We start from the raw sequence: 57,671 nt of genomic DNA on the forward strand, positions 1-57,671 counted from the left end.
ACAATGAACGACGAATGCATTCATCGTTAGACTATTTGCCGCCCAATCAGTACGAGCGGCAAACAGCCTGAAAACACCGATTGAGGTGTCCGGAAAAAGTTGACCACCTCAAGTCGAATCGTCGCACCGCCCCTCCCACATTGAGTAATGTGTATAGACGGACTGATCTGCATCACCTGCACTTTCCGCAATCCGACCTAGACTTGTCAGAACTTCCACTCCGACAAGGCCGTCACCCCCATGATCTCCATGTCCTCCTTCCACGCCATGCTTATCCCCATCCTGATCGGCATGATCATGCTCGCCGTGGGCTTCAATTTTCGTGACAACCCCCTTGGCGTGTTCGGCATGTGGGTCGGCATGCTGCTGATCCTGGGCACCGTGGTGTACAAGATCCTCGCCAAATTGGCGCAATGACACTCGCATCTGGCATAGCGGCCTCGTACACTCGGTCCATTCATCGCTTTCAAGGTTGACCGCCTCGTGCTTTCCCGTCTGTTTGCCCTGCCCCGCTACCTGCTGATCACCCTGCTCATAATGCTGCCGCTGACGTCCGCCCAAGCGGTGGGCTTGCCCGGGATGCTGGGCGGGTCCAACAAGGCCCAACCCCAGGCCGATGTGCCCCTGGGGCAGTCGCTGGACGAGGTGATCAAGACCCTGGAGAACGACCAGCAGCGCACCCAGTTGCTGAGCGACTTGAAAAAGCTGCGCGCCGCCACGCAGAAAGCCCAGCCGGCGGCCGAGCTGGGTGTGCTCGGCCTGATCGGCAGCACGCTGTCGGGCTTTGAACAGCAGTTCTCCGGCGCCGACAGCCCGCTGGGGCGCTGGGCCAATGAAGTCGATCTGGCCCGGGATGAACTCAGCGCGCTGATGCTGCCCGCCAACGAATGGCTGCCGATCATCTTTGGCTTTGCGCTGATCCTGGCAGTGTGGAGCCTGTTGGCCGCCGCGCTGATCTGGCTCAGCCACCGCGTGCGCGAGCGCTTCGGCTTGCCCGAAGAACTGCCGCAACACCCGCGTACCTGGGACATGCTGCGCTTTGCCTTGCGCAAGCTGGGCCCGTGGTTGATCGCCTTGGTGATTACGGTTTACCTGAGCTACGCCCTGCCCTCGTCCCTGGGCAAGTCGCTGGCGATGGTGCTGGCTTACGCGCTGGTGGTCGGCACCTGTTTCTCGGCGATCTGCGTGATTGCCTTCTCGGTGCTCGACGGCCCGCACCGCCACCGCGCCCTGTATATCCTGCGCCACCAGGCCTTCCGCCCGCTGTGGTGGATCGGCAGTTTTGCCGCCTTTGGCGAAGCCTTGAGCGACCCGCGACTGGTCGCGGCGCTCGGCCAGCACCTGGCGCATACGGCCGCGACGGTTGCCAATGTGATGGCAGCGCTGTCCACCGGCGTCTTCATCCTGCGGTTCCGTCGGCCGATCGCCCACCTGATCCGCAACCAGCCGCTGTCGCGCCGTCTGACGCGTCGCGCCCTCACCGACACCCTCTCGATCATCGGCACCTTCTGGTACCTGCCGGCACTGTTGCTGGTGGGCATTTCGCTGTTCGCCACCTTCCTTTCCGCCGGCGACAGCAGCACCGCCCTGCGCCAGTCGCTGCTGTGCACGGTGCTGCTGGTGTTGTGCATGGTGATCAACGGGCTGGTGCGACGCCACGCCCTCAAACCGCAACGCGGGCACAAGCGCCATGCGCTGTACTCCGACCGCCTGAAAAACTTCGTCTACACCCTGGTGCACCTGGCGGTGTGGCTGGTGTTTATCGAGTTGGGGCTGCGGGTGTGGGGCCTGTCGATGATTCGCTTTACCGAAGGCGACGGCCATGAAGTCAGCGTCAAGCTGTTCGGTCTGGGCGGGACCTTGCTGTTCGCCTGGCTGATCTGGATCCTCAGCGACACCGCGATCCACCACGCCCTGACCCGCTCACGCAAAGGCCTGGCCAACGCGCGGGCGCAGACCATGATGCCGCTGATCCGCAACGTGCTGTTCGTGACCATTTTTATCATTGCCGCCATCGTCGCCCTGGCGAACATGGGCATGAACGTCACGCCGCTGCTGGCCGGTGCGGGTGTCATCGGTATCGCCATCGGTTTTGGTGCACAGTCGCTGGTGGCGGACCTGATCACCGGCCTGTTCATCATTATCGAAGACTCCCTGGCCATTGATGACTACGTGGACGTCGGCGGCCACCTGGGCACTGTCGAAGGCCTGACCATTCGTACCGTGCGCCTGCGCGATATCGACGGCATCGTGCACACGATTCCGTTCAGCGAAATCAAGAGCATCAAGAACTATTCCCGCGAGTTCGGCTACGCGATCTTCCGCGTGGCGATTCCCTACAACATGGAGATCGACGACGCGATCAAGCTGATGCGCGATGTCGGCCAGGCCATGCGTAACGACCCGCTGCAGCGCCGCAATATCTGGTCGCCGCTGGAGATCCAGGGTGTGGAGAGTTTTGAATCAGGCAGCGCGATCCTGCGCGCGCGGTTCAAGACCGCGCCGATCAAGCAATGGGAAGTGTCGCGGGCGTTCAACCTGTCGCTCAAGCGGCACCTGGATGAAGCCGGGCTTGACCTGGCGACACCGCGTTTGAGCGTGCAGGTGGTGACGGGGGGACAGGAAAAAGAAAGGCCTGAAGTCAACGCGAATTAATTGTTGGAGGGGGCTTGCCCCCGATTGCGGTGTGTCAGTTGATGCATCTGTAACTGATCCACTGCCATCGGGGGCAAGCCCCCTCCCACATTTTTGATCGGCGATGTTCAGGCGAGTGCAGCGCCATCCATCTTCTGACGCAGGCTCAGCGGACGCATATCGGTCCAGTTCTCTTCGATATAGGCCAGGCATTCTTTCTTCATGCCGCTCTTGCCCACGATGCGCCAGCCCTCCGGCACGGCCTTGTAGTCGGGCCAGATCGAATATTGCTCTTCGTGGTTGACCACTACCTGAAACAGGATGTCGTCGCGGTCAAATACTGAGGTCATTGCGGTTCTCCGTCGCTCAAAGGCCGGCTGCACACCATGCGCAGCACTGATATCTGTAGAAACGTATCAAGGCCCGGGAAAATTAGACGCTGGCGACCGCCGCCGCCAGGGCGCGCCCGAAGATCTCGGCGACGCGGTCGATCTCGGCGGCGGTGATCACCAGCGGCGGCAGAAAGCGCACCACACTGCCATGCCGCCCGCCCAGCTCGAGGATCAGCCCGCGCTTGAGGCATTCGCGTTGCAGCACAGGCGCAAGCTGGCGGTGCACCGGTGGATGGCCCTGGATGTCGCATGTGCCATTGGGGTCCACCAGTTCCACGCCAAGCATCAGCCCACGCCCGCGAATATCGCCCAGGTGCGCAAAGTCACGTTGCAGGATGCGCAGGTGTTCGCCGAGGCGCTCGCCCATCGCCGCCGCATGCGCGGCCAGGTCGTGCTCCTTGAGATAGCGCATCACCGCAGACCCCGCCGCCATTGCCATCTGGTTGCCACGGAAGGTTCCGGCATGCGCACCCGGCAGCCAGGTGTCGAGCCAGTCGCGATAGACCACCACCGCCAGCGGCAAGCTGCCGCCAATGGCTTTGGACATCACCACCACGTCCGGGATGATCCCCGCGTGCTCGAAGGCAAACATTTTGCCGGTGCGGCCAAAGCCACTCTGGATCTCATCGACAATCAGCGCCACCCCTGCCTGCTCGGTAATGCGCCGCAAGCCGCGCAGCCAGTCGAGATCCGCCGGCACCACGCCGCCCTCGCCCTGCACCACTTCGACAATCACCGCCGCCGGCGGCAACACGCCGGCTTCGGGATCGTTGAGCAGGTTTTCCAGATAATGCAGGTTGACCCGCACCCCTTCCGCGCCCCCCAGGCCGAACGGGCAGCGGTAGTCGTAGGGGTATGGCAGAAATTGCACACCATTACCGAGCAACGCGCCCAAGGGTTTCTTCGGCCCGAGGCTACCCATCAGGCTCAACGCGCCCTGGCTCATGCCGTGATAACCGCCCTGGAACGACAACACCGTACTGCGCCCGGTGGCGGTGCGTACCAGTTTCAAGGCCGCTTCCACCGCATCGGTGCCGGTCGGGCCGCAGAACTGAATCTTCGCCTGCCGCGCCAGCTCCGGCGGCAACAGGCCGAACAGGTCCTGCACGAACTGGTCCTTGACCGGTGTGGTCAGGTCCAGGGTGTGCAATGGCAACTCGTCGCTCAATACCTGTTGAATGGCCTGGATCACCACCGGGTGGTTATGCCCAAGCGCCAACGTGCCGGCGCCGGCCAGGCAATCAATGAAACTGCGGCCCTCCACGTCTTCCACGTAGATACCCTTGGCCCGCTTGAGCGCCAATGGGATGCGCCGCGGGTAGCTGCGGGCGTTGGACTCCTGCTGGCGCTGACGGGCCAGCAGCGGGGTTTCGTCGAACTGATAGAGCGTCTCGCTGGCGTGCGCAGGCGCGGCTTCAATGGGGCTGGTGGCGACTGACATCTCTCGATCCCTCAGGTGGTGATCCGTGGGAGTGGGGAATACGCACGGACTTCATGTTCTGAAGACGCATCAGCTGCGCAAGGATTTAGAGACCTGGCCGGATTTACAGATGTATGCAGATCAAATGTGGGAGGGGGCTTGCCCCCGATGGCCATAGGTATGTACACAACTCAGCAGCGTCCAACCGTAACCACGATGCGAAGCGAGCCGCTCTTGATCTGCTTTTGATCCTAGGCGCCCCGTTAAACCACGCTGGCCGAACGCAGGCTTGAATCCGTGGGTAACCCGGCAGGACGCCGGGTTAGCCGCCCCGCGCCATGGATGGCGCGTGGCGGCGGCCCACGGATTCAAGCCTGCGTTCGGGCACACCGAGCCTAGGCGAGGTGCCGAGTGGTGGGGCAAGAGCCCTTTGGTTACTTTGGGGCTTTTCCAAAGTGAGCCGCCGTCAGGGCGGAACCCTAAGTGGCCGTTACCGCAGAAACGGATATGTACTCAATCTGATCCAACATCCTGGCCAGCCCAGAGGCCGCCATCGGGGGCAAGCCCCCTCCCACAGGGGCCCGCGTGGTACCTAAAAGTTGTGTAGATACTCACGCCCCTCCCACATTTGAATGGTGTTTGGCTTCAAAGTCCCCGGTACTTTTCGTTGAGCGCATACAGGATCGCGCAGGTCTCGGCATCCAGGCGACCGGCATAATCGCGCGCCCGAAAGTGCATCTGAAACGCCCGGGTGCGCTGTTCAAAGGCCTGGCGATTCCAGGCCGGTTTGTAGCCATAGCGCTGAAACGCCCGCTCGACTTCCACTTCCGGCGGCAACCCCATGTAAAACCGCCGTTGGTACATCGCCCGGGTGGCTTCGTCAAACCAGGCGCCTACCCCAGCCTCATGCAGGCAGCGCCAGGGTAGCCGGGGGCCCGGGTCGCTCTTGCGCCAGTACGCCACATCCGAATGCCCGAGAATATCGACCGGGCCGATGTGCGGGTAGCGCTCGAGGATGTCGCGCATCAACGCAATCAACACCTGCACCTGTTCCTCGCGATACGCGGGAAACGTGAACACGCCTTTGTCGTCACGCGCCAGGTTGACGATTTCGATGCCGATCGCGCGACTGTTGAGGTTATCCCGCCCGCCCCAATGGCTCGCCCCGGCATGCCAGGCACGCTTGTCCTCGCCCACCAGGCGAAACACGCGCAGTTCGTCATAGCCGGCGGCGCGATAGGCCGGTTCATCGGGATCGGGCAGCAGGTAGTGAGCGCTGACCCCATTCTGCGTCAGGGTGCGCAAGGATGATTCAAAGGGCGCAGCCGTATAGTGCAGGATCACCTGCGCCACGGGCTCGCCGTTACGTTCGTTGAAATCCCGGGCAGGGAAACTGGTATCGATGACCAACATAAGATCCGTCCTTTTCAATACGGGCCGAATCATTCGGCCCTTTCAAGCGCAAAAAAATTACCGCCATCCTGACGATTTGCAGGTCAGGCGAGCGGTAATTATTTGGCACTTGCAGAAAAGCGATCAGCGTCGCAACGGCATGCCCAGGTCAACGCGCAGGCCATCGGCCTGGCTGTCGAATGTCAGCGAGCACGCGCAGCGCTGGACGATCGCCTGGACGATCGCCAGGCCCAGGCCACAGCCGTCGCTGCTGCCAGTGCGCCAGAAGCGCTGGGTGAGGTATTGCAGGTCGTCGCTGGAAATCTGCGGGCCATGGTCGCGCACGCGGAACACCACCTTGTCAGCGCTGCAAGACACGTTCAATTGCACCCGGGTGTCGGCCGGGGTGTGGCGCAAGGCGTTGTCCAGCAGGTTGCGCAAGGCTGCCACGGCCAACCCCACGGGCATCTCCACCGGCGTGTCGGCGAGGCTGTCCGCCAGGATCAGGTCGATGCGCGAATTGTCCCCGGCGTGGGCATCCTGGATCGCCAGGCGGGCGACTTCCTCGGCGCTGGACTGCAACCCATCGTCAAACGACAGGCTGCCCTCGACCCGTGCCAGCAACAACAGTTGCTCCAGGGTGCGGTGCAGGCGGTCGGCGCCTTCCTCGGCGTGGGCCAGGGACTGGTCACGCGCCGCGCCCTCGGTCATGCGCGCCACTTGCAGGTGCGTCTTGATCGCCGTCAAGGGGCTGCGCAGCTCATGGGCGGCGTCACCGGTGAGCCGGCGCTCGCGCTCGATGGTCTTGGCGATGCGTTGCAACAGCTGGTTCTGGGTGTCGAGCAATGGCTTGAGTTCGCTGGGCAGCGGGTGGATCTGCAACGGTTCAAGGGAGTCGGCGCTGCGGCGCATCAAGGCGTCACGCATGCGGTTGAGCGGCACCAGACTCTGGCCGATGCCCAGCCACAGCAGGCACAGACAGCCCAGCAAGGCCACGCCGACCGGCACCGAGGCCGCCAGCAGGATCGACAGGTTCAGCGCCTCACGCTCCACCTGACGGTCGGCCGTGGTGATCAGCAGGTCACCCTGGGACAGGGTGAAACTGCGCCAGCCCACGCCATCGATCATCTGGTCGCGAAAACCGCTCTTGCGCGACTCCAGCCCCTCATCCGGCGTGGTATGGCTGCGCGCCAGGACTTCGCCGTGCAGGGAACTGACCTGGCAGGCCATGCCCCCCGGTACGCTCAGTTGTTCGCTACGCAAATGAGTGCCGGAACCGACGCTGGCCAGGCCCGGCATCTGTTCGGTCAGCCCGGCCACCATGCGCGCCGAGGCGACCAGTCGCTGGTCGAGGGAAAACATCATCTGATTGCGCAGGTCGTTGAGCATCCAGGCCGCCGCCAGGGCCCAGATCACGACAAAAGCGGCGCCGAGCTTGAACGTCAGGCGCAGGCGCAGGCTCTTCACGAAGCATCCTCTCCCGCATCGGCCGGACCCAGGCGATAGCCAAGGCCGCGTACGGTCTCGACGATGCCATTGCCCAATTTGCGCCGCAGGTGGTGGATGTGCACGTTCAGTGCGTTGCTTTCCAATTCGTCGTTGAACCCGTAGACGCTGTCCTTGAGCTGCTCGCTGGACAACACGCGGCCCTTGTTGTGCAGCAAGGCCTGCAACAGCGCTTGTTCACGGCGCGACAGGTCCACCGGCTGGCCACCCAGGAAGGTCTCGCGGCTGCTGGGGTCATACGCCAGGCGGCCATGTTCGATCAGGTTGACCCGGCGCCCCGCCACGCGGCGCAACAGGGTTTGCAGGCGGGCGGCGAGTTCGCGCAGGTCGAAGGGCTTGAGCAGGTAGTCATCGGCACCCGCCTGCAAGCCGTCGACGCGGTTGGTCACCGAGTCACGGGCGGTGAGGATCAACACCGGGATCTCCAGGCCCTGGCTGCGCTGTTGCTGCAGCAGTTTCAGGCCGTCTTCGTCGGGCAGGCCGAGGTCGAGCACCATGATGTCGAAGGTTGCCGCCCTGAGCATCGCCCTGGCCGCCGCCGCCGTGGCCACGCGTTCAACCGTGAAGCCCTGGGCGGTGAGGCCGGCCACAATGCCGCTGGCGATCAGTTCGTCGTCTTCGCAGACCAGTACGTGCATGCTGAACCCTTCATGAAAGATGCGGGTGATTAGAAAACGCACGGATTAAGCGTGCATTATGCCGCTAACTTCATAACACCCGATAACTCCTACACTCTAGAATAGCGCCGGTTAATCATCGGTTAATCAACGCCACACATTGTGTGCCTCACTTGCATCGAATTAAGGCTGGACCATGCGGTATCTATTTACTTTTCTGCTGGTGTTGCTGGCGGGGTTCGCCCAGGCCGCACCGGGTAACCCGTTCGAGTCCAAACCCGATTTCCTCCCGGTGGGCAAGGCCTTCACCTTTACCTCCGAGCGTCTTGAAAGCGGCGAGACCCAGCTGTATTGGCAGATTGCCGACGGTTACTACCTGTACCAGCAGCGCATGAAATTCGACGGCCTGGCGCAAAAGCCCGTGCTGCCCCAGGGCGAAGCCCACAGCGATGAGTTCTTCGGCGAACAGCAAGTGTATCGCCAGGGCCTGGAAGTGAAGCTCCCGGCCGGCGCCACCGGCCAGGTCAAGCTGGGCTGGCAAGGCTGCGCCGACGCCGGCCTGTGCTATCCGCCGCAATCGATCACCGTGGACCTGGGCGGCAACCCGGCCGTCGCCGCCACCGCGCAGGCCCAGGACGAAAGCCTGGCCAGCGGCCTGCAACAGCGCAGCCTGGGCTGGAGCCTGCTGATCTTTTTCGGCCTGGGCCTGTTGCTGGCATTTGCCCCGTGTTCGTTGCCGATGCTGCCGATCCTTGCCGGCCTGGTGGTGGGCAGCGGTGCCAGCCCGCGTCGCGGCTTTGCCCTGGCCAGCAGCTACGTGGTGTGCATGGCCCTGGTGTATGCCGCGCTGGGTGTGATGGCCGCGTTGCTGGGCGGCAATCTGGCCGCGCTGCTGCAAACCCCGTGGATCCTCGGCAGTTTCGCCGCGCTGTTCGTGATCCTTGCCCTGCCGATGTTCGGCTTCTTTGAATTGCAACTGCCTGCGTTTCTGCGCGACCGCCTCGACACGGTCAGCCGCCAGCAGAGCGGCGGCAGCCTGGTCGGTGCGGGCATTCTCGGTGCATTGTCCGGCCTGCTGGTGGGCCCGTGCATGACCGCGCCCCTGGCCGGCGCCCTGCTGTATATCGCCCAGAGCGGCAATGCACTGCACGGCGGGCTGATCCTGTTCGCCATGGGCATCGGCATTGGTATCCCGTTGTTGTTGCTGGTCACCGTGGGCAACCGCTTCCTGCCCAAGCCGGGCACCTGGATGAACGTGCTCAAGGGCGTTTTCGGTTTCCTGTTCCTCGGCACCGCCGTGCTGATGATTCGCCCGGTGGTCGGCGAAAGCCTGTGGATCGGCCTGTGGGGCGCACTGGCGCTGGTCATGGCCTATTGCGGTTGGACGCTGGCCCGTGAATACGGGCTGGCCGCCAAGGTGTTCGGCGCAGCCTCCCTGGTGCTGGGCCTGTGGGGCGCGGTACTGGTGGTGGGCGCGGCGGGTGGCAGCGATGAGCTGTGGCAACCGCTGAAGGTCTACAGCGGCTCGCGGGTGGCTGCCACCGCTGACGCTCACGACGCGTTCACCACCATCCACGACCCGGCCGCCCTGCAAAGCCAGCTCGACAGCGCCAAGGCCGAGGGCCAATGGGTGCTGGTGGACTACTACGCCGATTGGTGTGTGTCGTGCAAGATCATGGAAAAACAGGTGTTCGGCAAGCCGGACGTGATGGCCGCCCTGAAGGATGTACGCCTGCTGCGCCTGGACGTCACCGCCGACAATGCCGCCAGCCGCGCACTGCTGGGTCGCTACAAAGTGCCGGGGCCACCGAGTTTCGTGTGGATCGGTCCGGACGGTGAAGAACGCCGCGCCCAACGCATCACCGGCGAAGTGGATGCCGCCGCCTTCCTGCAACGCTGGACGCAAACCCGAGACGCGCGCTGATGCTGACCCTCACCATCGGCACCTTCGCCATCGCCCTGAATCACATTCTGCTGATCAGCGCGCTGATTCTCGCCACCCTGGTGGGCTGGCGCGTGGCCAAGCGTGGCGGGGAAAACCCTGAATCGGTGTTGTTCAGCCTGTTCCTGCTGGGCATGCTGGCCGCCCGTGTCAGCTTTGTACTGATGTACTGGAGCGATTACCGTAACGACTGGCTGCAGATGGTCGACCTGCGCGACGGCGGTTTCCTCGCCTGGGCCGGCGTGATCGCGCTGGTGCTCGGTGCGCTGGCCTACGGCTGGCGGCGCCCTGCCCTGCGCAGACCACTCGGTGCCGGGGTGATCAGCGGCCTGGTGTTCTGGGGCATGGCCAGCCTGTCCCTGAGCCTCTACGACAAGGGCTCGCAACTGCCGGACATCACCTTGCGCGATGCCAACGGCAATGTGGTGCAACTGGCCGACTACAAAGGCGGCCCGTTGGTGATCAACCTCTGGGCCACCTGGTGTCCACCGTGCCGTCGGGAAATGCCGGTGCTGGAGCGCGCGCAACATCAACGCCCGGATGTCACCTTCCTGTTCGTCAACCAGGCCGAGAGCATGCAGAGTGTCAGCACCTACCTGGCCACCCAGGGCCTGAACCTGGACAACATGCTGTTCGACGCCGGCGGCCGCCTCGGCCAGGCCGTCGGCTCCATGGCGCTGCCTACCACCTTGTTCTACTCGGCCGACGGACGCCTGATCAACAGCCACCTCGGCGAGCTGTCCCAGGCCAGCCTGGCCCGCGCCATGGAACCCTTCGACACCGTCCCACAAAGGAAACCCACATGCCTCGCCTCCGCCACCTGCTGACCCTGCTGCCGCTGACGCTTGCCGCCACCCTGGCCCAGGCCGAAGACTGGCCGGCCCCGATCAAGCAAATCGAAGCCAAGGGCGCCAAAATCCTTGGCCAATTCGACGCCCCCAGCGGCCTGACCGGCTATGCCGCGCAATACCAGAACCGCGGTATGGCGCTGTACCTGACCGCCGACGGCAAAAGCGTGATCGCCGGCAACCTGTACGATGCTCAGGGCAACGACCTGAGCAGCGCGCCCCTGGAAAAACTGGTGTACGCGCCGATGTCCAAGGAAGCCTGGGCCAAGCTGGAAAACAGCAGCTGGATCCAGGACGGCGACAAGAATGCGCCACGCATCGTCTACCTGTTCAGCGACCCCAACTGCCCGTACTGCAACATGTTCTGGGAACAGGCACGGCCATGGGTGAAGGCCGGCAAGGTGCAACTGCGCCACATCATGGTGGGGATCATCCGCGAAGACAGCCCAGGCAAATCAGCCGCACTGTTCGCCGCCAAAGACCCGCAGAAAGCCCTGGAAGAACACGAAGGCGCCGGCAAGGCCAGCAAGCTGCAAGCGCTGAGCAAGATCCCGGCGGATATCGAAGCCAGGCTCGATGGGAATATGAAGTTGATGGAGGAATTGGAGTTGTCGGCGACGCCGGCGATTTTCTATCTGGATGACAAGGGTGGGTTGCAGCAACAGCAGGGGGCGCCGTCGCCGGAGAAGTTGGTGAAGATTCTGGGGCCGAAGTAATTAGTCCCAGGTTCGTTAACAAGAATGCCTGTGTTAACACAGGCACTCTTGTCATGGCCTCGATTAAACTTCCTCTACCACCAGCAACGTCACATCAAAATCATTGCCTCCCAACCCCAATTGCACGTTATCGACACTGAGCCTTACTGTAGAAGATGACGCAGTGAACACACTTTTGAGCGTTCTCCAGACCCGCGTATCCAATAGCGTCGGAGCGACAATTTCTTGTCCCGAAGCTACCAAGGCAATCCTCGGCAATGGACGCGCACCACTGTTATCCCGAACATCGGCACTGAATTCGTAGGTGCGGCCAATCTCCAGGTCACTGAACACCTTGAACAACTTCTCCCTTTGAGTAGCCAGGTCTTGAGTGTTGGTATAACCCCAATCAAACAAATAATATTGACCGCCTGCCTCTTTTAACACCAGGTCCCTTGGGTCGGTGGCACCCGCGCCTTTTTGCCAACCGTTCCAGTCTTTTTTATTAGGGTCAAAGTCAGTCACGTCTCTGAACCGCTTGCGCAGTGTCAATTCCAATAGCGGAAACTCGATCGCCTCACTCACATCCGGGCTGCCATCGGTGGTCACCTTGAAGACGATGGCCAATGGTGTCTTGTTGCGAAACGCCTCCAGATCGGAGCGCGCAAGTACACGCTTGAGGCCGTTGTTCATATCGGAGAGTGTAATCAGCTGACCCGTCATCACGCGCACGGTGTGTGAAGATCCGTCCTCTTTAGTGCCGGTACATTCCAACCAGCCTTTCTGTCCTTCCAGGGAGAACCACCAGACCTTATCGAAGTTTTCGTCATTGACGATGATTTGCGCATCGCCGGAGAACGTCCGTAGATCCAGGATTGCGCCCTGGGTAGCCGGTGGCGTCGCCTCAGGCACCATTGGGGTGGGCAATCTCGTCGGCACACTGACCTTCAATGCCAGCGTCTTCGACGGCGCCATCTTGCAAGCGCTGGTCACTGTGTAATTGATCAGGATTGTTTTACCCGCACCGTGAATCACCGCTTCGCGCGGAATCGCAAAATCGACATAACCAGGATCGCTGTTGCCCGGTTTTGAGGTCAACGGCAGGCTCGTGCCATCCGTCTTGAGCCACTGCACGTCGATCATCTGATTGGGACTGATCCGTTCATATTCCACGCGAACCGTCACACCGTCGCGGCCATTCCAGAGGGTCAGTTGATCACCGACTGCTTCACACACCCTCGGAGGGGGCAGTATTAACGCCTCCTGCTCAATGCTGAAAGTCACAACAGGAAACTCGACGGCCGTGTCCAGGTCGCACCGCCCATTAAAATTCGCCGCAAAATGCAGGTTGAACTCACTGCAATCGGCCAATTTTTGCAGCTTGGTCCTGGCTATCGGTGTATCAACTCCGTCGCGTAGCCAGGCGGCGGTAAGCGGCTTGCCTTCCAATACATAAAACAGATAGGAACTACCGTCCTCACGCGTGCCGGTTACCCAGACCCAGCAGCAGTCCTGCTCCATGGCGTAATGCCAGATAGGCGCCACCGCCGTTGCGTCATCACCGAACGTATTGAGGTCCACCCGGTCGCCTGTGGCCTGCTCAATGCCCGGTTTTGGCAAGCCCGTGATGCCCAGCACCTTCACGTGGCGCTCGGGTGAGGACCAATGGCTGCCATCGCAGCGCGTGACGTTGTAGGTCAACGTAATGGCTTGCTCAAAATTGGCGCGGATCACTGAAGGCGGTACCGCAAACACCAGGCTGGTTTCACCTTCAACCGGTTGGCGGCATTCCAGTTCGACTGTGCCCGGTCCAGGGGTGCCGGTAAGTGTCGGGCACACCGTATCGCCGCTGCACATGCCCTCATAAGCCACCACGATATGCGCACCGTTCACTGTGTTTATCGGGTTGACCAGCCAGCCGTCGAACTCGGTGTGTACGGCTTCCTTCAGCTCAGGGGGTGACAGTTTCAAGTTAGGGTCAGTGAGCAGCGTCAATGAAAGCGAGCCGAACGATCTATAGGGAACAGCCTCGCTGTAGCGCACGGACGCCAAAAGATACAGTCCGCTGTTATGTTTAAGTTGCTGGAGCAACGCCCGAGGTATTGCTCGACGCCACCCCAGGCGCAAGTCTTCGTCGGTAACCTCTGCATCCTTGAATGGATAAAGTTTGGCCTGGGTGTCATCGGGATAGAAGCCGCTTATATAGCAGTTGATCGTTTGGATTTTGCCGGCAAATGCCCAGGGTGGAATGTAAAGAATCGGATCGTTACAGCACAACAAGGAAAGATCCAGTTTGCCATCGAACGCTTCGAGAATTTGCGCCTGAGGCAAGTTCGAGGGCAGGCTGATCCGTACCCCACCCTGCAAAGATGTTTGACTCTCACCGTTTCTAGTGACGGTGTACGTAAACAATGCGTAAGTGTCCAACCACAATGCTATGTATTCGGGAGGGATATAAAAGTTGATACAACCTGCCTCGTCGCCATTTTGGGGTTCTATCGGCGGATAGGGGCTGCCTGCCAACGGCCAGTTCAGAGTGATGAGGTCAGTGGTTTGCATGTCGTCGTAGCGGACGCTGACGTTGCCTCCGTTCAGCAGTTTGAGTGAATCGACACTGCCATTTTCGTCAGCCTCACGCAGCTCTGGCTTGGGCAGGTCAAGGGCATTCGGCAATGACTTGGGCATAGTGAAAGTTCCTTTTCAATAGACTGGAAATGCCGAAGCCCAGAGGTTGGCCTGATCAGCATCGCCCTATCACACCGTAAAAAAGCCGGCGTTCCTACTGTCAGAATTCACAGTTCCAATCTCCATAAAGACATTATTCGACCAGTGGATTGCGGCAACAGCCGTCGCCGGGTAAGTGGGTGAACATTTTGCGGCCGAAATAAAACAGCTGATGCCTGACGAAAGAGGCCCCCATTACTGGAGGCCTCGTTTTTGATACTCGTCAAACGCGCCCGATCAAGTGTTTTCCTTCACCGTAAGTTAGGGGCAGTACCGCGACAACGGGTCAGTCCATCGTCGTTTAAAATCATTTATCGCCGATACCAAACTTTCAGCGAATCAATGCTGCTATGCGCCGTACACAATATCGTGACATACGAAATCGTTGTGCCTGGATCCGCCTGAAAATCTATCCATGTTCCCGGAAATTCAACGGCCTCCCCTAGCAATTGCCCTTCTTTGTTGAAGTACGTGAATGTGACGCTACTGACGCTCGTACTTGAAAATCCAAACCTGACACGTGCACATTCTCTTTTTAAGCGCAAAACCGCCAGCTGTGGCGGCGTCCCGCCGTAGCAGAAAAGAGCATAGGACTTACCTTCAACCATACCTGGCACTTCTTCTCCGACCCCCCTCACCTGATGAAGCCCGATGTTGGATTGCATCGGCTGCCCCATTTCAAGTGTCGCTAACTTGGTAACGATAGGGTTGCGTGTGTGCTCAATGATGGGATAAGTTTCAAAGTCGTCAAAATCGGTTTCTAACTCATGCCGAAGTTTTAATGTCAGTCTATTAAACTCAAGCTTGACGGGTTCAAGCAGATTTTGACCTACCGTGCACCAAACCCTGAATGTAATGTCGGTACCATCTTTAAACTTCAACAATTCTGCACGAGACATCCGCCGCAACAGCATGTTCAGGTCATCGGTTTCAACGGGTTTTTCATCCATGATGACACTCGTGTAGGGAGAACCCTGTTCTGCAGTCCCCTCGCACGTAATCGTCACGATTTGCCCCTTGATGATCCACCACCATGCCAGTTCGCTATCGGAATCGGGATCCTTGACGACCACGTCTACATAATCTCTGGAAACAGTCGCCAAATCCAAAATATCGCCAGTAGCCTGCTTCACCACCGGGCGAGGACGCCGCTCCATGATGGGCTCACCAACCTGCAACTGCAGTGTCTCGGACACCATCTGCTTGCAGGCATTGATCACGGTATAAGAAATCAACGCCGTCTTGCGGAAGCTGTTGATCACCTGCTCGCGTGACGCCAGGAAAGTGACCGGGCGGGACGGACTTTCCTGCAAGGGCAGTGGCCAGCAGCTGTCTTCGCCGTCCAGGCACCATTGGGCAGTGTGCTGGTGGCTGGGTTGATAGCCGTCGTAAACCGCCTCGACATGCACCCCTTCGCGACCGTTCCACGCCACCAGAACACCACCCTGTGCCTCCCTGACGGTGGGTGCCCGTGGCGTCAGGGGCTGCTGGTAAATGGTGAATGTCGCGGGTGGGAACTCGAGGGCGTCCTCCAGTTCGCTCGCCTCGCAAAAGCTGGCCTTGACGTGCAGTTCAAACTTGGAGCAATCGCCGATCCTCTCCAACGCAACCCTTGGGATATCAGCCCTTACGCCGTCGCTTTTCCAGGCGTCCGTGACAACCTCACCGTCCAGAATATCCAGGCGGTAAGCGCTGCCGTCTGCATGTTCAGCATCGATCCACATCCAGCAATGGCTCGCGCACTGACCGTATGCGCCCAAAGGCGCTATCACGTGTGCATCCCCTGAAAAGTTATCAAGGCACAACAACCGATCCGGGTTCGCCTCTTCAATCAGCGGGCGCTCAAATTCGGGGGTTAAAACATTGATCAGCCTTACTGGGGAAGGCTGTACCGTGCCACTGACGGCCAGGTCATAGCTCAAGGTCATCTGCTTGTTGAAGAAACACGCCACCACACAGGCCGGCAGTTTGACGAGAGGCATCTCACCGTCCTGTTCAACCGTGAAATCACCCAACGGTTTTTTCGCATAACCGGGCCCGCTTACATAAAACCTGACCTCGTCACTTTTGTAAGTGTCCAGCCCCTGGATGACGACCTCCCCTCCCTGCTGGGTGTTTTCAGGGTTGAGGCACCACTCACCGTTGTATTGCGCAGACTCGCGCAAGTGCGGCGGTTTCAGATCCAGCGCAGGGTCGACCTGCAGCAATGAGGTCGTGCGCAGGTGGAAATCCTCGGCGTTCACCGGGAGCGGATTCTCCAGAAGCGGATCGCCAGGTTCAGGGTATACCGGGGCGGTGGTGTCCCAAATCACGCCCAGGTGAGCGGTGATCGCCGAATAGTCGTCCAGCCTGGACAGCCAGCCTCGCGAAAGCGTAAAGCGAAAAACGTGGTCCGGATGGGCTTCGTGCTCCTGCACCACATGATCCTTGGCCACCCAGGCGAAGCGATAGGGCGCCACGTGCTGGTTACCCGCAACCACGACAAACAACCGCTGCCCGGGTTGAATCATCGGCCAGGCCTTGATCGCGACAATTTCATCGCCCGTAAACTCTTGCATGCGCAGGTACCAGGTACTCCACTCCTCCTTGGCATGGGTAAACACCGGCCTTGAGACGACAAGATGCTCCTCCCTGATCTGTTGGATTTCCAACTCCAGCGTCAGGGATTCCAGTGCACGCCCCGCTGCATTGGCCGTGTACTTGATCAATACCGTGTGCCCGATGCAGTAGCTGATCCAGCGTGCCGGAATGTCGACGATATTGACGCCGTTTTCCACAGAGATCGGCTCGAAGCTTGGCTGGTCCTGATCCTTGACCGCCATGTGGAACATGACGTTAGTGGCATTCGCCGGCAGCGTCAGCGTGGCCGTCGTGCCATCGATTGCATCGATGGGATACAGCAGGCTGTTGTTCGCAGTGTGTTCGATAATCGCATAGGGCAGTTCCGCTTCAACGGCTGGCGGCGACTTCGCCGCTCGAACGGACCTGGTTTTTCCAGTAGGTATTTTGCTCGCCACGATAAGACTCCTGTCCAACGTTAGATCACCGTCGGGCCCGGCCGGATGGGCCGGAAACTGCGGTTATCTAACACGTGGATCAGGAATCCTGTCTACTGTCAGAATTGACAGTTCTGCTGAAAAAACTCGATATTCCAGACCAGTGGCCGTCTCACAACCCCTCCAGCTCCGCCATCAAATCACTCAACCGATCCACCTTCTCGGCACTGATCTCATTGCCCGCCAAGCCCTCGATATATTCGGCCAGCTCCGCCACCGTGCTGCACTCGAACATCGCCCGCAGCGGCACATCGCGCTGCAGCGTCTTCTGCACCCGTGAAGCGATCTGTGTCGCCAGCAACGAATGCCCGCCCAGTTCGAAGAAGTTGTCCTGCACCCCTACCCGTTCGACCTTGAGCACTTCGGCCCAGATCGCGGCCAGGGTGGTTTCCAGTTCATTGCGCGGCGCCAGGTAGTCCTGACTGTGCAACTGGCCGATGTCCAGGGCCGGCAGGGCCTTGCGGTCAAGTTTGCCGTTGGCGTTGAGCGGCAGGCGCTCCAGCCACAGCCAGTGCAGCGGCACCATGTATTCCGGCAATTCGGCGCGCAGGCGTTGCTTGATACGGTCCAGGCGTTCGCCTGGGCTGAGGGTTTCATCAACCGGCACCAGGTAGCCCACCAGGTGCTTGCCGTTGACGCCCTCCTGGACACCGACCGCCGCATCACGCACCTCGGGTTGTTCGTGCAGGCGTGCTTCGATTTCACCCAGTTCGATGCGGTAGCCGCGAATCTTCACCTGGTGGTCGACGCGCCCGACATACTCCAACACGCCGTCACTGCGCCGGCGCGCCAGGTCGCCGGTGCGGTACAGGCGTTCGCCCGGTGCGCCGAACGGGTTCGGTACAAACACCGGTGCGGTGCGCAGCGGGTCGCTGACGTAACCGCGACCGACGCCGATGCCGGCCACGCACACTTCACCGACGGCGCCTTGGGGCACCAGCTCCAGCGTGCCGTCCAACAGGTACAGACGGTTGTTGTCGGTGGGCGTGCCAATCGGCAGATAAGTGCCACGGGTCGAGGCCAGGTCGACGCGGTAGAACGCCACGTCGTCCGAGCATTCCGCCGGGCCGTAGGCGTTGACCAGGCCGATCTGCGGGTAGCGCAGCAGCCATTGGTGCGCCAGCTCCGGCGGCATCGCTTCACCGGTCGGCAGCATCCAGCGCAGGCCGTCGAGACGAATGTGGTCCTGGGCGAGCATGCCCTGGATCAGCGACGGCACGCTTTCCAGCACGGTGATGCCGTGTGCCTGAACATGCTCCAACAACCCCTGCGGATCATGGGCCAGGGCGTTCGGCACAATATCCACCCGCGCGCCAAACAGCGGCGCAGCGAGGAACTGCCACACGGAAATATCGAAGCTTTGCGAAGCGGTCTGCGCGATCACATCAGCGTCGCTCAGTTGCAGGTAGGGCACCTTGCTCAACTGGTTGTTGAGCATGCCGCGCTGTTCGACCATCACGCCCTTGGGCAGGCCGGTGGAACCGGAGGTGTAGATCACGTAGGCGAGGTTGTCCGGGGCGCTATAGACGCCCGGGTTCTCGCCACGGGCGGGGATTTCCTCCCACACCAGCAACTGGCAGTCGACGCCGTCGAGCAGTTCGATGGCCTGTTCCCGACACGCTTCGGTGCACACCAGCAAGGGCGTACGGCTCAGGTCGATGATGCGGCTCAGGCGCGGGCCCGGCAGGCCAGGGTCCAGCGGCAGGTAGCCGGCACCGGCCTTGAAGCTGCCGATGATCATGCCGAGCAACTCCAGGTTACGCTCGGCCAGCAACGCCACCGGTTGGTCCGGGCCGACACCGGCGGCAATCAGCGCATGCCCCAGACCGTTACTGCGCCGGTTCAACTCCTCATAGCTCCATTGCCGGTCAAGGCAACTGGCGGCGATACGCTGCGGATATCGCGCCACCTGTTCCTCGAACAACTCGACATAGCTGCGCGCCAGCGGGTAGTCGTGCTCGCTCTGGTTGCAGCCGTCCACCAGGAACGCGCGCTCCTGCTCGCCGATCAGCGGCAGGTCGGCCATGTCGCCATGGAAGCCCTGCACCAGCGCCAGCAACAGGCGCTTGAACTCGGCGAGCATGCCTTGCACGGTGGTTTCATCGAAGTAGCGCTGGTCGTAGGACAGGTGCAAACCCAGGTCATCGCCCGGGTAGCACACGGCGGTCAGTGGGAAGTTGGTGTGGGTACGCCCGGAATCGGAGGTGGCATTCAGGCTTTGCGCATGGCTGAGCACCGAGGTTTCCACCGGGGCGTTTTCGAACACGAACAGGCTGTCGAACAGCGGCTGGCCCTTGGGCAGTTCGCTGTGTTCCTGGATAGTCACCAGCGGCAGGTATTCGTACTCGCGCAGTTGCATATTGCTGTCGAGCAACCCGCTCAACCACTGGCGCACGCTGCACCGCTGGTCATCGGCAGGCAGCTTCACCCGCAGCGCGATGCTGTTGATAAACAGGCCCACGGTGCGTTGCATCTCGGGCATGTCCACCGGACGCCCGGCCACGGTGACGCCGAACAGCACGTCGCGATCACCGCTCACGCGCCGCAGCACCAAGGCCCAGGCGGCCTGGGCGAAGGTGTTGACGGTGAGCTGATGCGCCTGGGCCAGCTCGCGCAGTTGCGCGCCGTCACGGGCATCCAGCCGGGTGTAGCAGTCGCCCACCACCATGCCGCCGCTGTGGCCGGCATGTTCGCGCAGGAATGGTCGGTCGCTCGGGATCGGCGTGGTGCGCTCGAAACCTTGCAGGTTGCGCTGCCACCACTGGCGCGCTTCGTCCAGGTCCTGGCGTTGCAGCCAGGCGATGTAGTCGCGGTAGCGCGGCGGCGTGGCCAGTTGCGCGTCGCGCCCTTCGCCAAGCGCCTGGTAGAGCTCGAAGAAGTCGTTCATCAGCAGCGAACGGCACCAGGCATCGATAAGGATGTGGTGGTTGCTCATCATGAACCAGTAACGCGCCTCGCCCACGCGGATCAGGCGCAGGTGGAACGGCGCCTGGTTGAGCAGATCGAAACCGGCCTCGCGCTCGGCCTTGAGCAGCGCTTGCAGTCGCGGCTCGTGCTCACGCTCGGGGTCGGCGCTCCAGTCCAGATAGTCAATCGGCGTGCTGCCGGGCTTGTGGATCACTTGCAGCATGTCTTCGCCGACGTTCCAGCAGAACGAGGCACGCAAGGCTTCGTGGCGGGCGATCACCGCCTGCCAGGCCTGGGCGAAACGCTCGGGGTCGAGGTCACTGTTGATGCGGTAGCGGTCCTGCATGTAATACAGGCCGGTGCCCGGTTCCAGCAGGGTGTGCAGCAGCAGGCCCTCTTGCATCGGGGTCAGCGGGTAGACATCTTCGATAGCGCCGGCCGCTACCGGCAAGCTGTCCAGTTGCGCCTGGGTCAACCGTGCCAGCGGGAAGTCGGACGGCGTGAGGCCACCGGATTCGTCCTTGATGCAATGGGCGATCAGGTCCTGCAGTTCGGTCAGATAGGCCTCGGCCAGTTTGCCAATGGTTTGCTGATCGTAGCGCTCGCGGCTGAAGGTCCAGCGCAGCACCAGTTCACCGCCATACACCTGGCTGTCGACACTCAGCGCAGTGGGCAGCGGTGCATCGGGGTCGTGTGCAAGGCCGGCGGATTCCTCCAGCGGATGAAACAGCGCGTCGGCGCCGAAGCTCTGGTCGAACTGGCCGAGGTAGTTGAAGGTAATGTCGGCGCTCGGCAGCGCGGCCAGGCTGCGTTGGCACTGGTCGTCCGCCAGGTAGCGCAGCACGCCGTAGCCCAGGCCTTTGTGCGGCACGCCGCGCAGTTGCTCCTTGATCGCCTTGATCGAATCGCCCGGCTCTGCCTGGGGGGTCAGGCGCAATGGATAGGCGCTGGTGAACCAGCCGACGCTGCGGGTCAGGTCGATGTCATCGAACAGGCTTTCGCGGCCGTGGCCTTCCAGTTGAATCAACGCCGCGTCGTTACCGCTCCAGCGGCACAGCACGCGAGCCAGGGCGGTCAGCAGCAGATCGTTGACCTGGGTGCGGTAGGCGCTCGGCGCCTGTTGCAGCAACTGCCGGGTGCGCTCTACGTCCAGGCGCACGCTGACGGTCTCGGCGTCACGCTGGCGCAGTGCGCCGTGTGGGCGATCCACCGGCAAGGCCAGCGCCGGGCCCGCCAACTGCGCTTGCCACAGGCTCAGCTCTTCGCGCAGGGATTCGCTATGGGCATAGGCCTGCAAACGTGCGGCCCAGTCGCGCAACGCGCTGGTCTTGGCCGGCAGGCTGACGGACTGGCCTGCGCTCAGTTGGCGATAGACCGTTTGCAGGTCTTCGAGCAACACCCGCCAGGACACGCCGTCCACCACCAGGTGATGGATGGCGATCAGCAGGCGCTGCCGGCCTTGCGGGCCGTCCACCAGCAAGGCGCGCAGCAGCGGGCCGTGCGCCAGGTCGAGGCTGCGCTGGGTGTCGGTGAACAGCGCGGTGCAGTGGTCCATGTCGCGCACCTGCGCCTGCATCAATATGCCGCCCTGGGGCACGCCCAGGTGCTCGGCGTGCCACTGGGCATCGCGCTGGGTGAAGCTCAGGCGCAGCGCGTCGTGATGCTCCAGCACCGCCAGCAGGGCCTGCTCCAGGCGATGCGGCTCGAGCAGTTGCAGCGGCTTGAGCACCAGGGCCTGGTTCCAGTGCTGGCGCGCCGGGATGTCGGAGTCGAAGAACCAATGCTGGATCGGCGTAAGGCCCGAGCGGCCGGTGAGCACACCTTGCTCGGCGCTGAACGTCTCGACGCGCGTGGCGACGGCGGCCAGGCTTTGCACGGTCTGGTGCTGGAACAGGTCACGCGGGCTGAAATGAATGCCCGCCTGCCGCGCACGGCTGACCACCTGGATCGACAGGATCGAATCGCCGCCCAGCTCGAAGAAGTTATCGTCGAGGCCGACTTGCTGCAGGTTCAGCACCGCGCACCAGATGGCCGCCAACGTGCTTTGCAGCGCATTGCGTGGCGCCACGTACGCCTGGCGATTCGCTTCAGGATCGGGCTGCGGCAAGGCGCGCCGATCGAGCTTGCCGTTGGCGGTCAGCGGCATGCTGTCCAGCACGATTATGTGGGCGGGCACCATGTAGTCCGGCAAGTGCGCCTTGAGGTGGGCCTTCACCGCGTCGCGCAAGGCGCCGTGCTCGGCGTCGCTGACCAGGTACGCCACCAGCTGTTTGCCGCTCGGCGAATCCAGCGCCAGCACCACCGCTTCACGCACCGCCGCATGCTCCAACAGGCGCGTTTCGATCTCGCCCAATTCGATGCGGAAACCGCGAATCTTCACCTGATGGTCGATACGCCCCAGGTACTCCACCTGCCCATCGGGGCCTTGGCGCACCAGGTCACCGGTGCGGTACAGGCGCCCGCCATTGCCGGTGAACGGGTCGGCGACAAAGCGCTCCGCCGTCATGCCGGGGCGCTGGTGATAGCCCTGAGCCAGGCCCGCGCCGCCGATGTACAACTCGCCGCTCGCGCCCTGCGGCACCAGGGCCAGGTCGGCGTCGAGAATGTAAGCCACGCGCGCGCCGACAATGCTGCCGATCGGCACGCTGGCAGCGCCCTCCTCCACCTGTTGCGGCGCCAGGCTGGCCAGCGGCATCACCACGGTTTCGGTCGGGCCATAGGCGTTGAAAAACAGCTCAGGCTGGAACGCCGCGCGAATACGCTGCAGATGTTCACCGGTCAGTGCTTCACCACCAGTGATGCACATGCGCACCGGCAAGGTCTGCTGTTGCGTGGCCAGCCACTGCGCCAACTGACTGCCGTAGCTGGGCGTGAACCCGAGGATATTCACGCGATGGCTGCGGATCAGCGCGCAGATCTCTTCAGCGTCCCATTGGCCCTGGGCACGCAATACCACGTGGGCACCGCTGAGCAACGGCACCAGCAGGCGCTCGGTGGCGGCGTCGAAGTTGATCGAATAAAAGTGCAGTTCGCAGTCGTCCGGGCGCATGCCGAAGCGCTCGATCACGGCCTGGCAATGCATGGCGATTTCCCCCTGGGACACCACCACGCCTTTAGGCTTGCCGGTGGAGCCGGAGGTGTAGATCAGGTACGCCTGGTGCTGCGCCAGGCTGATAAACGGCAGCTCATCGGCCGAATAACTTTCCAGCCTGGCCGCGTCATCTTCCAGGCACCAGCACGCCAGCGCGTGCGGCAACTCGCCAAGGGCCTGGAACATCGCCGCATCGCTGAGCAGCAGGCCGATGCCGCTGTCTTCGATCATGTAGTGCAAGCGGTCCAGCGGGTATTCCGGGTCCAGCGGCACGTAGGCGCCGCCGGCCTTGAGGATCGCCAGCAGGCCGACGACCATTTCCAGCGAGCGTGGCAGCGCCAGGCCGACCCGCACCTGCGGGCCGACGCCACGTTCGCGCAGCATCCAGGCCAGGCGATTGGCGCGGGCGTCGAGTTCGGCGTAAGTGAGGGTCACACCGGCAAAGGTCAGCGCCGGCGCCGCGGCACGTTTGCGCGCCTGCTGGCTGAACAGGGTCTGGATGCACTGGTCCAGACGATGCTCTCCGGCTGCAACCCCGAGGCTGTCCTGCAGGGCGCGCTGCTCGGCGGTGCTGAGCAACGGCAGTTCGCTGAGGCGTTGGTGCGGATTATCGATCAGTGCTTCCAAGAGGTTGCGCCAATGCGCGGCCATGCGGGCGATGCGCGGCTCGTCGAACAGATCGGTGCTGTAGGTCAGGCAGCAGCCCAGGCGATGGTCGAGGTCGGTGACTTCCAGGTTGAGGTCGAACTTGGTGGCGCGGGCATCGTTGGCCAGGTACTCGACGGTCATGCCGGCCAGTTGGCGGCTCTGCTGGAACTCCCAGCGCTGCACGTTGCACATCACCTGGAACAGCGGGTTGTACGCCGCGCTGCGCGGTGGTTGCAGCGCCTCCACCAGATGGTCGAACGGCAGGTCCTGATGGGACTGGCCTTCGATCACGGTGTGACGCACCTGCTCGAACAACTGCGCCACACTCATCTGTCCATTGAGCTGGCAACGCAACACCTGGGTGTTGAGGAACGCACCGATCAGACCTTCGCTTTCCGGGCGGATACGGTTGGCCACCGGCGCGCCGATGCGCAGGTCGGTCTGGCCGCTGTAGCGGTAGAGCAACACGGCCAGGGTAGCGGTCATGGTCATGAACAGGGTCAGGCCCTGTTCGGCGTTGAACGCGCGTACGCGGGCGGCCAGTGCATCGCTCAGGTCAAAGCGGTACAGCTCGCCGCGATGACTTTGCACCGCCGGGCGCGGGCGGTCGCCGGGCAGTTCGAGCAGCGGATGTTCGCGGCCCAATTGCGCGGTCCAGTAATCCAGCTGGCGTTGACGCTCGCCCGATTCCAGCCATTGGCGTTGCCACACGCTGTAGTCCAGGTACTGCACCGGCAGCGGCGCCAGCGGTGAGTCGCGCTCGTCGATAAAGGCTTCGTACAGCGCACTGAGTTCACGGGCAAAGATGTCCATGGCCCAGCCTTCGGTGACGATATGGTGCAGGGTCAGCACCAGATAATGGTCCTGCTCACCGGCCTTGACCAGGCAGGCGCGCAGCAATGGCCCGCTTTCCAGGTTGAACGGGGTGTGCGCTTCCTGATCGGCCAACTGCTGCAGACGCTGCCGGCGCTCGCTGTCGTCGAGTGCCGAGAAGTCCTGCCAGTCCATGCGCAGGTTGGTCTGCGGCCAGACGTGTTGACAGGCCACGCCATCGACGCTCGGGAAGGTGGTGCGCAGGGTTTCGTGGCGCATGATCAGGGCCTGCAAGGCTGCCTCGAAACGCCCCACATCCAGCACCCCGCGCAAGCGCGCCATGCCACCGACGTTGTAGGCCGGGCTGTCCGGTTCCATCTGCCAGAGGAACCACATGCGCTGCTGGGAATAGGACAGCGGCACCGGCGCGCTGCGGTCGACCCTGGCGATGGCGGTCTGTTGGTTGCGTTGGCCCGACGCCTGGATCAGGCCCACTTGTGCGGCGAAAGCGCCCAGCTCGCTGGCATCGAACAAGGTGCGCAATGGCAGCTCGACGTCGCAGGCCTGGCGGGTGCGGGAGATGATTTGCGTGGCCAGCAACGAGTGGCCGCCCAGGGCGAAAAAGTCGTCGCGCAGGCCGATACGCGGCAGGCCGAGCACTTCGCGCCAGATCGCCGCAATCTGCTGCTGCAACGGCGTCTCGGGTTCGACGTGTTCGCGGGTTTGCCACACCGGTTGCGGCAATGCGCGGCGGTCGAGCTTGCCGCTGGGGCTCAAGGGCATGGCGTCCAGGTACATCAGGTGGGCGGGCACCATGTACTCGGGCAACCGGGCGGCCAGCGCGGTTTTCACCGCCTGTGCATCCAGTTCCACAGGGCTGGTGTAGTAACCGATCAACTGCTCGTCACGCACCAGCACCACCGCTTGGGCGATGCCCTGAACCGCCAGCATGCGCGCTTCGATTTCCTGCGGTTCCACCCGCAAGCCGCGCAGCTTGACCTGCTGATCGAGACGCCCCAGGTATTCAAGCACACCCTCAAGGCTCCAGCGCGCACGGTCGCCGGTGCGATACAGGCGCGCGCCGGCCTCGCCCAGCGGGTCGGCGACAAAGCGTTCGGCGGTCAGCCCGGCACGGCCGAGGTAACCGCGCGCCAGGCCGATGCCGCCGATGCACAATTCACCCGGCACACCGGCCGGCAGCGGGTTGAGGTGCTCGTCGAGCACCCGGCAGATCACATTGCCCAGTGGCCGGCCAATCGGCGATCGCGCGCCATCGTCCACGGCGCAGTGCCAATGGGTGACGTTGATCGCGGTCTCGGTCGGGCCATACCGGTTGTGCAATTGCACCGCCGGCAGGCGTGCCAATACGCGGTCGCGCAGCTCGGCGGGCAAGGCTTCGCCGCCGGAGAACAGACGGCGCAGGCTGGTGCATTCGGCTGCCAGCGGTTCGTCGATAAACAGCTGCAGCAACGGCGGCACGAAGTGCAGCGTGGTCACGCCATGTTCCTGCACCAGTTGCGCGATGCGATGCGGGTCGCGATGCTCACCCGGCCCCGCCAGCACCAGACGGCAACCGGTGATCAGCGGCCAGAAGCACTCCCACACCGACACGTCGAAACTGATCGGCGCCTTTTGCATCAGCACGTCGCTGGAGTCCAACCGGTAGGTGGCCTGCATCCACTGCAAGCGCTCGGCCAGCGCCGCGTGGGTATTGCCCACGCCCTTGGGCTGGCCGGTGGAGCCGGAGGTATAGATCACATAGGCGAGGTTGTCGCCATGCAGGTGCAGGCCCGGCGGCTGGCTCGGCCAGCTGTCCAGGTGCAGGCTGTCCATGGCAATCACGCACACGCCTGGGGTGGTCGGCAGACGTTCGAGCAGCGAAGTCTGGGTCAACAGCAGGTGCACGCCGCTGTCTTCGAGCATGAAGGCCAGGCGCTCGGCGGGGTAATCCGGGTCCAGCGGCACATAGGCGCCACCGGCCTTGATGATCGCCAGCAGACCGATCAGCAACTGCGGCGAACGCTCGGCGGCGATGCCCACGCACACGTCCGGGCCCACACCCTTGTCGCGCAGGTAATGGGCCAGGCGGTTGGCCTGGGTGTGCAGTTGGGCGAAGCTCAAGCTGGCGTCCTGCCAGACCAGCGCCGGGGTGTCCGCGGTGTGCAGGTTGAGCAGTTCGGGCAGCCATTGCCGGGCCGGCGCGCACTGCGCCTGGCTCCATGGGCGTTGCTCGTCCTCTGCGCTCAGCTCCAGCTCGCCCACGGCGTGCTGCGGTTGCGCGCAGGCCGCTTGCAGCAGGTGAACGTAATGCTCGGCCAGGCGCTGAAGGGTGGCGCTGTCGAACAGTTCATCGGCGTAGTCGAACGACAGGCTCAAGCGCCCGTTGCGGTCCTCTTCGCTGTGCAGTTGCAGGTCGAACTTGGCTTCGCGGCTGTGCCACGGCAGCTCATCGGCGAGCAGGCCCGGCAGGCGGCGCAAGGCACTCAAGTCACGTTGCTGGTGGTTGAACATCACCTGGAACAGGCCCTGCTCACGCGCCTGGGGGAAGGCCTCCAACAGTTGCTCGAACGGCAGGTCCTGATGGGCCTGGGCGTCCAATGCAGCCTGGCGTGTCGCGGCCAGCAGTTGGTTGAACGGCATGCGCCCGTCAAGCTCGGCACGCAGCACCAGGGTGTTGATGAAGAAGCCGACCAGGCCATGGGTTTCCTGGCGCGGGCGATTGGCATTGGGCACGCCGATGCGGATATCGCGCTGGCCGCTGTAGCGATACAACAGGGTCTGGAACGCGGCCAGCAGCAGCATGAACGGGGTGGATTCATGGGTCCGCGCGGTCTGGCCAATCGCGGCGCTGAGGGACGCGTCCAGGCGTACGGTATGCCGCGCGGCGCTGTTGCGCGCCTGCGTCGAGCGTGGGTGGTCGGTGGCCAGGTTGAGGGGCGGATGCTCCTCCCCCAGCGTCGCCTTCCAGTACGCCAACTGTCGCTCGCCTTCACCGGCGGCCAGCCACTGGCGCTGCCAGCTGGCGTAGTCGGCGTATTGCAGGGTCAGTGGCGGCAACTCAAGGGGCTGGCCCTGGACGGCAGCGGCGTACAGCCGCGAGAACTCGTCAATCAGGATAGTGAGCGACCAGCCATCGGCGATGATGTGGTGCAACGTCACCAGCAGTTGATGGTCCTCATCGTCCAGACGCACCAGGGTGACCCGCAGCAGCGGGCCTTTCTCCAGGTCGAACCGGGTACGCGCTTGATCTTCGCGGACCTGCTGCGCACGCGCCTGGCGCTCGGCATCGGGCAAGTCGCTGAGGTCGATGACGTGCAACGCGAAATCCGTCGCGGCCTCGACTCGCTGAAAGCCCTGGCCATCGCGCTCGTAAAAGCGTGTACGCAAGGCTTCGTGGCGCTGGATTAACTGCTGGAAGCTTGAGCGCACGGCGTCTTCATCCAGCTCGCCGCGCAGGCGCAGGGCGCCGGGGATGGTGTAGGCGCTGCTGTTCGGGTCCAGTTGCCAGGTGATCCACAGGCGGTTCTGGGCCAGGGATTGCGGCAGGTCGTCCTGGCGCGACACAGAGGCCATCGCGCCCTGGGCAACGCCGCCGTCCTGTTGCAGGCGCGCGACGCTGGCGGCGAAGCCTTGCAGGGTGGGCGCTTCGAACAGCAGGCGCAGGTTCAGCTCCAGGCCCAGGGTTTCGCGCAGGCGCGCGACCACTTGGGTCGCGCTGATGGAGTTGCCGCCGAGCAGGAAAAAGTGATCATCGGCGGCGACCGTCGGCACCTGCAGTTGCTCGCACCAGATCGCGGCGATCCGGTTTTGCAGAACCGATTCCAGCGCGGCGTCACTGGCTGGCGCTTGCAGGTCGGGGAACTGCGCATAGCAGTTGAGACTGCCATCGGCATGGCGCAGCGCACACGCCGCCCGTTGCACCTTGCCGCTGGAGGTTTTCGGCAACGCGCCCGGATTGAGCAACACCACCACGCACGGCGCCTCCTGGCAGGCCTCGGCCACTGCCTGGCGAATCGCCTTGATCAGTGCTTCGGGCGGCAGGATTTTCTGCACGCTGCGGCTGATTTCCGCAGCAATGCCGATGCCTTCCACGCCGTGGTCATTTACCGCAAAGGCGGCCACTCGGCCCTTGCGTACTACCTCCACCTCACGCTCGATGGTTTGCTCGATGTCCTGCGGGTACAGATTGTGTCCGCGTACGATCAGCAGGTCTTTCAAGCGCCCGGTGATGTACACCTCACCGTCACGGATAAACCCCAGGTCGCCGGTGCGCAGCCAGGTCCGGCCGGCGTGCTGGACGAAAGTCCGCGCGCTGGCTTCGGGGTTGCGCCAGTAACCGTGGGCAATGCTCGGGCCGCTGGCCCAGAGTTCGCCCACGCAATTGTCGGCCAACGCGCAGAGCGTGTGGGGATCGGCAATCAGCACGGCGTGGTCCGGCTGATGGGTGCCGCAACTCATGACCGCACTGCCCTGCCCCGGCTCGGCGCGGTTGGCGGCCAGCGCCTGCGCATCCAGGTGCAGCGCAGGGATGCCGTGGCCACGGCGGCCACCGGCGACAAACAAGGTCGCTTCGGCCAGGCCATAGGAGGCGAAGAAATTATTCGAACTGAAACCACAGGCGGCGAATTTTTCGCCGAACCGTTCCAGGGTGTCCAGGCGGATCGGCTCGGAACCGGAATAGGCCACGCGCCAGGTGCTCAGGTCCAGGCGTTCCAGGGCCGACTCGCTGACCCGCTCGCTGCACAGACGGTAGGCGAAATCGGGGCCACCGCTGATGGTGCCGCCGTATTCGCTGATCGCCTCGAGCCAGCGCAGCGGCCGCGCCAGGAAGTAGGCCGGCGACATCAGCACGCACGGCACACCGCTGAAAATCGGTTGCAGCAAGCCGCCGATCAGGCCCATGTCGTGGTACAGCGGCAGCCAGCTGACGATCACATCGTCCGGGTTGAGGTCGATGCCAAAGCCGCGGCGGATCAGCACTTCGTTGGCCACCAGGTTGCCGTGACTGACTTGCACGCCCTTGGGCAGCGCGGTGGATCCGGAGGTGTATTGCAGGAAGGCGATGTCGTCGGGCTGCAGCTCGGGGGCGAGCCAACGGTCGGCAAGCTGTGGGTCGAGGGTGTCCACGCTCAACAGCGGCGGTGCGTTTTCGATCTGCGCCAGGCCATCGGCGAGGCTGGCGATGGTCAGCAGCCGGCGCGGCTCGGCATCGCTGATGATCGACAGCAAGCGCTCCTGATGATGGCGCTTGCTCGATTCCGGCGGGTAAGCCGGCACCGCGATCACCCCGGCGTACAGGCAACCAAAGAACGCCGCGACATAGTCCGGGCCGCTGGGAAACAACAGCACCGCGCGCTCGCCCATCGCGACATCGGCTTGCAAGGCGGCGGCGATGGTGCGCGCGCGTTGGTCCAGGTCACGGTAGCTGAGCACCACGCTGTGCTCGGCGGACTCGGCCAGAAAGCGCAGGGCCAGGCGGTCCGGCGTCTGCGCGGCACGGCGCTGGAGGGACTGGACCAGAGTGCGGGGAAGTTCGAAGGCGTCCATCATGGGGTTCCTGCCTGAAATCGGCTTACGGGAAATTCGGGAAATCGGTGAGGTTCAGCCGGCGACGCGCTGGCGCGCCGCGCCACTGCGCCAACGGGCCAGGTGGGCCTCGGCATAGCGCCGCATACAGCGCAGCACGACGCTTTCGTGCTGCACGAGAAAGAAGTGATGCCCCTCGAACATGTCGAGGGAAAAGCCGCTGGCGGCTTCGAGCTGCCAGTCCAGCAATTGGTCGGCGCGCACGCTGTCCTGCTTGCCGCCAAAGACATGGATCGGCACGTCCAGCGGCTCGCGTTCGCCATAGGTAAAGCTGCCGCACAGCAGGAAATCGGCGCGCAGGATCGGCAGCATCAACTGCATCAATTCGGGATTGGCCAAGGCGTCTTCGGCAGTGCCCTGCAGCTCACGCAAGCGGGCGATCAACTGCACGTCGGTTTTTTCGATGGCGTAGTCACTGACATCGCGCCGCGCCGGGCCGGCGGTGCCGGAGACAAACAACGCCAGCGGCGCCGGCACATTGCGCGCGTTCAAGGCATGCGCCAGCTCGAACGCCAGCAGGCCGCCGAGGCTGTGGCCGAACAACGCATAAGGGCCATTCAGGTCGCGGCTGATTTCATTGGCGAGCTGGGCAGCCAGGGCCTTGATATCGCGCTGCAGCGGTTCGCCCATGCGCATGCCCCGCCCCGGCAGCTCCAGTGGGCATACCTGCAACCAGTCCGGCAACACGCGGCGCCAACGGGCGTAGACCGAGGCACTGGCGCCCGAATGGGGCAGGCAAAACAGGCGCAGCGGCGTTGGGGTACTCATCACCCGAGAACTCCACGCTGAAACACGCTGTGTGCACGATAAAAACCCATTTCGCCCTCCTGCGGGTGCTGATCCCTGGCCGTTTGCTAACGAACCTTTCACCCAGAAGAACGGACGGCCCCGGCAAATAATTAGTCGCCGGGGACAAGCGAGACGCGGTTCACACCTTACCCAAAGGCATAAGATTAGTTCGCCTTCTCATTTGACAATCATTATCATTCAGCATAATTTGTTGCCCGATGTGTAGGAGGCCTCAGCAGGGACGCCCTCCCCCAACCTTTTTGCAACAAGGTGATTTCCATGACGGAACAAGTATCCACAGGCAGGTGCGACTCACCCCTTCTCCAGGCATTCGTCGACAATCGACTGATCCTGGTGAAGATCGCAGCGCGTATTACCGGCTGCCGTTCCCGTGCCGAGGATGTGGTGCAGGACGCCTACTTTCGGCTGCAATCGGCGCCGACCATCACCTCTTCGTTCAAGGCACAACTGAGTTATCTGTTCCAGATCGTGCGCAACCTGGCGATCGACCACTACCGCAAGCAGGCCCTGGAGCTCAAATACTCCGGTACCGAAGAGGAAGGCTTGAATGTGGTTATCCACGGTGCTTCACCGGAAACCTCCCACATCAATTTCAACACCCTGGAAAACATCGCCGACGCCCTGACCGAACTGCCACAGCGCACCCGCTACGCCTTCGAGATGTACCGCCTGCACGGCGTGCCGCAGAAAGACATCGCCAAGGAACTCGGGGTCTCGCCAACGCTGGTGAACTTCATGATCCGCGATGCGCTGGTGCACTGCCGCAAAGTGTCGGGCAGCCACAGCGATACGTTTGCGCGCAGGGTTTGAACAACACACAAACCACTGTGGGAGGGGGCTTGCCCGCGATGCGGTGTGTCAGTTAGCTCTGTTTTAGCTGACACACCGCTATCGGGGGCAAGCCCCCTCCCACATTTGGACCGGGATCGACACAAAATACCGGTCGGCTCCAAGGCCGCCGCGCTTTTGCTTTTGATCTGCTTTTGATCTCAGGCGCCCCGTTAAACCACGCTGGCCGAACGCAGGCTTGAATCCGTGGGTAACCCGGCAGGACGCCGGGTTAGCCGCACTGGGCCAGGGATGGCCCATTGCGGCGGCCCACGGATTCAAGCCGGAGAGAGGGCACACCGAGCCTAAGCGAGGTGCCGAGTGGTGGGGCAAGAGCGTTTTGCTTACTTTTGCGCTTTTCAAAAGTGAGCCGCTGTAAAAGCGGAACCATTAGCAGCCGTGACCGCAGAAACGGATATGTACTCGGTCCAATCCAACATCCTGGTCGGCCCAGAGGCCGCCATCGGGGGCAAACCCCCTCCCACACTCGATCAACTGCGGCCTCAGGGCAGCGGCGTTATGTCAATCCGATACGGCGCGAAAATCCTGAGCATCTGGCCGTTATCCCGCAAGCGCTTGAGCAGCTCGGCAAATACCGGCCCGGTGATCGGCGCCTTGGGCCGCAGCAGTGCGTAATGGTGATAGACCTGATCAATGCGCTCCGACACCAGGAACTTGTCCGCCATGTTCGCGTTGCGCACCATGAAATCACTCAGGTACGAACGAGTGACCAACGCAATATCGGCACGCCCCCGCGCGACCATCAGCAAGTTACTGTCATGGGAGTAGGTCAAGGTAGCGTTGAAGTGCTCGGCCAGGTACTTGGGGTCGGGGTTGAACTGGGCGAAGGCGTAGTGATAACCGCTGAACACCGCCAGGCGTTTGCCGGCCAGGTCGGCGAAAAAGCGCTGGTCGCGACCGGGCTCACGCTCGGCCACGAAGATTTCAGCGTCTTCCAGCCCCATGTCGACGCTGGTATGGGCCACATTCGTCCACCCCCAGGAGGGGTTTTCAAAGATCGCCATGTCCACCCGGCCCTGCTCGAAATCGCGAAAACGCCGGGGGATCGAGGTGGGCACCAGCACGAACTGATAGTCGCTTTGCACGGCGTTCAACGCTTCGACCAATTGCGGCAGCAACCCGGTATCGGCGCCTTGCTCAGGGCGTACGGTATACGGCGGAAAATGCGCCGCGCCGACCCTCACCAACTGCGCGGCGCCGGCTTGCGTCCACCCTGCGGTACCCAGCGCCCAAAATGTAAGTCCTGCAGCCAGCCGCCATGGCGAAAACATCTAGGCACACACCGTTGAATTCTATGATGGCGATAAGCTAGGCGTTTTTCCCGGGAGAGACAACGCTTGCCAGTAAATTGATAGCTGCGCCTCAATCCGCCTTGAGCACCATCAGCAGGGCTTCTTCAGCCAGTTCTTCAAGCGTCAGGCTGCCCTGGGTGCGGAACCAGGTGGTGGTCCAGGACAACGCGCCGGTCAGGAAGCGCCGGGTGATCAACACGTCGCCCTTGATGTAGCCGGCAGCCTTGACTTCGTCCAGCACCTGCAGCCAGATGTGCTCATACACGTCGCGCAGGGCAAGTACCCGGGCCTGGCCTTCGGCAGACAGTGAACGCCATTCGTACACCAGCACCGCCATCGCCTCACCGCTGCCGCCCATGATCGACTGCAATTCGCAGCGGATCAGCGCCCGCACGCGCTCGCGCACAGTGCCCGCCTGCTCCAGCGCGGCGCGCATCATCGCGGTGTTGTAGAGGATGGTTTCTTCCATCACCGCGCGCAGGATCTCGTCCTTGCTCTTGAAGTGATGAAAGATGCTGCCCGACTGGATGCCCACCGCGCCGGCCAGGTCGCGCACGGTGGTGCGCTCGAAGCCCTTGTTGCGAAACAGGTGCGCTGCGGTTTGCAGCAACTTGCCCCGGGCGCTCTCCGGGTCGGTCAATTGGCCAGCGTCGACCATGGTGCGCATCACCCGCAGGGCTTGATGGTCATCCATGCTGCTTTCCCTTATGTCTACTATCGTCTTGGCGGGCAATTTAGGCCGTGGCCGTCAACCAAGCAAGCGCTTGGGCAAAACTTGTGTACAGGGTTTACAAACCAGGCGCCTGCCTGGTGGCATCGCAACCCGCCATTGGAAGATTGAATAAGCCCCCTGGGCGGAACTACACGGCCCGGCTACGCTCTATCCCCATCAGGACAGGAACAGTACGGGAACCTGCGCATGCCTCATTGGCTGATTATTGACCTTGAAGCCACAACAGATGACGGCGGCTGGCCCGTGACGGAGATGGAAGTCATCGAAATCGGCGCGAGCCTGGTCAACCGCCAGGGTCGCGAGCTGGATCACTTCCAGCGCTTCGTGCGACCGCTGCGGCGGCCACTGCTGACGCCCTTTTGCCGCCAATTGACCCATATCACCCAGGCCAACATCGACGCGGCAACGCCCATCACCGAGGTGTGGCCGCTGTTCGAACGCTGGCTGGGCCAGCATCGGCCCCGCCTGGAGGGCTGGGCCAGTTGGGGCGATTACGACCGCGTGCAGCTTGAACTGGAATGGCAACGCCATGGCCTGGCCAGCGCGCTCGGCCAGACGCCCCACGTCAACCTCAAGCAACGCTTCGCCAAGGCCCGCCGCCTGGACAAGCCCCTGGGGCTCAATGGCGCGCTGCAATTGGCGGGGATGCAGTTCGTTGGCCAGCAGCATCGCGCCCTGGAAGATGCGCGCAACACGGCGCGTCTGCTGCCGTTGATTTTGCCGGTCTAGGCAGCTCTGAAAGGCTTGGGCATACTGATCAACCTTTTGCCTTAATGCTGCCCCCTGTAGGAGCGAGCTTGCTCGCGAAGATCGCCAACGATAACGCAGCACATCTGGGTTAACGGGGTGCTCTCAGGTTTTTCGCGAGCAAGCTCGCTCCTACAGTGCCTGGCGTAAGCTTTGACCCTTTTTACGAGGATTCACCCATGTTCAAAGTCAACGAATACTTCGACGGCACCGTCAAGTCGATCGCTTTCGGCACCAAGGAAGGTCCGGCCACCATCGGCGTCATGGCCCCGGGTGAATACGAGTTCGGCACCGCCCAGCGTGAAATCATGCACGTGGTCTCCGGCGCCCTGGTCGTCAAACTGCCTGATGCCGAGTGGGAAACCTTCGCTGCCGGCAGCCAGTTCAACGTACCCGCCAACAGCAAGTTCCAGTTGAAGGTCGCCGAAGACACCGCTTACCTGTGCGAATACCGCGGCTAAACGCCCACCGGCGCAAAAAAATGCCCGTCTCCTGCGAGACGGGCATTTTTCATTCCAGCACCGTCACCGGCATGCCGACTTCCAGCCGTCCAACCCCATCGTTGACCAGGTTCTGGCCGAACATCGCGCCCTGCTCGGTGCTGCGATAGGCCTGCAGGGTCGCGAACGGCTCGCGGTCCGGGCTGCGCTCGCCGGTCTGCGGGTCGATGGTGGTGAGGATGCAACGTGAGCAGGGCTTGACCACGCGAAACTCCACCGCGCCGATGCGCAAGCGTTTCCAGCCGTCCTCGGCAAAGGCCTCGGCGCCGTCGATGACCAGGTTGGGGCGAAAGCGCAGCATGTCCATCGGCCGGCCGATATGGGTGCATAAATCGTCCAGGGAAGCCTGGCCGATCAGCAGCAAGGGGTAACCGTCGGCAAAGCCGACCTGATCGCTATCATGGCCAAAACCATGCTGGGTGAAGCGTGCGCGATCCACGGGCATATGCACCAGGCGCGTCGGTTTACCGATGAAGGCGCTGACCCAGGCCGCCGCTGCATCGCCTGCGTCCGGCACGCGCAGGGTGTCGTGCCAGATGGTCACACCGCGCAACGCGTCGTCGCACGGCAGTGCCACGTCCAACGTCCCATGGCCCGGCGAACTGAGGGTCAGGCCGCCCGCCGTGTTCCACAGGGCAGTCAACTGGCTCATCTTCGCCACGGCGCGTTGCGTGAGGAATCGCCCGCTGGCTTCGTCCACCAGCATCCAGCGTCGATCCCCTTCGAGCCCCAGCTTGTCCAGGCCAATCTGCTGCAGGGCCTCGGCCTTGCCGGACTTCAAGGGGTAACGGTACAACGCGCTGAGACGGAGCATGGGCCTGCTTTCCTGGGGAACAAAGTGTCACACCCTAAAGTCAGGCGGGCACTTCGTCCAGCATCAGTCGCTCACGCACCACATCGACCAGTTTGTCGGGCTGGAACTTGGAGAGGAAATTGTCGCAGCCGACCTTTTTCACCATCGACTCGTTGAAGCTGCCCGAGAGCGAGGTGTGCAGCACCACGTAGAGGCTACGCAGGCGCGGGTCGTTGCGGATTTCGGTGGTGAGGCGATAGCCATCCATCTCGGGCATTTCGGCGTCGGTGAAGATCATCAGCAGCTTGTCAGTCATCACCTGGCCGCTGTCGGCCCAGGCCTTGAGCATGTTCAGCGCCTTGAGGCCATCGCTGGCGATGTGCATCTTCACGCCCAACTGGCCGAGGGTGTCACGCAATTGCGAGAGCGCCACGTTGGAGTCGTCCACCAGCAGCACTTCGCGGCCACGGGCGCGCTCCAGCACCGGGTCTTCGAGTTTTTCCCGGGAGACCTTGGCGTTGTAGGGCACGATTTCAGCCAGGACTTTTTCCACATCGATGATTTCCACCAACTGGTCATCGACCTTGCTGATGGCGGTGAGGTAATGCTGGCGCCCGGCGCTGGCCGGCGGCGGCAGGATGGCTTCCCAGTTCATGTTGACGATGCGGTCGACGCCACCCACCAGGAAGGCCTGCACCGAGCGGTTGTACTCGGTGACGATAATGGTGCTGTTGGGCCCTGGCACCAACGGGCGCATGCCGATGGCCTGGGACAGGTCGATCACCGGCAAGGTCTGGCCGCGCAGGTTGACCACGCCACACACAAAGGGGTGACGCTGGGGCATCAGGGTCAGCTTGGGCAGTTGCAGCACTTCCTGCACTTTGAACACGTTGATCGCGAACAGCTGTCGCCCGAACAAGCGGAACATGAGAATTTCCAGGCGATTCTCACCCACCAATTGCGTGCGTTGATCTACCGTGTCGAGAATGCCGGCCATTGAGAGCTCCTGGTGTGCATGTCAGTTCTGCGAGTGCGCAGTTCATATAGGCAAGTTATCGGCGCCAAACGCCAGACCTTGACCCCGGTAAAATGCCATGTAAATGCATTGATGTCACACTGACATCATGCTTTACTGCATTCACCCCCCATAGCGCTGTATCGCGGCGGCGCGGGACATTCGAATCGACGTGCGGTTCCACTGCGTAGGGGATTCCCCTATGCGCAATCAGGCCTGACCTGATATTCGCGATATCTAATAGCCATTAATGTGACGCCATTCTCATTGCATGAATGGAGTCACGCTTTTGTTTGCCATCCCAAGCCCTGGGCCCGCCGGCCTTCCAGGCACTCACGTATCGGCAACTGAAGTTGTGGCATCCCGCTCAGCCGGGGTTACGCACGACTTTCGCGAGCATTTCAATAAAGCTCCTACAGGCATTTCGGAAGCTACCTACAAGACCCAATCCTATTTCAGCGCTAGTTTAAGCCATTCACCCGGTGCGACATCTCATCACCCGAGCTTGAGTTGCGGAGACATGCATGATGAATAGCGCGAACGAATGGCAAACGGCACTTCCCGAGTTTCTGCGGGAGGCCGAGATGCTGCTGATCAAGTCCCAGGAGTGCTTGAGCCATCTGCATTTGATCCGTGACGACAGTGACGCCATCGACTGCATGAAAACCAGCCTGGCCAAACTGGCTGAAAAGGCCGACAACCTGGCACTGCAAGCGATCAGCGATTTCTCGCGGCGCCTTCTGGCGCTCATTGCCAACGCCCGCACCCCCCTGCAATTGCACGACCAGGCATTGGATGCGTTGCATGACTGCCTGACGCTGCTGGCCTGGCAACTGGAGCTGATCGACACACGCACCGGTGAACTGCCCCTGGACGAGAGTGAGCAAACCGCCTTGATCGCGCTGGCGACCTTGCAGATTCCGCAAAAGGAGTTCAGTCACGCGCCGCAGCCACGCTTGCATCACGGGACTTGAGCCTTATGCAGGTCGTATTTGATAATCCACCTATCCAAAAACGACCGATGATGGCAAAACAGGCGTAAATATCCATTAGCCATCCATGCAATAACGATACAAACCAACTGTATTAATACAACTTCACTGTTTAACGCTGGGAATACTCTCCAGAGTATTTGCGCGGGCCATAAACCAATCAGGCGACCAACGGTAACAGGGGTGGTACTATGGCGCCACTCGAAGTGACTCAACTTCATCATGTTTAAACACGACTCGGCAGCGTATTCCAAACAGAGCCCGGCCAACCGGTCTCCCCGCAGCGAACCCTCAGTGGCTTCATTCGTATGTACGCCAAGCTAAAGCCACTTTTTTCCAGGTCTGTGTCGCGCAGCACTGCACGCCGTATCGTCCTCGCGCTGTGCCTGTGTTCGCTGTCTGCCAGCGCATGGGCGTACGTACACGCATCGCCCTTGTCGCTATTGATCCTGCTGCTCAACCTGGCCACGCTGGCGGTGGTGGGCCTGCACCAATGGCGTTCGCGCAAATCGATCAAGTTCCAGCCCCAGGAATTGGCCGACCGCCTGTTGCAGGTCCAGGAAAACGAACGCCATCGCCTCAGCCGCGAGCTGCACGACGACATCGGCCAACTGCTGACCGCCGCCAAGCTGCAAACCGAATGGCTGCAGCGTCGCCTGCCGCCGGAGCTGCAGGATCAATGCACGGCGCTGTGCAATACCCTCAATGAAACCCTGGCCAAGGTGCGCGACGTGTCCGCCATCCTCAACCCGCGCCAGTTGGCCAGCCTGGGCCTGGAAGCGAGCTTGCGCGCGCACCTGCTCAAGACCCTGGGGAAAACCCAGGTGTGCTGGAGCCTGGAATGCCCGCAACGGCTGGCGGGTATTCCTGAAGAAATGGCCGTGGCGGCGTTTCGTATCACCCAGGAAGCGGTGACCAACATGCTCCGTCACGCTCAGGCGCACAACCTGCGGGTGCGCCTGCAACGCCTGCCCGAAGGCCTGTCGCTGATGATCTGCGATGACGGCCTGGGCTTTTCGCCCGCCACCGACCCAGGCCGCGAAGGCCAGCGCGGCATGGCCGGCATGTACGAGCGGATGGACCAACTGGGAGGCACCTTGTCCGTCAGCAGCGAGCCAGGCAAAGGTACGCGGATCGACGCGTTGTTCCCCTGGGCGCCTCGCGCCCTCGAACGGGCCGGCGCCCCTGAGGTTGCCCGGTGACCTGCAACCTGCTCCTGGTGGATGACCACGCGCTGATCCGCGCCGGCGTTCGCGCGCTGATCCTGGATATTCCCGGCTACAACGTGATCGGCGAAGCCAGCGACGGCGCGCAATTGCTCGAGCAGTTTCGCGCCCTGCAGCCGGATATCGTGCTGCTGGACCTGTCGATGAAACACACCGGCGGCCTCGACGCCCTGCAGCAACTCAAGGCGGCCTACCCCAAGAGCAAGGTGCTGATCCTGTCGATGCACACCGAGCCCGACTTGATCATGCGCGCGCTGGAGTCGGGCGCTCACGGCTACCTGCTCAAAGACATGACCGGCAACGAGCTGGAACACGCCCTGCGGGCCTTGCGCAACAACGAGCGTTACCTGAGCCCGGCCATCGCCCACACGGTGATCAACCAGGCGCTGATCCGCAGCCAGGGCGCGGCCTCGCCCGTGCCCCACAGCCACAACCTGACGGCGCGACAGCTGGAAATCCTGCGCTTGATCGTGCGTGGCAAGTCCACCCGGGAAATCGCCCACGGACTGGGCCTGAGCATCAAGACCGTGGAAGCGCATCGCTCGCAGATCATGAAGCGCCTGCAGATTTTCGACGTGGCGGGCCTGGTGTTATTCGCGGTGCGCGAGCAGATCATCAGCCTGGACGATTAGGGGCGAACCCAGCGGCAGGTGTACGCGCAGGGCCTTGGGCACCGCTTCGAAATGCAGGTCGTCGCCTTCCAGCGGCTCGCCATCGAGGTTGATGTACAAGCCCTGCGCGCCCTTGATATTGACCCACGGCAGGCGGGCGCGCACGAACATGGTGTCCAGGCCCCAGCCATTGCTCATCAGTTCGCGCAGGGTGCCGACCACCTCCTGGGGTGCCGGCAGGATGCTGACGTCCAGCAACCCGTCATCGGCCAGCGCATCGGGGCACAGCACATGCCCGCCGCCGGCCTGGCGACCGTTGCCGATGCCCAGCGCGAGCAACTCGCCTTTCCACTGGAAATCGGGGCCTTCCAGCTCAGCATAGGCGGCCTTCAATTCACTGAAGCGCGACAACCCGGTGAACAGGTAGGCGGCACCCCCGAGGACTTTCTTCAGGTCTTCGGACGTGTTGGCGGTGACCTGGCTGCCGAAGCCGCCGGTGGCCATGTTGAGGAAGATCTGCCCGCCGACCTGGCCGAGGTCGATTGCCCTTGGCTCGACATCCAGCAACGCGAGGGCGCCGGCCCGCTCCAGCGGCACGCCGGCGGCCTTGGCGAAGTCGTTGGCGGTGCCCAGGGGCATCAACACCAGGCTGGCGTCGGTGCCGGCTTGCGCCATCGCTTCGGCGACATCGCGCAAGGTGCCGTCGCCACCGCCGGCGATAATATGGGTATAGCCGTTTTCCAATGCCTCGTTGACCAGGCGCAGCGCATCGCCGCCCTCCCACGTCACCCGCACCGCCAGCTCCCAGCCCTGCTCACGACGGGCGAGCACAGCCGCACGCACGTCCTCGTTGAGGGCTTGTTTGCCGTGGAGGATCAACAGGGCTTTGGGTGTGGTCATTTAGGGGTATCTCCTGGGTCAAGGTGCTTGCAGGATGTTGACCCTTGGGGACGGGGAAAAGTCTGTGGCTCAAGAAAATTGATTGATGTATGGCAATCGACATGTGGGAGGGGGCTTGCCCGCGATGGCGGCCTCTGGGCTGTCCGGGATGTTGGATTGGAACGAGTACATATCCGTTTCTGCGGTAACGGCTGCTTAGGGTTCCGCCCTGACGGCGGGTCACTTTGGAAAAGCCCCAAAGTAACCAAAGGGCTCTTGCCCCACCACTCGGCACCTCGCCTAGGCTCGGTGTGCCCGAACGCAGGCTTGAATCCGTGGGCCGCCGCAATGGGCCATCCATGGCCCAGTGCGGCTAACCCGGCGTCCTGCCGGGTTGCCCACGGATTCAAGCCTGCGTTCGGCCAGCGTGGTTTAACGGGGCGCCTAAGATCACAAGCAGATCAAGATCAAGAGCGACTCGCTTCGCATCGTGGTTACGGTTGGCCGCTGCTGAGTTGGGTAGATACCTATGCCCCGATAGCGGTGTGTCAGCCAGCCAGTGTTCAGCAGACAAACCGCCATCGGGGGCAAGCCCCCTCCCACACTGGATCGAGGACAGCCGCCAGATCGCCACAGGCTTGCCCCCTCCCACATTAAACCCAGCAAGCCAGCCCGAATCAGCTCTTGTGCAACTTGCTCATCAACTGCGCTTCGGCATGGGTCAGGCCGCACGACTGGGTCAGTTCGTCCACCGTCGCGCCCATGCCCACCAGCTTGGCCGCCTGGGCGAACGACAGGTTGGCAGGATCGCGTTGTTCCAACTGCACCAGCTTGTCCGGCAACGGCCCGAGAATCGCGCGCAGTTCATGCACCTCATCGCCTACCCGCACCGCAGTCTGCTGGAAATGATCGACGCGTTTGACCAGCTCCAGAATGCGCCGGTCACGCACCGCATCGCGCTCGGCCTGTTGCAGGACCGACTCGCGTTGCTGGCGCATGTAGCGCAGCAGGAATGCCAAGGTCCCGGCCCACAACAGGGCCAGGACAATCACCGCCGCCTCAAGGAACAATCAGATGCTCTCCAGTTCCGACCACTCTTCTTCGCTCATCATTTTGTCCAGCTCAACCAGAATCAACAGCTCGTTGTTCTTGTTGCACACGCCCTGGATAAACTTGGCGGATTCTTCGTTGCCCACGTTCGGCGCGGTTTCCACTTCCGATTGGCGCAGGTAGACCACTTCGGCGACGCTGTCGACCATGATCCCGACCACTTGCTTGTCGGCTTCGATGATGACGATGCGCGTGTTGTCGTTGACATCGGTCGGTGCCAGGCCGAAGCGCTGGCGGGTGTCGATCACCGTCACCACGTTGCCGCGCAGGTTGATGATGCCCAGCACGTAGCTCGGCGCACCCGGTACCGGGGCGATCTCGGTGTAGCGCAGCACTTCCTGCACGCGCATCACGTTAATGCCGTAGGACTCGTTGTCCAGTTTGAAGGTCACCCATTGCAGGATCGGATCATCCAAACCTTGTGCGGACGCTGACTTGTTCATCTTTCTGACCCCTCAAATGCCGCTATCGACGGCGTGTGTGCTAATGGGCCGCGCAACCGCACGACCTTTATTGTCCAATCAACTGCGTTTGTTCTGCGCCATCGTCTTGACTGCGCCACTGGCGATCAACTCGGCCAGTTCGGCGACGTCGAGCAATGCGCACATGTGTTCGATCACGGTGCCCGCCAACCACGGCCGTTGGCCACGGTGGCTGCGCCATTTGATTTCGTTCGGGTCCAGGCGCAACGAGCGGCTGACTTGATGCACCGCCAGCCCCCACTCGTAACCCTGCACGGAGATCACGTACTGCAGGCCCTGTTGAAAATCGTCACGGTAGCGGTCGGGCATCACCCAGCGCGCCGTGTCCAGCACCTTGAGATTGCCGGCCTGGCTGGGCAGGATGCCGAGAAACCACTCCGGCTGCCCGAACAGTGGCGTCAGCTCCTGGCCTTCCAGGGAATAGATCGAGCCCAGGCACACCAGCGGCACCGCCAGGGTCAAGCCGGCCACATCGAACAACAGGCATTCGAACGGCTCGGCGGCCCAGGACGGGCGACCGTCAGCGGTCACCGGCGGCGGCGTGATGCTCGGCGGCAGGTGCACTTGCACGATGGGCTCGACCACCACCGGCGCCACCCCCTCAGGCGTGATCGGCAGCACCACGGGCAGCGCCTCGACCCGGGCGTCGCGGGCCTGCTCCTCGAGCACCGCCAACTGGAACTCATCCAGCGCCGCTTCGACCTCAATGATCGGCTCCGGCACCAGGATCGGTTCCGGCAGTTCTTCGGCGGTCGCGTCCTGCAGCAAGGCATCCAGGTAGGATTCCAGTGCCAGTTGCGGCCGGGTCTTGTATTGGACGGGACGATTCATCACGCCACCTGCGCCACAAGTTGCTGGGACAGCAGGTGCTTGAGCAACGCCCGATACGCCAGTACGCCACGGCTCTTGCCGTCGAACTGCGACGGCGTAAGCCCCGCGCGGCTGGCGTCGCGCAGGCGCGTGTCCACCGGGATGTAGCCGTTCCAGATGCTGTCCGGGTAGCCATCGCGCAGCACCCGCAGGGTGCCGAGGGACGCCTGGGTACGCCGGTCGAACAAGGTCGGCACGATGCTGTACGGCAGCGCCTGTTTGCGCGAACGGTTGATCATCGCCAGGGTGCTGACCATGCGCTCCAGGCCTTTGACGGCCAGGTGCTCGGTCTGTACCGGGATGACCAGTTGCTGGCTGGCCGCCAAGGCATTGACCATCAGCACGCCGAGCAAGGGCGGGCTGTCGATGATCGCGTAATCGAAGTCCTGCCACAGTTGCGCCAGGGTCTTGGCGATCACCAGGCCCAGGCCGCTCTGGCCCGGCGACTGGCGTTCAAGGGTGGCCAGGGCGGTGCTGGACGGCAACAGCGAAATACTGTCACTGCTGGTGGGCAGCAGCAGTTGCCGGGGCAAGTCGCTCGGCACGCTGCCCTTGTGCAGGAACAGGTCGTAGCAACTGTGTTCCAGCGCATCCGGGTCGTAGCCGAAATAGCTGGTCATGGAGCCGTGGGGGTCGAGGTCGACCACGACCACGCGCTTGCCCGCCTCGGCCAGCAAGCCGGCTAAAGCGATGGAAGTGGTGGTCTTGCCGACTCCACCCTTTTGATTGGCAACTGCCCAGACTCTCATTCGGTTGATTCCTCCCGGTGGGCACAGGCGCGACCGAGACATTGCATAGGTTATTGAGCCGGTGACGGAGAATTGACGGAGCTTGTCCGCACCGGCGGTTTTGCAGGGGCCGGTGCAGTTTGTGTGCCAGCGCGCCGCAATGCCGCATCCGGTGTTGCATTTGCCGTGCCGGTGCCGGTCAGGCTGCGGCGTACATCCAGGTTACGTGACACCACCAGCACCACGCGCCGGTTGCGCCCGCGGCCTTCGGCCGTGGCGTTATTGGCCACCGGCTGGAATTCACCGTAGCCCACCGACGCCAGGCGCTGGGGGTTTACCCCCTGCATCGCGAGCATGCGCACGATACTCGCCGCGCGCGCCGAGGACAGTTCCCAGTTGGTCGGGTACTGCGCGGTGCTGATCGGCACATTGTCGGTAAAGCCTTCGACGTGAATCGGGTTTTCAAACGGCCTGAGGATCGCCGCCACCTTGTCGATGATGGTGAAGGCCTGGTCGCTCGGCAACGCATCGGCGCTGGCGAACAACAGGCTGGAATTGAGCTCGATCTCCACCCACAACTCATTGCCGCGCACGGTCATCTGATTGGACTTGATCAGGTCACCGAACGCGGCGCTGATATCGTCGGCGATGCTTTTGAGCGGGTCGCTGGTGCCGCCGATGCCTGCGGCGGTTTCATCGCTGTCGTTGACCAGTGGCTTGGCCGGCGTCACCGTCTTGGGCCGTTCTTCGCCAATGGGAATCGGCTTGAGCGCGCGCTCGGAATCGTTGAACACCCCGACCAATGCCTGGGAAATGATCTTGTACTTGCCTTCGTTGATCGACGAGATCGAGTACATCACCACGAAAAACGCAAACAGCAAGGTGATGAAGTCCGCGTAGGACACCAGCCAGCGTTCATGGTTGACGTGCTCTTCAGGCTCGCGACGGCGGCGGCTCACAGGCGCTCCCCTCCACACACCGAATCACCTGTAGGAGCGAGCTTGCTCGCGAAAAACCCGAGAGCAACGCGTTTATCCAGGATACCCGCGTTATCGTTGACGATTTTCGCGAGCAAGCTCGCTCCTACAGTGTTCATACCCATCAATCCGAGAAGCCCTGGAGCTTCAGTTCGATGGAGCGCGGGTTTTCGCCCTCGGCAATCGACAGGATGCCTTCGAGCAGCATTTCGCGGTAGCGGGACTGGCGCATGGCAATCGACTTGAGCTTGCTTGCCACCGGCAGCAGCACCAGGTTGGCGCTGGCCACGCCATAGATGGTGGCAACAAACGCCACGGCAATGCCGCTGCCCAGTTGCGAAGGGTCAGCCAGGTTGCCCATCACGTGGATCAGGCCCATCACCGCGCCGATGATGCCGATGGTCGGCGCGTAGCCGCCCATGCTTTCAAACACTTTGGCCGCATTGATATCGCGGCTTTCCTGGGTGTAGAAATCCACCTCGAGGATGCTGCGGATCGCTTCCGGTTCGGCGCCGTCGACCAGCAGCTGCAGGCCCTTGCGTGCATAGCTGTCGGGCTCGGCATCGGCCACGCCTTCCAGGCCCAGCAAGCCTTCCTTGCGGGCGGTGAGGCTCCAGTTGACCACACGGTCGATGCCGCCTGCCATGTCGACCCGTGGCGGAAAAATGATCCAGATCAGAATCTGCATGGCGCGCTTGAACGAGCTCAGCGGCGACTGCAGCAACGCAGCGCCCACGGTGCCGCCGATCACGATCAGCGCCGCCGGGCCGTTGGCCAGGGCGCCGAGGTGGCCGCCCTCCAGGTAGTTGCCGCCGATGATGGCGACAAACGCCAGGGTGATGCCGATCAGGCTCAAGACATCCATCAGAGGCAGGCCTCCACCAGATGCTTGCCGATGTCGTCCAGGCTGTAGACCGCGTCAGCCAGGTCGGCCTTGACGATGGCCATGGGCATGCCATAGATCACACAACTGGCTTCGTCCTGGGCCCAGATGGCGCTGCCGCCCTGCTTGAGCAGGCGCGCGCCTTCACGGCCGTCGGCGCCCATGCCGGTGAGCACCACCGCCAGAACTTTGTCGCCATAGGACTTGGCCGCCGAACCGAAGGTGATGTCCACGCACGGCTTGTAGTTCAGGCGCTCGTCGCCCGGCAGGATCTTGATCGCGCCACGGCCGTCCACCATCATCTGCTTGCCGCCCGGCGCCAGCAGCGCCAGGCCGGGGCGCAGGATGTCACCGTCCTCGGCTTCCTTGACGCTGATGCGGCACAGCTTGTCCAGACGCTCGGCGAAGGCCTTGGTGAAGGCGGCGGGCATGTGCTGCACCAGCACGATCGGCGCGGGGAAGTTGGCCGGCAGTTGGGTCAATACACGCTGCAAGGCCACCGGCCCGCCGGTGGACGTACCGATGGCGACCAGCTTGTAGGCCTTGCGCTTGGGCGCGGGCGAATGGGCGCTCGGTGCCGTGGCACGACTGGGGGCTGCCGGCGCGGGACGCGCTGCCGGTGCCGGCGCAGGCGCGGAGCGGTTGAACGACGACGCCGGCGCGGCTGCGGGTGCAGGCGTCGGTGCAGGGGCTGGCGCGCTGAACAGGCTGCGGCGGTTACTGCGCGAAATGCTGTGCACTTTCTCGCACAGCATCTGCTTGACCTTCTCGGGGTTGCGCGAGATGTCTTCGAAATTCTTGGGCAGGAAATCCACCGCGCCGGCATCCAGCGCATCCAGGGTCACCCGGGCGCCTTCGTGGGTCAGCGAGGAGAACATCAACACCGGTGTCGGGCAACGTTGCATGATATGACGCACGGCCGTGATGCCATCCATCATCGGCATTTCGTAGTCCATGGTGATCACGTCCGGCTTCAACGCAATGGCTTGTTCGATCGCCTCTTTGCCGTTGGTGGCCGTGCCGACTACCTGGATCGTTGGATCGGCGGAAAGAATCTCCGAGACGCGGCGGCGGAAGAAACCCGAATCGTCCACCACCAGGACCTTGACTGCCATAAACACTCCGTTAGACGGGGCGGGCACTCGCGCGCCCTGCCCCGCCAGAATCAAATACGCCGTGCGGCGTAACGCTTGAGCATGCTCGGAACATCGAGAATCAGCGCGATGCGACCGTCACCGGTGATGGTGGCACCCGACATGCCCGGGGTGCCCTGCAGCATCTTGCCCAAAGGCTTGATCACCACTTCTTCCTGGCCCACCAGTTGATCGACCACAAAGCCGATGCGCTGGGTGCCCACCGACAGAATCACCACATGGCCCTCGCGCTGCTCTTCATGCTTGGCCGACGCCACCAGCCAACGCTTGAGGTAGAACAGCGGCAAGGCCTTGTCGCGCACGATCACCACTTCCTGGCCGTCCACCACGTTGGTGCGCGACAGGTCGAGGTGGAAGATCTCGTTGACGTTGACCAGCGGGAAGGCAAACGCCTGGTTGCCCAGCATCACCATCAGGGTCGGCATGATCGCCAGGGTCAACGGCACCTTGATGACGATCTTGGAGCCCTGGCCCTTGGTCGAGTAGATATTGATCGAGCCGTTGAGCTGGCTGATCTTGGTCTTCACCACGTCCATGCCGACGCCACGCCCGGACACGTCGGAAATCTCGGTCTTGGTCGAGAAACCCGGCGCGAAGATCAGGTTGTAGCACTCGGTGTCGGTCAGGCGGTCGGCGGCGTCCTTGTCCATCACACCGCGCTTGACGGCGATATTGCGCAAGATGGTCGGGTCCATGCCTTTGCCGTCATCGGTAATCGACAGCAGGATGTGGTCGCCCTCCTGCTCCGCCGCCAGGATCACCTTGCCGTTGCGTGACTTGCCCGAGGCTTCGCGTTCTTCCGGGGTTTCCACGCCGTGGTCGACGGCGTTGCGCACCAAGTGGACCAGCGGGTCGGCCAGGGCCTCGACAAGGTTCTTGTCGAGGTCGGTTTCTTCGCCCACCAGTTCCAGGGTGATTTCTTTCTTGAGCTGGCGCGCCAGGTCGCGAACCAGGCGCGGGAAGCGGCCGAAGACTTTCTTGATCGGCTGCATCCGCGTTTTCATCACGGCGGTCTGCAGATCGGCGGTGACCACGTCGAGGTTCGACACGGCCTTCTGCATGGCTTCGTCGCCACTGTTCAGACCCAGGCGCACCAGGCGGTTACGCACCAGTACCAGTTCGCCGACCATGTTCATGATGTCGTCCAGGCGCGCGGTGTCCACGCGCACGGTGGTTTCGGCTTCACTGGCAGGTTTGTCCGCGACCGGCGCCGGGGCAGCACGCGCCGGGGCTGGCGCCGCAGCCGCTGCTGGCGCGGGCTTGGCAGCCGCCGGCGCCGCGGCTTTGGCGGCAACCGGTGCGGGCGTCGCGACAGCTGCGGCTGCAGGAGCGGCGGCGGCCGGGGCCACTTCGGTGAACTTGCCCTTGCCGTGCAACTCGTCGAGCAACGCTTCGAATTCGTGGTCGGAGATCAGCCCGTCGCCGGCCGGTTCAGCCGGTTCAGCCTTGGCGGCTGGAGCAGCTGGAGCAGCTGGAGCGGCGGCGGTGGCTGCGACTTGCGGCAAGGCTTCAGCGGCAAATGTGCCTTTGCCATGCAGTTGGTCGAGCAGTGCCTCGAATTCGTCGTCGGTAATGTCGGTGCTGGCATTGGCTGCCGGCGCTGCCGGTGTAGCGGGCGCAGCATCCGACGGCGCCGGGGCCACGGCATCCGCCGCGAACTGGCCTTTGCCATGCAACTGGTCGAGCAGGGATTCGAATTCCGCGTCGGTAATGTCTTCGCTGGTCGGCGTGGCGACCGGCGCAGACGCAACCGGCGCTTCAGCTTGAGCCTTGACTGCGTTGAGCGAGTCGAGCAGTTGCTCGAATTCGCTGTCGGTCACATCCGGCTCGGCTGGCGCCACCGGCTCAGGCTCGGCTTGCACCGCAGGCGCCTCGGCAGCCGGTTCGGCCAGGCGCGCCAGGGCGGCCAGCAGTTCCGGGGTGGCGGCAGTGATCGGCGCACGTTCGCGCACTTCACTGAACATGCCGTTGACCGCATCCAGTGCTTCGAGAATCACGTCCATCAATTCCGAGTCAACCTTGCGCTCACCCTTGCGCAGGATGTCGAACACGTTCTCGGCGATGTGGCAGCACTCCACCAGCTCATGGAGCTGGAGGAAGCCGGCGCCCCCTTTTACAGTGTGAAAACCGCGAAAAATTGCATTGAGCAGGTTCGCATCATCCGGGCGGCTTTCCAGCTCGACCAGTTGTTCGGACAGTTGCTCTAAAATTTCGCCGGCCTCTACAAGGAAATCCTGAAGGATTTCTTCATCGGCGCCGAAGCTCATGTGGGTGCTCCTTAGAAGCCTAAACTGGACAGCAAATCGTCTACGTCATCTTGACCGGATACGACGTCTTCACGTTTATCGGCATGAATCTGCGGACCTTCACCCTTGGCGAGATGTTTTTGTGGATCTTTTTCCGAGAGGATCGCTTCGCGGTCATGTTCGATGCCGGCAAAACGGTCGACCTGACCGGCCATGAGCACCAGTTTGAGCAGGTTGCTTTCCACTTCGGTGACCAGTTGGGTCACCCGCTTGATCACCTGGCCTGTGAGGTCCTGGTAATCCTGGGCCAGCAGAATATCGTTGAGGTTGCTGGCCACCGTGCGGTTTTCCTGCTCGCTGCGCGACAGAAAACCGTCGACGCGACGCGCCAGCTCACGGAACTCTTCAGCCCCCACTTCGCGGCGCATGAAGCGGCCCCAGTCCACGCTCAGGGCGTGGGCTTCGCTGGCCATGCCGTTGACCAGGGGCGTGGCGTTTTCCACCAGGTCCATGGTGCGGTTGGCCGCCGCCTCGGTCAGCCTGACCACATAGGACAAGCGTTCAGTGGCATCGGTGATCTGCGAAATTTCTTCGGCCTGGGGCATGCGCGGGTCAATCTGGAAATTGACGATCGCACTGTGCAGCTCGCGTGTGAGCTTGCCCACTTCCTGGTACAGGCCGCGGTCACGGGTCTGGTTAAGCTCATGGATCAACTGCACCGCGTCGGCGAAATGGCCTTTTTCCAGGCTGTCGACCAACTGGTGAGCATGCTTTTTCAGGGTCGACTCAAAGTCGCCCAGTGTTGTTTCTTTATGCTCCATAGCTCCCCCGCGATGGCATTAGCCGTGGATGCGTTCGAAGATTTTTTCGATCTTCTCTTTCAAGGCCAATGCTGTGAATGGCTTGACCACGTAACCGTTGACCCCGGCTTGGGCGGCTTCGATGATCTGTTCACGCTTGGCTTCGGCGGTCACCATCAACACCGGCAGGCTGCGCAGTTTTTCATCGGCGCGCACATGGCGCAGCAAATCGATACCGGTCATGCCCGGCATGTTCCAGTCGGTTACCAGAAAGTCGATGCTGCCGCTGTTGAGGATCGGAATCGCCGTAATGCCGTCATCCGCCTCGACCGTGTTAGTGAACCCAAGGTCACGCAACAGGTTTTTTATGATCCGCCGCATCGTTGAGAAGTCATCAACGATGAGGATTTTCATGTTCTTGTCCAATTCGACCTCCAAGCAGTCTTAAACGCGCCCAGCACCTGGACGCGCCACTTCAATCAACAGGCGTTACACAAAAAGGACTGCCCAGGGCACCACGGAGCGAATCCGCGAAGGCCGAAACCTTCGCGGTAGCATCTGCAGTGTCCCCACACTGCCTGTCAGCGCGCGCGCCACTCTCCCAACCGCCCCCGCAAGCGGGCCGCGCACTGGCTATGCAACTGGCTGACACGCGATTCGCTGACCCCCAGGACCTCACCGATTTCCTTGAGGTTCAGCTCTTCGTCGTAGTACAGCGCCAGCACCAGGCGCTCACGCTCCGGCAGATTGGCAATGGCGTCCGCCAATGCTCCCTGGAAACGCTCATCTTCCAGATCGCGCGACGGTTCCATATGCGCACTCGCGCCGTCCTCGTGCAGCCCTTCGTGTTCGCCGTCCTGTAACAGGTCGTCGAAACTGAACAGGCGGCTGCCCAAGGTATCGTTCAAAATCCCGTAATAATCGTCGAGACTCAATTGGAGTTCGGCCGCAACTTCATGATCTTTAGCGTCACGACCGGTTTTTGCTTCAATTGCGCGAATTGCGTCACTGACCATGCGCGTATTGCGGTGTACCGAACGCGGCGCCCAGTCCCCTTTACGCACCTCATCGAGCATCGCGCCACGGATACGGATACCCGCATACGTCTCGAAACTCGCGCCCTTGCTCGCGTCATATTTGGTCGACACTTCGAGCAGGCCGATCATGCCGGCCTGGATCAGGTCTTCAACCTGCACGCTGGCAGGCAGGCGCGCCAGCAGGTGATAGGCAATGCGCTTGACCAGGGGCGCATAGCGCTCGATCAATTCGCCCTGGCTGTCACGTGCCGACTTTTTGTAAAGGTTGTAGCCGCTTGATGTCATAGCACAGGTCCCGCGCTCGTCTGATGCACCAGTCGCTCGACGAAAAACTCCAGATGCCCCCGAGGGTTGGCAGGCAACGGCCAGGTATCGACCTTCTGGGCAATGGCCTTGAATGCCAGTGCGCACTTCGAACGAGGGAACGCTTCGTAGACCGCACGCTGCTTTTGCACGGCCTTGCGCACACACTCGTCGTAGGGAACGGCGCCGACGTATTGTAAAGCCACATCGAGGAAACGATCCGTGACCTTGGTCAACTTGGCGAACAGGTTGCGCCCTTCCTGCGGGCTCTGGGCCATGTTGGCCAGCACGCGAAAGCGGTTCATGCCGTAGTCACGGTTGAGCAGTTTGATCAGGGCGTAGGCATCGGTAATCGAGGTGGGCTCGTCGCACACCACCAGCAGTACTTCTTGCGCTGCGCGGACAAAGCTGACCACCGACTCGCCGATCCCGGCGGCGGTGTCGATCACCAGCACGTCAAGGTTGTCGCCGATATCGCTGAAGGCCTGGATCAGGCCGGCATGCTGCGCCGGACTCAAGTGCACCATGCTCTGGGTGCCGGAGGCGGCCGGCACGATGCGGATCCCACCGGGCCCCTGCAGCAGCACGTCGCGCAGCTCACAGCGGCCTTCGATCACATCGGCCAGCGTGTGTTTGGGGGTCAGCCCCAACAGAACGTCCACGTTGGCCAGGCCCAGGTCAGCATCCAGCAGCATGACGCGACGGCCAAGCTCTGCCAGGGCCAGGGACAAATTCACTGACACGTTAGTTTTGCCGACGCCACCTTTGCCGCCGGTCACCGCGATCACCTGTACGGGATGCATGCTGCCCATTTTATTTCTTTACCTTGTCTTGCTTAGACGCAGGCTACATGGCTTGGCCGCGTGTATCGCTTGCAGACCATCGATGTAGGTACATTTCACGGTGTTCATCCTGCCTCATCCCACCCGTTTTGCCGGGTTGTGATAAAGGTCGGCGAACATATCAGCCATCGCTTCCTCGCTAGGCTCGTCTTGCATTTGCACGCTGACAGCACGGCTGACCAACTGATGACGGCGCGGCAGATGCAAATCATCCGGAATCCGCGGCCCGTCGGTCAGGTAGGCGACCGGTAGTTCATGACTGATTGCCAGGCTCAGCACTTCGCCCAGGCTGGCGGTTTCATCCAGTTTGGTCAGGATACAACCGGCCAGGCCGCAGCGCTTATAGCTGTGGTAGGCAGCGGTAAGAACCTGTTTCTGGCTGGTGGTTGCAAGCACCAGGTAATTTTTCGACTTGATGCCACGCCCGGCCAGGCTTTCGAGCTGCATGCGCAGGGCCGGGTCGCTGGCTTGCAGGCCGGCGGTATCGATCAACACCACGCGCTTGCGCAGCAGCGGGTCGAGGGCGTTGGCCAGGGACTGGCCCGGGTCGACGTGGGTCACCGGCACATTGAGGATGCGGCCCAGGGTCTTGAGCTGTTCCTGGGCGCCGATGCGATAACTGTCCATGCTCACCAGCGCGATGTTCTGCGCGCCGTACTTGAGTACATAACGGGCGGCCAGCTTGGCCAGGGTGGTGGTCTTGCCCATGCCGGCAGGACCGACCATGGCGATCACCCCGCCCTCTTCCAGGGGTTCGATCTCCGGGGTGGCGATCATGCGCGCCAGGTGCGCCAGCAGCATGCGCCAGGCTTGGCGTGGTTCTTCGACTTCGGCAGTCAGCGCCAGCAGGTCACGGGACAACGGGCCGGACAGGCCGATGCGTTGCAGGCGACGCCACAGGTTGGCCTGCTGCGGCTTGCTGCCTTGCAGTTGCGTCCAGGCCAAAGAGCCGAGTTGCACTTCGAGCAGCTCGCGCAGGCCGTTGAGTTCAAAGCGCATCGAATCGAACACACGCTGATCGACTGCGGCGGCCGGGGCTGGCGCGGCGGGACGTGGCGGTTCGACGAACGTAGGTTCCACCAGCGGCTCGGAAGCGGTCAGCGGCAGGCCGGCGAACAACTGGCGATTGGTGGTGGCGTCGCTGTCGCCGCGCATGCTCAATTCGGCCTGGGCCGAGACGATGCGCGAAGCGGTCTTGCGCAGCTCGTCTTCAAGCTCCATGTTCGGCACGCGCGGGGCCAGGGCCTGGGGGGTGTAATCCAGGGCAGCCGTCAGCTCGACACCGCCGGCAATACGGCGGTTACCGATAATCGCGGCATCGGCGCCCAGCTCATCGCGGACCAACTTCATGGCCTGACGCATATCGGCGGCGAAAAAACGCTTTACTTGCATAACCCACTACCCTCAGCCGTTGGGCCCTACTGTCGCGACGATAGTCACTTGCTTATTGTCAGGAATTTCCTGGTAAGCCAACACGTGCAAATTCGGTACTGCCAGGCGTCCAAAGCGCGACAACATCGCGCGGACCGGACCGGCCACCAGCAGAATCACCGGCTGGCCCTGCATTTCCTGGCGCTGCGCGGCTTCGATCAACGAACGCTGCAGCTTTTCAGCCATGCTTGGCTCCAGCAAAACCCCTTCTTCCTGGCCTTGCCCTGCCTTCTGAATACTATTGAGCAATATCTGTTCCAACCTTGGCTCCAAGGTGATAACAGGCAGCTCAGACTCAACGCCTACAATACTTTGCACGATTGCGCGGGACAAACCGACGCGCACGGCGGCCACCAGCGCGGCAGTATCTTGACTCTTGGCGGCGTTGTTGGCGATGGCTTCGGCAATGCTGCGAATGTCGCGTACCGGCACTTGTTCGGCGAGCAAGGCTTGCAGCACCTTGAGCAACTGCGACAGCGACAGCACGCCCGGCACCAGCTCTTCGGCCAGTTTCGGCGAGGCCTTGGCCAGCAAACCCATCAATTGCTGGACTTCCTCGTGGCCGATCAGCTCGTGGGAGTGCTTGTAGAGAATCTGGTTGAGGTGGGTGGCGACCACGGTGCTGGCGTCGACCACGGTGTAACCCAGCGATTGCGCCTGGCTGCGCTGGCTGACTTCGATCCACACCGCCTCCAGGCCGAAAGCCGGATCTTTGGCGGTAATGCCGTTGAGCGTACCGAACACCTGCCCTGGGTTGATCGCAAGTTCGCGGTCGGGGTAGATCTCGGCTTCGGCCAGGATCACGCCCATCAGGGTCAGGCGATAGGCGCTGGGGGCCAGGTCGAGGTTGTCGCGGATATGCACGGTGGGCATCAGGAAGCCCAGGTCCTGGGACAGCTTCTTGCGCACACCCTTGATCCGCGCCAGCAGCTGGCCGCCCTGGTTGCGGTCCACCAGCGGAATCAGGCGGTAGCCGACTTCCAGGCCGATCATGTCGATCGGGGTCACGTCGTCCCAGCCCAACTCCTTGGTTTCCTGGGCGCGGGTCGGGGATGGCAGCAATTCCTGCTGGCGCGCAATTTCCTGCTGGGCCTGGACCTTGACTGCATTCTGCTTTTTCCAGAACAGATAGGCCGCGCCGCCGGCCATGGCCGCCATGCTCAGGAACGAAACGTGAGGCATGCCCGGCACGATGCCCATGACGGCCATGATGCCGGCGGCCACGGCCAGCGCCTTGGGCGAGGCGAACATCTGGCGGCTGATCTGCTTGCCCATGTCTTCGGAGCCCGAAGCACGGGTCACCATGATCGCTGCCGCTGTGGATAACAACAGTGATGGCAATTGCGCCACTAAACCGTCACCGATGGTCAGCAAGGCGTACACCTTGCCCGCATCGCCAAAGGTCATGCCGTGCTGGAAGATCCCCACGGCCATGCCGCCGATCAGGTTGATGAACAGGATCAACAGGCCGGCGATGGCGTCACCGCGCACGAATTTGCTGGCGCCGTCCATGGAGCCGTAGAACTCGGCCTCCTGGGCAACTTCAAGGCGCCGGGATTTTGCCTGGTTCTGGTCGATCAGGCCGGCGTTGAGGTCGGCGTCGATGGCCATCTGCTTACCGGGCATCGCATCCAGGGTAAAGCGTGCGCTCACCTCGGAAATCCGCCCGGCGCCCTTGGTCACCACCACGAAGTTGATGATCATCAGGATCGCGAACACCACGATACCCACCACGTAGTTGCCGCCGATCACCACCTCACCGAAGGCCTGGATCACCTTACCGGCGGCGGCGTGACCGTCCTGGCCGTGGAGCATCACCACGCGGGTGGACGCCACGTTCAGCGCCAGGCGCAACAGGGTCGCCACCAGCAGGATGGTGGGAAATACCGCGAAATCCAAAGGCCGCAGGGCGTACACACAGACCAGCAGCACCACCACCGACAGGGCGATGTTGAAGGTGAAGAACACGTCGAGCAGGAACGGCGGCATCGGCAACATCATCATTGCCAGCATCACCAGCAACAACAACGGCACACCCAGATTGCCCCGCGACAGGTCAGTCAGGGTGCCACGGGCCGTGCTGAGCATTTGAGAGCGATCTACCACCGGTATTCCTCGTGTCCTTGAAGCAAAGTTTTGACGCTGGGAGGCGTCCTGAAGGCGGTATTGCAAGAAGCCTTCCAACTTTTGCCCCACGGCCAGGATGACTCTGCAAACGACCGAATCTACTGGGTGTAATCAATGGGGATGTACCTGCTGTTACTGAGGAAATTTCCGACAAGGTTTTCGGGTTGCCCCTAGGAACCGGGCTCCCTAGTCTCCGTACACCGCTGCAAATGCAGTGGTCGGGCGTCGCGGCCCGGTTTACAACGGAGTAAAAGCACCATCTCCCTTTCAGTCGACGCTTTTTTATCGTCTACTGTGCGGCGCTATGGCGGCTGTGCGCGGGATACCTTCGGGTATGCCGGGTTGCTCCTTGACCGGTCCGCGAACCTGCGTACAGCTGCCACCCTCCATCGCGTCGCGGCGATCAGTGGCGGCTCCACTTTCGTAAGGAGCTTCACAATGATCAAACCCACCCCAAATCCCCCACCCAGCGTAATCCTCACCCTTATCGACGGCATCAGCACCGAAGACCTGCTGGTCAACCTCACCGAAAACCTGGCATCCGCCCACGCCCTGACCTGTGATTTCGCCTTTGACCTAGAGGGAACACAGCGAGAAGGTGCGCTGGGTATTGCGCAGTTGATTGAGATCGGCCGATTGCTGGCTGAGCGACTGCTGGATGACAGGGAGCCGTCATCCGCAGAAACACCGGGCAACCTCTGATCGTTCCCACGCTCTGCGTGGGAATGCAGCCAGGGACGCTCCGCGTCCCGACTTGAACCCTGCGCGACGGTGACGCAGAGCGTCACGGGAGGCATTCCCACGCGGGAGCGTGGGAACGATCTTCAAAAATCCTGGCCGGCCCAGAGGCCGCCATCGGGGGCAAGCCCCCTCCCACAGTTGGGAACGATCAACAACCCGATTCACCACAGTTGCCTGCCTGGATGGGCAACGCATAAATGCCCTCGGGCCGATGGACCATTTGAAACTTCAGATGCTTACCCTCCGACAGCGCCGTCCAGCGCCAATCCTTGTGATTGATGAACACGTGCTCTGCCCGGTCATCCAGCTCGATCAGCCAGTCGCCCCTGATCCAGTCATAGGATTTGACAGTCCCCATCGCCACTTTCAATACCGCTCTCCCTGCATCTCGTTTACTACCTGCGCGCAGTGCTGATGGGTAATGAAACCGTGGGAAAGCTTCGCCTGGCTACTGTCAAAGTTGACAGGTAGACGCGGGCCGATGGCGGATGATAGGCAGGTGATAGCGTGGATCATGCCTGCGAGGGCTTTTTGCGCCTGCGGGAGGGTCGTTGCCTGGGAGGCGTCTGTGGGGATTCAACGCTTTCAATGGTTGTCGACTGAACGGCAACCTCATTGCCATCGCGATCCAGAGCCTTGAAGCCAATGCCCTTGACCGCATCGCACCACCTGACCGTGCCCCTGTCCATCGCCGCCTCCCGAGCCGCGCATGGCTGCGTGGCTCATCGCTGTATCAAACAGTGAAGGCGGCGTATTGGCTACTGTCAAAGTTGACAGGTAATGGCCACCCTCCTGTAGGAGCGAGCTTGCTCGCGAAGGTGGGTAACGATAACGCGGGGAGTCAGGATAAACGCGGCGACGGTGAGTTTTTCGCGAGCAAGCTCGCGCCTACAGTGAGCCGCAGCGTTCAGGAGTCGCGACGCAAATCCGGCGGGATCGGCAGGTCCTTGAGCGGATCAGGCCGCTTGCCCTTGCCCGCCCGGTATTGGCGGATCTGGTAGACGTAGGCCAGCACCTGGGCCACCGCCAGGTACAACCCGGCCGGGATTTCCTGGTCCAGGTCGGTGGAATAGAAAATCGACCGCGCCAGTGCCGGGGATTCCAGCAGCAGGATGTCGTTGGCCACGGCGATTTCGCGGATTTTCAACGCGGTAAAGTCGCTGCCCTTGGCCAGCAACATCGGCGCGCCGCCCTTTTCCGGGTCGTACTTGAGGGCCACGGC

At 62.3% G+C, this 57,671-nt stretch carries 42 protein-coding genes (1 of these 42 running past the window's edge); 12 read left to right on the plus strand and 30 right to left on the minus strand.

What is annotated here, in order from left to right:
- Positions 1-240 precede the first annotated feature (240 nt).
- On the plus strand, positions 241-417 hold the full coding sequence (locus tag J1G34_RS11375) for a hypothetical protein (RefSeq protein WP_163001699.1): 177 nt from the start codon (positions 241-243) through the stop codon (positions 415-417).
- Positions 418-483: 66 nt separating this feature from the next.
- Positions 484-2,655 (plus strand): mechanosensitive ion channel family protein, encoded by a 2,172-nt coding sequence (locus J1G34_RS11380; RefSeq protein ID WP_065893996.1) that lies wholly within the window; start codon positions 484-486, stop codon positions 2,653-2,655.
- A 107-nt stretch (positions 2,656-2,762) separates the two neighbouring features.
- Here the strand turns inward: J1G34_RS11380 and J1G34_RS11385 are convergent, their stop codons facing one another.
- The 5 genes from J1G34_RS11385 to J1G34_RS11405 all read right to left on the minus strand — a co-directional run bounded on the left by J1G34_RS11385 (position 2,763) and on the right by J1G34_RS11405 (position 7,982).
- Entirely contained in the window at positions 2,763-2,984 is a 222-nt protein-coding gene (locus tag J1G34_RS11385) for an MbtH family protein (RefSeq protein WP_065937110.1), read from the minus strand.
- Positions 2,985-3,066: 82 nt separating this feature from the next.
- Positions 3,067-4,467 carry an aspartate aminotransferase family protein gene (locus tag J1G34_RS11390; protein ID WP_122462705.1) on the minus strand — a complete coding sequence of 467 codons (1,401 nt, stop codon included), beginning with the start codon at positions 4,465-4,467 and terminating at the stop codon, positions 3,067-3,069.
- 624 nt (positions 4,468-5,091) lie between these two features.
- Positions 5,092-5,859 (minus strand): N-acetylmuramoyl-L-alanine amidase, encoded by a 768-nt coding sequence (locus J1G34_RS11395; RefSeq protein ID WP_065892423.1) that lies wholly within the window; start codon positions 5,857-5,859, stop codon positions 5,092-5,094.
- A 123-nt stretch (positions 5,860-5,982) separates the two neighbouring features.
- Positions 5,983-7,305 (minus strand): ATP-binding protein, encoded by a 1,323-nt coding sequence (locus J1G34_RS11400; protein WP_128876303.1) that lies wholly within the window; start codon positions 7,303-7,305, stop codon positions 5,983-5,985.
- The gene (locus tag J1G34_RS11405) at positions 7,302-7,982 is read right to left on the minus strand and encodes a response regulator (protein WP_065888373.1); all 681 of its coding nucleotides are present in this window, start codon (positions 7,980-7,982) and stop codon (positions 7,302-7,304) included. The genes J1G34_RS11400 and J1G34_RS11405 overlap by 4 nt, the downstream gene beginning before the upstream one ends.
- A gap of 175 nt (positions 7,983-8,157) precedes the next feature.
- On the opposite strand from J1G34_RS11405, the gene dsbD reads away from it, so the two are divergent.
- Genes dsbD through dsbG form a run of 3 tightly spaced genes read left to right on the plus strand, consistent with a single transcriptional unit; the run spans position 8,158 to position 11,467 of the window.
- Positions 8,158-9,885, plus strand: a complete 1,728-nt coding sequence (dsbD, locus tag J1G34_RS11410; RefSeq protein ID WP_065898415.1) for a protein-disulfide reductase DsbD — start codon at positions 8,158-8,160, stop codon at positions 9,883-9,885.
- Positions 9,885-10,730: a TlpA disulfide reductase family protein gene (locus J1G34_RS11415; protein ID WP_122561156.1), complete on the plus strand. Its 846-nt coding sequence runs from the start codon at positions 9,885-9,887 to the stop codon at positions 10,728-10,730. The genes dsbD and J1G34_RS11415 overlap by 1 nt, the downstream gene beginning before the upstream one ends.
- Positions 10,706-11,467, plus strand: a complete 762-nt coding sequence (dsbG, locus tag J1G34_RS11420) for a thiol:disulfide interchange protein DsbG (protein ID WP_065937105.1) — start codon at positions 10,706-10,708, stop codon at positions 11,465-11,467. Before J1G34_RS11415 ends, dsbG begins: the two co-directional genes overlap by 25 nt.
- Before the next feature lie 63 nt (positions 11,468-11,530).
- Here dsbG and J1G34_RS11425 read toward each other — a convergent pair whose 3' ends face one another.
- The 4 genes from J1G34_RS11425 to J1G34_RS11440 form a co-directional block, all read right to left on the minus strand.
- Positions 11,531-14,131, minus strand: coding sequence for a hypothetical protein (locus J1G34_RS11425; RefSeq protein WP_065937104.1), 2,601 nt, complete (start codon positions 14,129-14,131; stop codon positions 11,531-11,533).
- Positions 14,132-14,481: 350 nt separating this feature from the next.
- Entirely contained in the window at positions 14,482-17,187 is a 2,706-nt protein-coding gene (locus J1G34_RS11430; RefSeq protein WP_222994067.1) for a hypothetical protein, read from the minus strand.
- A gap of 151 nt (positions 17,188-17,338) precedes the next feature.
- A complete protein-coding gene (locus tag J1G34_RS11435) occupies positions 17,339-30,235 on the minus strand; it encodes a non-ribosomal peptide synthetase (RefSeq protein WP_222994069.1) in 12,897 nt (4,298 codons plus the stop codon).
- Between the two features lie 51 nt (positions 30,236-30,286).
- Positions 30,287-31,039 (minus strand): thioesterase II family protein, encoded by a 753-nt coding sequence (locus J1G34_RS11440; protein ID WP_065933791.1) that lies wholly within the window; start codon positions 31,037-31,039, stop codon positions 30,287-30,289.
- A gap of 300 nt (positions 31,040-31,339) precedes the next feature.
- On the opposite strand from J1G34_RS11440, the gene J1G34_RS11445 reads away from it, so the two are divergent.
- The gene (locus J1G34_RS11445; protein ID WP_005789991.1) at positions 31,340-31,891 is read left to right on the plus strand and encodes an RNA polymerase factor sigma-70; all 552 of its coding nucleotides are present in this window, start codon (positions 31,340-31,342) and stop codon (positions 31,889-31,891) included.
- Positions 31,892-32,412: 521 nt separating this feature from the next.
- Here the strand turns inward: J1G34_RS11445 and J1G34_RS11450 are convergent.
- Positions 32,413-33,201, minus strand: coding sequence for a substrate-binding periplasmic protein (locus tag J1G34_RS11450; RefSeq protein WP_122462210.1), 789 nt, complete (start codon positions 33,199-33,201; stop codon positions 32,413-32,415).
- A gap of 91 nt (positions 33,202-33,292) precedes the next feature.
- A complete protein-coding gene (locus J1G34_RS11455) occupies positions 33,293-33,916 on the minus strand; it encodes a TetR/AcrR family transcriptional regulator (protein WP_065891650.1) in 624 nt (207 codons plus the stop codon).
- A gap of 225 nt (positions 33,917-34,141) precedes the next feature.
- On the opposite strand from J1G34_RS11455, the gene J1G34_RS11460 reads away from it, so the two are divergent.
- Both J1G34_RS11460 and ppnP read left to right on the plus strand, forming a co-directional pair.
- The gene (locus tag J1G34_RS11460; protein WP_065888362.1) at positions 34,142-34,684 is read left to right on the plus strand and encodes a 3'-5' exonuclease; all 543 of its coding nucleotides are present in this window, start codon (positions 34,142-34,144) and stop codon (positions 34,682-34,684) included.
- A 197-nt stretch (positions 34,685-34,881) separates the two neighbouring features.
- The gene (gene ppnP / locus J1G34_RS11465; protein ID WP_128876301.1) at positions 34,882-35,163 is read left to right on the plus strand and encodes a pyrimidine/purine nucleoside phosphorylase; all 282 of its coding nucleotides are present in this window, start codon (positions 34,882-34,884) and stop codon (positions 35,161-35,163) included.
- A gap of 49 nt (positions 35,164-35,212) precedes the next feature.
- Here ppnP and J1G34_RS11470 read toward each other — a convergent pair whose 3' ends face one another.
- Both J1G34_RS11470 and J1G34_RS11475 read right to left on the minus strand, forming a co-directional pair.
- Positions 35,213-36,016 carry an MOSC domain-containing protein gene (locus tag J1G34_RS11470; RefSeq protein ID WP_130138801.1) on the minus strand — a complete coding sequence of 268 codons (804 nt, stop codon included), beginning with the start codon at positions 36,014-36,016 and terminating at the stop codon, positions 35,213-35,215.
- 40 nt (positions 36,017-36,056) lie between these two features.
- Complete coding sequence (locus J1G34_RS11475) at positions 36,057-36,992, minus strand: chemotaxis protein CheV (protein WP_065891653.1); 936 nt, start codon at positions 36,990-36,992, stop codon at positions 36,057-36,059.
- Between the two features lie 542 nt (positions 36,993-37,534).
- Here J1G34_RS11475 and J1G34_RS11480 point away from each other — a divergent pair.
- From J1G34_RS11480 to J1G34_RS11490, 3 genes are all read left to right on the plus strand, one after another.
- Positions 37,535-37,984, plus strand: coding sequence for a hypothetical protein (locus J1G34_RS11480; RefSeq protein ID WP_176718055.1), 450 nt, complete (start codon positions 37,535-37,537; stop codon positions 37,982-37,984).
- A 326-nt stretch (positions 37,985-38,310) separates the two neighbouring features.
- Positions 38,311-39,204, plus strand: a complete 894-nt coding sequence (locus J1G34_RS11485) for a sensor histidine kinase (protein ID WP_122462205.1) — start codon at positions 38,311-38,313, stop codon at positions 39,202-39,204.
- Positions 39,201-39,860: a response regulator transcription factor gene (locus tag J1G34_RS11490; RefSeq protein WP_065897702.1), complete on the plus strand. Its 660-nt coding sequence runs from the start codon at positions 39,201-39,203 to the stop codon at positions 39,858-39,860. Before J1G34_RS11485 ends, J1G34_RS11490 begins: the two co-directional genes overlap by 4 nt.
- On the opposite strand, the gene yegS is transcribed toward J1G34_RS11490, so the two are convergent.
- The 15 genes from yegS to flhA all read right to left on the minus strand — a co-directional run bounded on the left by yegS (position 39,819) and on the right by flhA (position 55,669).
- On the minus strand, positions 39,819-40,739 hold the full coding sequence (yegS, locus tag J1G34_RS11495; protein WP_222994071.1) for a lipid kinase YegS: 921 nt from the start codon (positions 40,737-40,739) through the stop codon (positions 39,819-39,821). The genes J1G34_RS11490 and yegS overlap by 42 nt on opposite strands.
- 656 nt (positions 40,740-41,395) lie before the next feature.
- The gene (locus J1G34_RS11500; RefSeq protein ID WP_065888355.1) at positions 41,396-41,788 is read right to left on the minus strand and encodes a DUF2802 domain-containing protein; all 393 of its coding nucleotides are present in this window, start codon (positions 41,786-41,788) and stop codon (positions 41,396-41,398) included.
- Complete coding sequence (locus J1G34_RS11505; RefSeq protein ID WP_057721368.1) at positions 41,789-42,271, minus strand: chemotaxis protein CheW; 483 nt, start codon at positions 42,269-42,271, stop codon at positions 41,789-41,791.
- A gap of 78 nt (positions 42,272-42,349) precedes the next feature.
- Positions 42,350-43,141: a CheW domain-containing protein gene (locus tag J1G34_RS11510; protein WP_222994073.1), complete on the minus strand. Its 792-nt coding sequence runs from the start codon at positions 43,139-43,141 to the stop codon at positions 42,350-42,352.
- Positions 43,141-43,929: a ParA family protein gene (locus J1G34_RS11515; RefSeq protein ID WP_065888353.1), complete on the minus strand. Its 789-nt coding sequence runs from the start codon at positions 43,927-43,929 to the stop codon at positions 43,141-43,143. The genes J1G34_RS11510 and J1G34_RS11515 overlap by 1 nt, the downstream gene beginning before the upstream one ends.
- Before the next feature lie 50 nt (positions 43,930-43,979).
- Positions 43,980-44,867 (minus strand): flagellar motor protein MotD, encoded by an 888-nt coding sequence (gene motD, locus J1G34_RS11520; RefSeq protein ID WP_065888352.1) that lies wholly within the window; start codon positions 44,865-44,867, stop codon positions 43,980-43,982.
- A 142-nt stretch (positions 44,868-45,009) separates the two neighbouring features.
- On the minus strand, positions 45,010-45,750 hold the full coding sequence (locus J1G34_RS11525) for a flagellar motor protein (protein ID WP_065888351.1): 741 nt from the start codon (positions 45,748-45,750) through the stop codon (positions 45,010-45,012).
- Positions 45,750-46,883, minus strand: coding sequence for a protein-glutamate methylesterase/protein-glutamine glutaminase (locus tag J1G34_RS11530; protein ID WP_222994075.1), 1,134 nt, complete (start codon positions 46,881-46,883; stop codon positions 45,750-45,752). Before J1G34_RS11530 ends, J1G34_RS11525 begins: the two co-directional genes overlap by 1 nt.
- A 50-nt stretch (positions 46,884-46,933) precedes the next feature.
- Positions 46,934-49,189 carry a chemotaxis protein CheA gene (locus J1G34_RS11535; protein ID WP_222994077.1) on the minus strand — a complete coding sequence of 752 codons (2,256 nt, stop codon included), beginning with the start codon at positions 49,187-49,189 and terminating at the stop codon, positions 46,934-46,936.
- An 11-nt stretch (positions 49,190-49,200) separates the two neighbouring features.
- Positions 49,201-49,989, minus strand: coding sequence for a protein phosphatase CheZ (locus J1G34_RS11540; RefSeq protein WP_065884565.1), 789 nt, complete (start codon positions 49,987-49,989; stop codon positions 49,201-49,203).
- Between the two features lie 18 nt (positions 49,990-50,007).
- Entirely contained in the window at positions 50,008-50,382 is a 375-nt protein-coding gene (locus tag J1G34_RS11545) for a chemotaxis response regulator CheY (RefSeq protein ID WP_015885173.1), read from the minus strand.
- Positions 50,383-50,549: 167 nt separating this feature from the next.
- Positions 50,550-51,290 (minus strand): RNA polymerase sigma factor FliA, encoded by a 741-nt coding sequence (gene fliA, locus J1G34_RS11550; RefSeq protein ID WP_065884564.1) that lies wholly within the window; start codon positions 51,288-51,290, stop codon positions 50,550-50,552.
- The gene (gene fleN, locus J1G34_RS11555) at positions 51,287-52,120 is read right to left on the minus strand and encodes a flagellar synthesis regulator FleN (protein ID WP_003192912.1); all 834 of its coding nucleotides are present in this window, start codon (positions 52,118-52,120) and stop codon (positions 51,287-51,289) included. The genes fliA and fleN overlap by 4 nt, the downstream gene beginning before the upstream one ends.
- Positions 52,121-52,225: 105 nt before the next feature.
- On the minus strand, positions 52,226-53,542 hold the full coding sequence (gene flhF / locus J1G34_RS11560; protein ID WP_065884563.1) for a flagellar biosynthesis protein FlhF: 1,317 nt from the start codon (positions 53,540-53,542) through the stop codon (positions 52,226-52,228).
- A 12-nt stretch (positions 53,543-53,554) separates the two neighbouring features.
- Positions 53,555-55,669, minus strand: coding sequence for a flagellar biosynthesis protein FlhA (gene flhA / locus J1G34_RS11565; RefSeq protein ID WP_065884562.1), 2,115 nt, complete (start codon positions 55,667-55,669; stop codon positions 53,555-53,557).
- Between the two features lie 477 nt (positions 55,670-56,146).
- Between flhA and J1G34_RS11570 the strand changes: the two genes are divergently transcribed.
- Complete coding sequence (locus J1G34_RS11570; RefSeq protein WP_065935500.1) at positions 56,147-56,410, plus strand: DUF6124 family protein; 264 nt, start codon at positions 56,147-56,149, stop codon at positions 56,408-56,410.
- Between the two features lie 187 nt (positions 56,411-56,597).
- Here J1G34_RS11570 and J1G34_RS11575 read toward each other — a convergent pair whose 3' ends face one another.
- Positions 56,598-56,813, minus strand: coding sequence for a hypothetical protein (locus J1G34_RS11575; protein ID WP_240995355.1), 216 nt, complete (start codon positions 56,811-56,813; stop codon positions 56,598-56,600).
- 543 nt (positions 56,814-57,356) lie between these two features.
- A protein-coding gene (flhB, locus tag J1G34_RS11580; protein WP_065884560.1) for a flagellar biosynthesis protein FlhB crosses the window boundary here: on the minus strand, positions 57,357-57,671 show its end. It continues 822 nt past the right edge of the window; the window shows 315 of its 1,137 coding nt (coding positions 823-1,137); the start codon falls outside the window, past its right edge; its stop codon occupies positions 57,357-57,359.

Origin of the sequence: Pseudomonas sp. Wu6, assembly GCF_019891515.1 — a bacterium.
Taxonomy (GTDB): Bacteria; Pseudomonadota; Gammaproteobacteria; order Pseudomonadales; family Pseudomonadaceae; genus Aquipseudomonas; species Aquipseudomonas orientalis_A.

What these genes read in the sequence shown, in the direction of transcription:
- yegS (WP_222994071.1), bottom strand. Translation starts at nt 40,739, where the DNA reads ATGACCACACCCAAAGCCCTGTTGATCCTCCACGGCAAACAAGCCCTC.
- fliA (WP_065884564.1), bottom strand. Translation starts at nt 51,290, where the DNA reads ATGACATCAAGCGGCTACAACCTTTACAAAAAGTCGGCACGTGACAGC.
- ppnP (WP_128876301.1), top strand. Translation starts at nt 34,882, where the DNA reads ATGTTCAAAGTCAACGAATACTTCGACGGCACCGTCAAGTCGATCGCT.
- J1G34_RS11425 (WP_065937104.1), bottom strand. Translation starts at nt 14,131, where the DNA reads ATGCCCAAGTCATTGCCGAATGCCCTTGACCTGCCCAAGCCAGAGCTG.
- J1G34_RS11535 (WP_222994077.1), bottom strand. Translation starts at nt 49,189, where the DNA reads ATGAGCTTCGGCGCCGATGAAGAAATCCTTCAGGATTTCCTTGTAGAG.
- J1G34_RS11450 (WP_122462210.1), bottom strand. Translation starts at nt 33,201, where the DNA reads ATGTTTTCGCCATGGCGGCTGGCTGCAGGACTTACATTTTGGGCGCTG.
- J1G34_RS11445 (WP_005789991.1), top strand. Translation starts at nt 31,340, where the DNA reads ATGACGGAACAAGTATCCACAGGCAGGTGCGACTCACCCCTTCTCCAG.
- J1G34_RS11415 (WP_122561156.1), top strand. Translation starts at nt 9,885, where the DNA reads ATGCTGACCCTCACCATCGGCACCTTCGCCATCGCCCTGAATCACATT.
- J1G34_RS11375 (WP_163001699.1), top strand. Translation starts at nt 241, where the DNA reads ATGATCTCCATGTCCTCCTTCCACGCCATGCTTATCCCCATCCTGATC.
- J1G34_RS11470 (WP_130138801.1), bottom strand. Translation starts at nt 36,016, where the DNA reads ATGCTCCGTCTCAGCGCGTTGTACCGTTACCCCTTGAAGTCCGGCAAG.
- J1G34_RS11460 (WP_065888362.1), top strand. Translation starts at nt 34,142, where the DNA reads ATGCCTCATTGGCTGATTATTGACCTTGAAGCCACAACAGATGACGGC.
- J1G34_RS11455 (WP_065891650.1), bottom strand. Translation starts at nt 33,916, where the DNA reads ATGGATGACCATCAAGCCCTGCGGGTGATGCGCACCATGGTCGACGCT.
- J1G34_RS11515 (WP_065888353.1), bottom strand. Translation starts at nt 43,929, where the DNA reads ATGAGAGTCTGGGCAGTTGCCAATCAAAAGGGTGGAGTCGGCAAGACC.
- dsbD (WP_065898415.1), top strand. Translation starts at nt 8,158, where the DNA reads ATGCGGTATCTATTTACTTTTCTGCTGGTGTTGCTGGCGGGGTTCGCC.
- J1G34_RS11530 (WP_222994075.1), bottom strand. Translation starts at nt 46,883, where the DNA reads ATGGCAGTCAAGGTCCTGGTGGTGGACGATTCGGGTTTCTTCCGCCGC.
- J1G34_RS11475 (WP_065891653.1), bottom strand. Translation starts at nt 36,992, where the DNA reads ATGGCCGGCATTCTCGACACGGTAGATCAACGCACGCAATTGGTGGGT.
- J1G34_RS11570 (WP_065935500.1), top strand. Translation starts at nt 56,147, where the DNA reads ATGATCAAACCCACCCCAAATCCCCCACCCAGCGTAATCCTCACCCTT.
- J1G34_RS11545 (WP_015885173.1), bottom strand. Translation starts at nt 50,382, where the DNA reads ATGAAAATCCTCATCGTTGATGACTTCTCAACGATGCGGCGGATCATA.
- dsbG (WP_065937105.1), top strand. Translation starts at nt 10,706, where the DNA reads ATGCCTCGCCTCCGCCACCTGCTGACCCTGCTGCCGCTGACGCTTGCC.
- J1G34_RS11510 (WP_222994073.1), bottom strand. Translation starts at nt 43,141, where the DNA reads ATGAATCGTCCCGTCCAATACAAGACCCGGCCGCAACTGGCACTGGAA.
- J1G34_RS11405 (WP_065888373.1), bottom strand. Translation starts at nt 7,982, where the DNA reads ATGCACGTACTGGTCTGCGAAGACGACGAACTGATCGCCAGCGGCATT.
- flhF (WP_065884563.1), bottom strand. Translation starts at nt 53,542, where the DNA reads ATGCAAGTAAAGCGTTTTTTCGCCGCCGATATGCGTCAGGCCATGAAG.
- J1G34_RS11385 (WP_065937110.1), bottom strand. Translation starts at nt 2,984, where the DNA reads ATGACCTCAGTATTTGACCGCGACGACATCCTGTTTCAGGTAGTGGTC.
- J1G34_RS11485 (WP_122462205.1), top strand. Translation starts at nt 38,311, where the DNA reads ATGTACGCCAAGCTAAAGCCACTTTTTTCCAGGTCTGTGTCGCGCAGC.
- J1G34_RS11540 (WP_065884565.1), bottom strand. Translation starts at nt 49,989, where the DNA reads ATGGAGCATAAAGAAACAACACTGGGCGACTTTGAGTCGACCCTGAAA.
- J1G34_RS11505 (WP_057721368.1), bottom strand. Translation starts at nt 42,271, where the DNA reads ATGAACAAGTCAGCGTCCGCACAAGGTTTGGATGATCCGATCCTGCAA.
- flhA (WP_065884562.1), bottom strand. Translation starts at nt 55,669, where the DNA reads ATGCTCAGCACGGCCCGTGGCACCCTGACTGACCTGTCGCGGGGCAAT.
- J1G34_RS11390 (WP_122462705.1), bottom strand. Translation starts at nt 4,467, where the DNA reads ATGTCAGTCGCCACCAGCCCCATTGAAGCCGCGCCTGCGCACGCCAGC.
- fleN (WP_003192912.1), bottom strand. Translation starts at nt 52,120, where the DNA reads ATGGGCAGCATGCATCCCGTACAGGTGATCGCGGTGACCGGCGGCAAA.
- J1G34_RS11435 (WP_222994069.1), bottom strand. Translation starts at nt 30,235, where the DNA reads ATGATGGACGCCTTCGAACTTCCCCGCACTCTGGTCCAGTCCCTCCAG.
- J1G34_RS11395 (WP_065892423.1), bottom strand. Translation starts at nt 5,859, where the DNA reads ATGTTGGTCATCGATACCAGTTTCCCTGCCCGGGATTTCAACGAACGT.
- J1G34_RS11440 (WP_065933791.1), bottom strand. Translation starts at nt 31,039, where the DNA reads ATGAGTACCCCAACGCCGCTGCGCCTGTTTTGCCTGCCCCATTCGGGC.
- J1G34_RS11525 (WP_065888351.1), bottom strand. Translation starts at nt 45,750, where the DNA reads ATGGATGTCTTGAGCCTGATCGGCATCACCCTGGCGTTTGTCGCCATC.
- J1G34_RS11480 (WP_176718055.1), top strand. Translation starts at nt 37,535, where the DNA reads ATGATGAATAGCGCGAACGAATGGCAAACGGCACTTCCCGAGTTTCTG.